Genomic DNA, 55,640 nt, shown 5'->3' with positions numbered 1-55,640 from the left:
GGCGCCGGAGATGTAGAGGGTGTCCAGGTCCACGGTGGGGTACCCGATCGTGACAGCCACCCGGTCCCGCATCCCGATCCGGACCCCGGTGGCCAGCACGTCGGCGAACACCTTCGCCGACTCTCTGTCCACCGGCTCCGCCGCGATGCCGAGCGCGAGCCAATCCCACAGGGCTTCACGCGCTTTCGCCGGCATCCCGACACGCTGGAACCACTGTTCGGTGGTGATGTCGGCGAGGTCCCTCGGCTGCCACAGCGCCTGCCGGACCAACAGCAGCGAGGACCGCAGCGCACGCAGCCGATCCAGCGGGCCCGCGTCGGGATGCGCACCCATCAGCGTGCGCCATGCACCGAAACCCTTGGTATACAACATGACTGCGCGACCGCCTGGCCAGCGCAGACTCCCGGCACCCGGAAACTCCACGTACTGCCGGGTGCCGACGCTGTCCAGATACCGCCACAGGCTGTGGTACCCGCTGGCCACCACATGCTGGCCGTTGTCCGGGAGGTCGTTCACCTCGGCGACGCGCATCGCCTGCGTGCGGCCACCCAGCCGAGCTCGCCGCTCCAACAGCGTCACCTGCTTGCCGGCCTCCGCCAGCCACACCGCGGCAGCCAAGCCGGCCAGACCACCCCCGATGACGACGAACCGGCGCGAATCGCTTGTGCCCACCATTGAGACAATGTAGCTCGATTTCTCTCTTTATATCGCCGAACCGGCGCGGAGGAGTCCGGACAGGGCAGCATCGATGTCCTGATGTGTGGGGTGGACGACCTAGACGCCCCGACAGACTTCGCCAACACTGAATTCGTGAAGACAGTTCTCATCCTCGGCTTTCCGGGCGTCCAGGCCCTCGACCTGGTCGGCCCGTTCGAGGTGTTCACAGCCGCGACCCTGTACCTCACCGGCCAGGGGCACGGAGAGGACGGCTATTCGGTCCGCGTCGTCACCCGTACCGGGGAACCCGCCACCACACGCACCGGCCTCGCCCTGCTCGCTCAGCCATTGCCCGATCCGCGCGAGTCGGTCGACACGCTGGTGCTGCCCGGCGGCCTCGGCGTCGACGATGCGCGGCTCGACCCGGAGCTCGTCGAATGGATACAGGCTGCGGCCGAGCGCAGCCGCCGCATCGTCAGCGTCTGCACCGGCGCGTTCCTCGCTGCCCAAGCCGGCCTGATCGACGGCTGCGTGGCCACAACGCACTGGGCCTTCGCCGGACGGATGGCCCGCGAATTCCCTTCGGTCACCGTCGATCCCGAGCCGATCTTCGTCCGCAGCTCCGAGCGTGTCTGGACCGCGGCGGGCGTTACCGCGGGCATCGACCTCGCCTTGGCGCTCGTCGAAGACGACTACGGCCACGAGGCCGCGCAGATGGTGGCGCGCTATCTCGTCATGTACCTGCGCAGGCCGGGCGGACAGACCCAGTTCGCCGCGCCGGTCTGGACGCCGCGCGCCAACCGTGCGCCCATCCGCGAGGCACAGGAAGCGATCGAGTCCGAACCCGCTGGGGCACACAGCATTCCCGCACTCGCCAGCCGAGCGGCGATGAGCCCGCGGCACTTCACCCGCGTGTTCACCCGGGAGGTCGGTGAAGCGCCCGGCGCCTACGTCGAGCGAATCCGCACCGAGGCCGCGCGCCGCCGGCTCGAGGAGACCGACGACACCGTCACCGTCATCGCCGCCGGTTGCGGGTTCGGCAGTGCCGAATCGCTGCGCCGCATTTTCGTTCGACGACTGGGCATTTCGCCCGATCAGTACCGCAAGACCTTCGCCTGACAGAGGAGACGACAGTGCAGATCGCCATCGTGGTGTACCCCGGATACACCGCACTGGACTTCATCGGTCCCTACGAGGTGCTCGGGCGCCTGCCCGACGCCGAAGTACGCTTCGTCTGGCACGATCCGGGCCCGGTCCCGGCCGACTCGGGAGTGCTGCTGATCGGGGCGACCCACTCTTTCGACGAGACCCCCTCGCCCGACATCATCCTGGTGCCCGGGGGCATGACGTCGATGGAGCACGCCCGCGACGGGAAGCTGCTCGACTGGCTCCGCCGCGCGAACGAGACGTCGACCTGGACGACGTCGGTGTGTTCGGGCTCGGCGATCCTGGCGGCCGCGGGCCTGCTGCGCGGTCGGCGCGCCACATCACACTGGCTCATGCTGCCGGTGCTGCGGACATTCGGCGTCGACCCCGTCGGCGATCAGCGGATCGTGCACGAGGGCAAGATCGCGACGGCAGCGGGCGTCTCGGCCGGAATCGACCTGGCGATCTGGCTTTTCGGCCAGATCTGCGGCGAAGCACCGGCCAAGGCGGTGCAACTGCTCATCGAATACGATCCGCAGCCGCCGTTCGACTCCGGCCATGTGTCCAAGGCGTCGGCGGCCACCAAGGCGCGAGCGACAGCCCAGCTGACCAAGGAGTCCATCCAGCTGCATCAAGTGCTTCCGTCGGTGCAACTGCTGTGGGGCGCGGCGATCCAGCGGGTCCGTTCGAACCGATCCCGCGAGCGGGCTAGCGAATGATGCCCGCGGTGCGGGCGGCGCGGAGCCAGTCGGGGAATTCGCCGAGGAGGCGGCGGTAGAGTTCGGTGTCGTCGACCTGGTCGATGTCGTCGAGCGCGAAGAAGCCTGCGTTGTCGACGACGCGTCCGTCGAGTTCGTCGAGGGTGCGCAGGACGCCGAAGTTGGCTTTGCCGAGGCCGATGAACTGCCAGAAGGCGGGCAGGGCAGCGGCTTCGCGCATGAGGGCGGCGATTTCGCGTTTCTTGGCGAAGCCGCCGTCGGTGAAGAACAGGACCAGAGTCGGGACGGCGCCCGCGGTGAGGGTGTCGATGACGGCGCGCATCACCGGGAGTTCGTCGTTGCGACCGCCGATGCCGTCGTAATCGATGCCGTCGTGGGTGCCGGTCAGATGCAGGTACGTCTGGGCCCACTGCTCCCCGCCCGCGACGGTGATGTCGGGCAGTTTGGCGAAGGTCAGCGCGTAGAGGTAGGCCTCGAGGGTGCCGTCGTCGTCGAGCTGAGTGGCGACGGGGATCATCCGCTCCACCACGCGGTGCACGGTGCCGCCGCGATACAGCTTCTGCATGCTGCCGGTCTTGTCGATGACCAGCACCACGCGCGCCCGCGTACCGAACGCGCTCTTGTCGATGAGCACTTTCGCGACCTCGTGCTTACGCATGTCCAGCTTCTGCCGCTTCTCGAACGACAGCGCCGCTTCTCCGGGCACGGTCCGAATCTCGGGCTGGGCCACGGCTTCCGGCTCGTCGTCGACGCTCACCCCATGATCGGTGACCAGATCCGCGAACCCACCGGCATATCCCTGCCCGACGGCTCGCACCTTCCACTGCTCGCCGCGCCGGTACAGCTCGAGCGCGATCACCACCGACTCCTGGTCGAGCCCGTCGATCACGTACTCGTACAGCACATTTCCCGCGGCATCGGCCACCGATGCCACCGGCGGCGCCGCACCACCGAACGTATCCCCTGCTGCCGCAACGGTGATCACCGCGCGAATCTGCTCGATCTCGGCGGGCACCACCCCGGGCGACACCGTGAGCACCGCCCCGCTCAGCCGAACCCCCGGCGCCTGTGGCTGATTGAAGAACACGAAGTCGGCGTCGGACCGCACCTTCCCGGTCCCGGTCACCAGCAGCGCCGACAGATCCGCCGCCACCCCGCCCCGCACGGTCAGCACCACCTCCGGCTGTGTCAACCCCGCGTTCTGCCCCTTCACCAGCGCAGCAGCCACCGCCACTCCCTCATCCGTCCGCCGTAATGCACCACACCTTAGGCGCAGCGACCGGCGTGGGCAGCGCGATCCGTTCTAGATCCAGCCCTTCTCTCTGGCCTTGAGCGCGGCTTCGTAGCGGTTGGAGACGCCGAGCTTGCTCATCGCCGACGACAGGTAGTTGCGGGTTGTGCCTGGTGACAGGTGCGCGCGGCGGGCGATGTCGTCGACGGACGCGCCGTCGGCGGCGAATTCGAGCACGTCGGCCTCGCGGGCGGTGAGCACGGTGTCGCCTGCGCTGATGGCCTCGGCGGCCAGTTCCGGATCGACGTAGCGGCCGCCGTTGTGCACGGTGCGGATCACCTCGGCCAGGGTCGCCGCCGAGGTCGTCTTGGGCAGGAAGCCGCGCACGCCGGCCGACAGCGCGCGCTTGAGATAGCCGGGCCTGCCGTGACTGGTGACGATCAGGGTGCCCGCGCCCGGCGTGATCCGCTGGAGCTCGACCGCGGTGTCGATACCGTCCATGCCCGGCATCTGCAGGTCGATGACGGCCACCGCCACCGGTTCGGCCGCCTCGGCGCGACGTCGCCAGAGGTCGACGAGTTCCGTCCCGGAGCCGACGTGCGCGACGACCTCCAGGTCGGTCTCCAGATCGAGCATTGTCGCCAGTGCGGCGCGGATGAGGGTCTCGTCGTCGGCGAGGTAGACCGGAATCACTTCTTCTCCCAGTGGATTTCGAGGATGAACTCGTCGCCGGTCGCGGTGACGTCGAGGGTCGCGCCGACCGCGGCGAGCCGCTCGGCCAGTCCACGCAACCCGGAGCGTTCACCGGTCGCGCCGTGCGGGTTGTCGTTGCGCAGCGACATGCCCGCGCTGCCGAGCGCCAGCGTCGCCACGGTCGCCGCGGAGTGCTCGACGATATTCGTCGTGCCCTCGCGCACCACCCAGGCCGCGACTTCGTGGAACTGCGGCCCCACCTTGGCCGCGTCACCTTCGACGACGAGCTCGCAGCCAACGGCCGACAGCAGCGAGCGCGCCCCGGCCACTTCACCGCGCAGATCGATATTGCGGTAGCCGCGCACCAGTGTGCGCATCTGCCCCATCGATTCGACCGCGAGCTCCCGCACCTCCTCCATCTCCGCCACGGCCCGCTCCTGGTCACCGGAACGCGACAGCGCCACGGCCAGTTCGCTTTTCACCGCGATCGCGGAGAACCCGCGGCCGACGACATCGTGCAGATCGCGCGCGAATCGCAGTCGTTCCTCGGCGACCTGCAGTTCGGCCTCGACGAGTTTGGCCCGGTCGAGTTCGTCGACGACTCTGAGTCCCCACACGGTGAAGGCCGTCAAGCCGACGACGACTACTCCGGTGAGCAGATACACCGCCGCCAGCGCCAGTGCGGACAGTGGCGACGATCCGAACGCCAGGCCGGTGGCGAGACTCAGGCCGAGCAGCACCCACCACCGGTGCCGAATGAAGGGGATGACGGCGAACATGGCCAGCAGGGCCGCGAGTCCGCCCGCCACCCGCGCGTCGCGGACGGTCGACTCGGCCGTGGCCAGGCGGGCGATCGCCGCCGAAACCGCCCACATCGCCAGCAATGTCACCGCCGCCAGCAGCGGTGCCCACTGCCGCGTCACCCCACCCGGCACCGTCGCGAAATCGTGCTGTGCCGCTACTGCGAGGACCGCGGTGATTCCGGCGACCACGATCACCGGGGCCGACCACCGCGAGCCCGCGGAATTGAGCATCACCACGACCACCCCGAGGATGCTCCCCTGGAAGGTGAGCCGCGTGGCGAGGCGGAACTTCGCCGCGCTCGACAGCTCGTGCCACCAGGCGGTCCATCGGCTCACCCGCGATCGTCCCACCGGAAGCTCTTGCGGGTCAGCGCGAGCGCCAGGACGGTCCACATCGCCAGTGTCGCAAACGGGCGGCCCGCTTCGGTGACGGTGCCGGCGAAGCTCGATACCGCGTCGGACTCCGCGGCCGTCGCCGTCTTGCCGGACGCACCGAGGAAGACCAGGTCGGAGACGGCGGCGAACGGTGTCCAGTCGGCGAGCGTGGCCAGCCGGTCGGGCAGCACGGTGCGGATCGAGGCGAGGCCGACCATGGCGAGGGCCATCACCGGCAGCGAGGTGATCTGCGCGGCCTCGGCGTTCTTGGTCACCGCGCTGGTGGCCAGCGCGAGCAGCGAGAACACACCGATCCCGGCCACGAACGCCAGCACCATCAGCACCGGGTTGACCGGTGCGGGCGCGCCACTGCCGTAGACCGCCGCGGCGACGGCGGCGGTGCACACGAGGGTTACCAGGACACCGGGCACCGCGGGGGCGGATTGGATCTGCCAGTCGGCGGCCTCACCGGTGCGCAGCCGCTTCAGCACGCCCTCGCCGCGGCGCGTCGTCACCATCGACAGCACCGAGTAGTACTGCACGAAGATCAATGCCATGAGCGCGAGCATTTCGAAGGCGACCGCCGCCATCGCGGTCGTCGGCTCGGTGTCTTTGCGGGCGATGAAATAGGTGACCAGCGGGATCCCGACCGGGAACAGCGTCGCCATGTAGACGAGAGTCTTGTTACGCCGGAACTGCAACCACTCCGCCTTGGCGAGCGCGGTGAGCGGGCGGGGGCGAGGTGCGGTGATGGTGGTCATCGTCGTGCTCCGATCAGTTCGGGGGTGTTCGGCCGCGCGTCGGCGTCGCCCGCGATGTCGAGGAAGACCGATTCCAGGGAGGCCGCGCGAGCCTCGAGCCCGGTCAGCCGGACGCCGGCCTCGCGCGCCCAGGCGAGCAGTTCGAACAGGTGACCTTGCAGGTCGTCGGTGCTGACGGTGACGCGCTCGCGTGCTTCGATATTCGCGCCGCGCAGCGGCGGCACCGGCAGTCCGGGATGGTCGAAGACGATGCGCGCCGGATGGTCGTCGACGATCTCGCGCAGCGTGCCGCGCCGGGCGATCACGCCCTTGTCCATAATGGCGATGCGGTCGGCCAGCGACTCGGCCTCGTCGAGGTAGTGCGTGGTGAGCACCATCGTCACCCCGGCGGCCTTGAGGTCGGCGAGCAATTGCCATGTCCTGCGGCGGCTTTCCGGATCGAGTCCGGTGGTCGGCTCGTCCAGGAACAGCAGGCGCGGCTGACCGAGCAGCGCACAGGCCATGTCGACGCGGCGCTGCTCCCCGCCCGACAGCGAACCGACCCGCACCTCGGCGCGATCGACCAGGCCGACCTGTGCGAGCACAGTCTCGACGGTGGTCGGGTTGGTGCAGGTGCCGCGCCACATCTCGAGTGTCTCGGCGACGGTCAGTTCGGCGGGCAGCCCACCGGATTGCAGCATGATGCCGACCTGCGCGCGGACCTGATCGCGGTGCCGGAGCGGGTCCAGGCCGAACACCTCGACCGCACCGGCCGACGGGGCGGCGAGCCCCTCCAGCAGGTCGAGCGTCGAGGTCTTGCCCGCACCGTTGGTGCCGAGCAGCGCGAAGACCTCCCCCTCGACGATGTCGAGATCCACGCCTTTGACGGCCTCGAAGGCCTGCTCGCCGCGGCCGTAGGTGCGCCGCAGTCCGCGCGCGGAGATGACGATGTCGTTCATCGTGTGCCCCTTTCTCACACCTTCCACGGTCGTCGACGGGGGCCGTCGCCAGTAGTACGCGCGATCACCGATTACCGATGAGATCCGCATGGGCAGACGATGACAAAAGTCATCCCGCCCTCCGCAGCAGGGCGATGCCGTACGCGGCGAACCAGATCGTCCACAGCAGCCAGCCGGACAGGCCGATCAGACCGAGCGGACCCTTCTCGTCGATGACGACCGGCGCGATCGTCGCGGCGGTGAATTGCAGTGCGGCGGCGAGAAATCCGAGCGTCGCGTGCCAGCGTGGAACGAGGCCGCCGAAACGTCCGGCGATCGTCAGGCCGACGAGTGCCAGTGCGAGAAAGGTTCCGTTGAGCGCGAGCAGGGCATCATGCAGGGCCCACAGCGCACCACCGTCGGGCGAGATCCCCAGGGCGTAGCGGATTCCGACGATCACCGTGAAGGTGGCATTCTGCAGCAGCAATCCGGCGAAACCGACGAGCGACCATGCCGTGCCCGCCGCGCGTTCGATCGGCCGCAGCACCGTCAGCACGCCCGCGCCGAACAGCACGGCACAGAACCACGCCAGCGGTGTCGGCGCCATGGCTGCGGCCACCAGGCCACGATGATCGGCGAAGAAGGTGGCCGCCTCGCCGGGGTCGGTGCCGGGTGTGGGAAGTCCGGCGGGCACCAGAATCAGATTCGCACCCAGGATGACCAGCACGAACACGATGCCAGCGAGACCGGCGACGCGCCGGAACCCGGACCCGCTCGCGATATTGGATTTATCACTCATATTTTGAATATAGTGACCGTAAAACGAAAGGGGAACCGTTGTCCAGCGAGCCACCGCGCCGCCGCTACGACTCACTGCGCCGCACCCTGCAAGCCCAGGCCACCAGTGTCGAGATCGCCCAGGCCGCGCGCCGCCTGTTCGTGACCCAGGGCTGGGCCGCGACGACCGTCCGCGAAGTCGCCCGCGAGGCAGGCGTTTCCGTCCCCACCGTGTACTCGGCGTACGGCAACAAGACCGGCCTGGTCCAGGCCGTCGTCGACGCCGCCGACCTGTCCGCCGACGCCCCACGGATGCTCGCCGAACTCGAAGCCGCCGTGGGCGACCCACCCCGCCAGCTAGCCGCCATGGCGGGCTACGACCGCCGCCTCTTCGAACGCGCCGCCGACGTCATCGCTCTGGTCCGCGAGGCCGCCCGCACCGAACCCGACCTGGCCACCACCTACCTCGACGCCCGCCGCCGCGCCGACGACACCCGCATCCAGGTCTTCACCTCCTGGCCGGACGGCACCCTGCGCGAAGACCTCGCCACCTCGGTCGACATCTACGCCGCCCTGTGCACCATCGACGTCTTCACCACCCTCACCGCCGAACGCGGCTGGTCACCGGACCGCATCGAAACCTGGTGGGCCACAACCCTGTCCCGCGAACTCCTCGCCTGAGCGGTCAGCGGCGGCGCAGCGAGGCGTCGAGCAGTGACGGTGGGGTGTCGTGCTTCTCTTCGGGGGCGAGGTCGACGCCGGGGGCGACGATGGCATCTATCGCGTCGAGAACGTCGGCGGGCAGGACTGTGTCGGCGGCGGCGAGCTGAGAGTGCAAGTGCGCCATGGTGCGTGGGCCGATGATGGCGCTGGTGACGCCTGGGTGGGCGGTGACGAAGCCGAGGGCGAGCTGGATCATGGTCAGCCCAGCCTGATCGGCGAGAACGGCCAGCTGTTCGACGGCGTTCATCTTGGCCTGATTGGCCGGGATGGCGGTGTCGAAGCGATGTGGCATGAATGCCGAACGGCTGGTGGCTATTTCGCGGTCGGCGCGGATCGCGCCCGAGAGCCAGCCCGACGCCAGTGGGCTCCAGACCAGCACGCCGAGTCCGTATTCCTGGGTGACCGGCAGGACGTGAGTTTCGATGCCGCGCTGCAGGATCGAGTAGTTCGGCTGCTCGGTGACATACCGGCCCAGGTGATGTTCCCGTGCCGCCCACTGCGCCTGCACGATGCGGTACGCGGGGAATGTCGACGAGCCGAAGTAGCGGATCTTGCCCGCCCGCTGTAGATCGGTCAGCGCCGACAGCGTCTCCTCGTCGCTGACGCTCGGGTCCCAGCGGTGGATCTGATACAGGTCGACGTGGTCGACGCCCAGGCGGCGCAGGCTGTCGTCGAGCGCGGTGACCAGCCAGCGGCGCGAACCGCCACGATGATTGCGCTCCTCCCCCATCGGCATGCTCGCCTTCGTGGCCAGCACGATGTCGTCGCGGCGGCCTGCGATGGCCCTGCCGATCAGCTCCTCCGACTCGCCCTGCCCGTACATGTCGGCCGTGTCGACGAGGTTGATGCCGCCGTCGAGAGCGACGTCGACCATGGCGGTGACCTCGTCCTGCGTGGAATCGCCCAACCGGCCGAAGTTCATCGCGCCGAGCACGAGACTGCTGACCTGCACGCCGGTGCGACCGAGGCTGCGGTACTGCATGAATTGCTCCTCCGTGAGCTGTGCGACTTGGTCCAGGTCGCCGGGTCTGACATCCTGAACAAGCGGAACCATGTTCCGCTAATCAACATACGGAACATTGTTCCGCTTGCCAACCCCCGGAGGCAGAGTGGCCGACAACGACAGCGCGCCCGCCGCGCCCCGCAAGCGCGCCGACGCGCGGCGCAATCAGCAGACCCTGCTCGACGCCGCCGCCGCGGCCTTCGTCGCGTCCGGCGTCGACGTCCCCGTGCGCGAGATCGCCACCGCGGCGGGCGTCGGCGTCGGCACGATCTACCGCCACTTCCCCACCCGCGCCGACCTCATCGTCGCCGTCTACCGCCACCAGGTCGAAGCCTGCGCCGAAGCGGGCCCGGCTCTCCTGGCTTCCAGCGACTCCCCCCACGCCGCCCTCACCGCCTGGATCGACCAGTTCGTCGACTTCCTCGCCACCAAACACGGCCTCGCCGAAGCACTCCAGTCCGGCGACGCCGCCTTCGAAACCTTGCACACCTACTTCCTCGACCGCCTTATCCCCACCTGCGCCCAGCTCCTCGAAGCGGCCACGGACGCAGGCGAAATCGCCTCCGGCACAGACCCTTACGAGTTCCTGCGCGCGGTCGGCAACCTGTGCATCGGAGCCGGAAGCCACCCCCGCTACAACCCTCGTCGCATGGTCGCGCTCCTGGTGCGGGGATTGCATAATCAGTAATCACCCCACGAACCACGATGCGGTGGCGGATCATTGGGAAGATGAGGTTCGATGTCGCGTTTCTGCAATACGCCGGCTCGGGTCCGATGCGGCACGAGGAGCGGTTACTCACCGAAGGGCTGAAGCGTCGCGGCATTCCGGTCCGCCACTACAGCATGAAGCGAATCCACCACCGGCAGTTGCCCTTGGGGCCGGACACCTTCATCGCCGGCGATACCGACGCTATGCACGGCGCGATGCGCCAACTGCACATTCCGGTGCCCGAGCCCGACGACTACCCCGAGGCCCTGCGCGACTACCTCGGGCGCAAAGTGTGGACATCGACCCTGGGCGAGGTCGAGAGCGCCCTCGATACCGGTTTGGCGACACCGGTTTTCGTGAAACCCGCCGACCGACGCAAGCGCTTCACCGGAACGGTCTGCTATTCCGAACGCGATGCCATCGCGTGGCACAGCACCAGCCGGCGACGGCGGGTCCGATGTTCCGAGGTCGTGGCCTGGCGCACCGAGTACCGCGTCTACGTGATCGACGGACGGATCGTGACCGTCGACCATTACGACGGCGACCGCACCATCACCCTGGACATGGGCGTGGTCGAGTCCGCCGTCGCGGCATACCACCGGACCGCGACCGCGCCGATCGCGTACGGCATCGACTTCGGCGTGCTGGCCGACGGCCGCACCGCCCTGGTCGAAGCGAACGACGGCTACGCCCTCGGGGCCTACGACATCACCGCCGACAACTACACCGAACTCGTCATCCAGCGGTGGAGCGAGCTGCTCGCGAGCTCACGCGCCTGAAGTCGCCTCGCGCAGTGACTCGCGTCACGCACTGTCACATCGAGTGGTCCGGTGGCGTCTTATGCCCGAACCCTCGAGTGAAGGAGAAACCGATGAGCGAGAAGATCGATGTGGTCGTGATCGGTGGCGGGTACGCGGGTGTGATGGCGGCCAATCGGCTGACGCAGCGGGCCGAGGTGGCGGTGACGGTGATCAACCCGCGGGCACGGTTCGTCGAGCGAATTCGGTTGCATCAGCTGGTAGGTGGGACCGACGACGCGGTCACCGAGTACAGCGAGGTACTGGCGTCGGGTGTGCGACTGATGGTCGGTGCGGTGACCGGGATCGACGCGGCCGGGCGCACCGTGACACTGGCCGGCGGCGACACGATCGGCTACGACTACCTGATCTACGCGGTGGGGAGCGGCAGTGCGGCGTCGCGCATACCGGGCGCGGCCGAATTCGCCTATCCGATCGCGAGTTTGGAGGAAGCGCAGCGGCTGGCACCCGCGCTCGACGCCACGGCGGCGACGGCCACGGTGACGGTGGTCGGCGCGGGGCCGACCGGGATCGAGACGGCCGCCGAGCTGGCGGAGCAGGGTCGCGCCGTGACGCTGATCTGCGGCGATGTACTCGGCCCTTACCTGCACGCGCGCGGTCGGCGCGCGGTCGCCAAGCGGCTGACGGCGCTCGGCGTGACGGTCCTCGAAGGCCCCGACGCGAAGGTCGTCGAGGTGACCGAGGATGCCGTGCGGCTCAGCGGCGGTCATATCCTCCGCAGCGCCGTCACCATCTGGACCGCCGGATTCGGCGTCCCCGACCTGGCGACCCGCAGCGGCCTGCGCACCGACGCCGTCGGCCGCCTGCTCACCGACGAGACCTTGACCAGCATCGACGACGAGCGGATCGTCGCGGCGGGCGATTCGGCGGCACCGTCGAACCTGCCGTTCCGGATGAGCTGCCAGGCGGCGGGCCCCTTGGGCGCGCACGCCGCCGACACGATCCTGCGCCGGATCACCGACCAGCACCCCGACCCGATCGACCTGGGCTTCGCTGGTCAGTGCATCAGCCTCGGCCGCCACGCGGGCGTCTTCCAGTTCGCCGACAAGGACGATGCCGCCAAGTGGTACCACCTCGGCGGCCGCCCCGGCGCGAAGCTGAAGGAGTTCGTGTGCGCCCACACCGTCAAGCAGTTGGCCACCGAGGCGCGTAAGCCGGGCACGCATACCTGGGCCAAGGGTGACAAGCGCGCTCAGCTGGTGCGGGACCGGACCGACACCGACGCGGCGCGATCCGCTGCGACGATCGGGCACGGGTGATCACCTGGCCCAGAACTCTTCCACTGCCCGAACGAACTCGTCCGGGCGCTCGAGCGGAAGGAGATAGGCCGCCCCCTCGATGACAGCCGCCGATCCCGACGGCAGAACAGCCGCGGACGCCCGCGCCTGGTCGGGAGTCCAGTCAGCATGGTCGCTGCCGGTGAGGAACAGCGTCGGCGCCTGAACCGCGGGCAGTGCCGGCGTGAGGTCGCGACGGCGCAGCGAGACCGAGACGATCGCGTTCGCCATCGCGCGCCGGTCCGCCGCGCCGAACTCCTCGCCCACCATCGCGACGGCCGCCGGATCGCTCGCCCACGTCTGCGGCGACAGCAGCACCTTGCTCAGGATGTCGACCAGGAACCGAGCCGGGCCGAGGACGCGGTAGAGCACGAGCAGCAGTCGTGTCCGCTGTCGCCCCTTCCACGTGTAGGCGTGCACGGGCGTGCCCGCGGTGACGAGCGTACGAACGAGTTCGGGGTGCCCGGCGGCGACGAGGATGCCCACATGACCGCCCCACGCGTTCCCGACCCAGTCCACGGGCACATCGACGCCCAGCCGGTCGAGCACCTGGACCGCGGCCTCGGCACATTCTCCTTGCGTGTACCGGCGGCCGCAGTCGCCGCTCGTCCCGTGCCCGGGACCCGTGACGATGACGAGCCGACGATCGCGGGCCAGCGCGGGCTCGACGCGCACCCAACTGCGACTGTCGACGAACAGGCTGTGCCAGAGGACAGCGGGCGGGCGCATGCCGTCCGGGTCCGTGTCACGCACGGCCAGCGGGCCGACGGTTGTCTCGATGATCTGCTCGGACATCGCTGCCATCCCTTCGATTGACAGTGTCAACCTAAATACAGCATCGTCCGGTAGATTGACACTGTCAACCATGTGGGGAGGTGCTCTGTGTCAGCGAATGCGACGCTGCGCGACCGGCTCATCGCGACCGCCCTGGACCTGCTCCGGGACGAACCTCCGGAAACATTGAGCATCCGCAAGGTGGCACAAGCTCTGGGCACCAGCCACCAGGCCCCGTATGTGCACTTCGGCGACCGTCGTCGCTTCCTCGCTGCCGTAGCGGGCGCCGGCCTCGCGGAAGCCGCGGCCGATGCCGAGACCGCGGTAGCCAGCGCGGGGCCCGCCCCCGAGGACCGACTGCGCGCCCTCGTGCGCGCCTACGTCGACTTCGTCGATACGCGGCCCCACGTGCACGCACTCGCATTCGGCCCACTCGTCGCGATGAGTGACGATCCCGTCCTGCACACCGCCGCGACCCGGTATTGGACCGTTCTGTCGACCACCGTCGCCGCCAACCAGCCCGCCGAGGTGGACGACGACGAAGTGGCACGCAGGACCGCGATGATCTGGGGGACGGTGCACGGAATCGCCGGACTAGCCGCCGCAGGCAAGATCCCGAGCCGCGTTCCCGCCGATCGAATCACCCTGCTGGACAATGCCGTTCACGCACTGCTGACGGGTTGACGCAGAGGGATGCCTCCCATGGACTCCATGGGACGTCGATGATCTGTTGGTGCACGCGCACTGGACTGGATCGACCCGGCGGCAGCGTGACGACATATCTGCTGGTCAGCGGGGAAAGTGGGGCGGGTGGGGCTCGAACCCACGACCAGCGGATTATGAGTCCGCGGCTCTAACCGACTGAGCTACCGCCCCTGGTCGCGGGTGTCCGCGAACGAGTCGCATGGTACCCGGTGGGGTGCGAGGTTGACCACTCGGCGAGCCAGGTGGCGGGGTACGGAGGGGCGGGCGAGGATGGGGGCATGACCGACATCTTCGTGCGGGTTCTTCGGGGGCATCAGTGGGTGTACGAGCACAGTGGTGGGCTGGTGGGGCACCGGTTGTTGTTCGGGAATCCGACCTTGTTGTTGCGGACGGTGGGGCGCAAGACCGGGCAGGCGCGGACCTCGGCGTTGACCTACGCCAAGGACGGCGCGGACTTCCTGGTGACCGCATCGAACGGCGGGTCGGCGCGACCGCCGGGGTGGCTGGCGAATGTGAAAGCGCAGCCGGAGTGCGAGATCCAGGTGGGGACCCGCAAGATCACGGTGACAGCACGGGCGACCTACCCGGACGATCCGGACTACGCCCGGCGATGGGAGCTGGTGAACGCAGTCAACGGCGACCGGTACCGCGCCTATCAGACGAAGACGCGGCGACCGATCGCCGTGGTGGTCCTGCGACCGAATCCTGATGCCGGCTAAGCCTTTTCAGCCTTCGGCCGATGTTCGCGTGCCCGCCCCTCGCGGTCACGCCGCTCCATACTGCTCCCCGGGTTACTGGCCAGCTTGATCACCCCGCCGACCAACAAGAGAACCCCAACTATCACCGCGATGACAATAATTCCCTGCACAGTATGAACTTATCGCGTATTCCCTTGCGGCGCATAATAAGTTACAATGACGCGCCGATCGTCAACAGGGTACGACCGAGTGCCGATCGGCTCTCGATCGCCGAGTGCGCCTGTTCTACCTGCTCGATCGGAAACGTCTGTCCGATAACCACTTCCAGCGTTCCCGCGACGACCTCGGCCTGCGCGCGGCGGGCGAGGGCCGACCAGTCGACCTCACCGGCGACAATGTCGAACAGTCCGAGCACCGTGACACCGCGGGCGGCAGCAGCCTCCGCGTCTACTGTCGCGAAACCCCCTGCCGCGGAGCCGTATCCGAGGAAGAGACCCTTGTCGGACGCGGCGGTCAGCGCCTGGCCGCCGATGGCCCCACCCGTGCCGTCGAAGACGACATGCGCTCCCCCACCGGTGATCTCGCGGATCCGCTGGTCCCAGTTGTCGGTCGAGTAATCGACGACCGCGGTCGCGCCGAGTCGTTCCGCGAGAGCGAGTTTGCCCGCTCCCCGCGCCGCCGCTACCACCTTGGCGCCCGCCGCCACCGACAGCTGAATGAGCAGGGTGCCGAGCCCGCCCGCCGCCGCGGTGATCAGAACCCACGAATCCCGTTGGACGGCAGCACGATCGAATACTGCCAGCGCGGTACGACCGTCATGGGCGAGCGCGACGGCCTGCTGGGTGCTCAGCCCGTCGGCGATCTCGATCAGCGTCTCGGCCTTGGCGAGCGACTTCTCGGCATAGCCGCCGGTCGGCACACCACCGCCGATACCGCTGGCGGCGGTCTGGGTGACCACGCGCTTGCCGAGCCAGCCGGGATCGACCTCGGCACCCACCGCGGAGACGACACCGCCGATCGCGCCGCCGGGCACATACGGCGGGCTCAGCGGGAAGAAGTCCTGGCCCCAGCCACTGCGCAGCCGGGTGTCGAGGAACATCACGTCGGCGACTTCGACATCGACGACCACCTCGGCCGGACCCGGTTGCGGCACAGGGAATTCCCGCACCTCGAGCACTTCGGGACCACCAAATTCCCTGACCTGCACTGCACGCATCGCGACTCCTTCGTGGTGTTCACGGGACGCGTCCAGCATGGAACCTCGAGCGAAGTTCAGGTCAAGGGTGCTGAGGCGTGGATCACACGATCACGAGCCGCCGCCGCAACTGCTTCCGCCACCACAACTGCTGCTACTTCCGCCACCACAGCTGCTACTGCTCCCACCGCTACAACTACTGCTGCTCGAGCCGCCGCCACAGCTACCGGTGCTCCCGCCGCCACAGCCGCTGGTCGAACCACCACCGCAGCTCGATCCGTGACCGTGTGGCCCCGGCGACCCGTCGAACAATCCGAAACCGCCCGCCGACCCGGCCAACCAGCTCTGATCGACGTACCCGTGATCGTTGCGGGGCGGACTCAGCTTGCGGATCAGCACCACGATGGTCGTGACCAGCACCGCTACACCGATCACCAGAAACGCGAGCACGATCACCAACATCGAAACCATATCCGCAGGCTAGCCGCCCCGGCCGTCCCCAGCAGCACCTACGGGCGACCGCTCAGGGGGCTTACAGTGAATTCGTGGCGCTTTCGTTCCCCCGACGCGGTCCGCGACCGATCGACCTCACCACGGTCGACCGCACGGTCGCCGACCTGCACTTCCCCGACGCGATCTTCAAGACCTGCCCCTGGCAGCCGCGCGACCTGGTGGAAACCGGGCTGCGCCAATGGTTGCGCTGTTGCGGCGCGGCCATGCGCGACGACCAGGTGATCGGCATGCCCTCGCACGCGGTCGACGAGGCCTGGCACGGGCTCATCCTGTGCACCCAGCTGTACGCGAAGTTCTGCACCGAGGCCTACGGCCGGTTCCTGCATCACTTCCCCGACGGCGCGGGCGACAGTGCACCCGACCACGGGTCGATGATCGAACAGCTGGGCCGCACCGTGGTCGCCTGGTCGCTGGTGGCGCGACCGGGCGAAGAATGTGTGCTGTGGGATCTCGACCGCCAGGTCGGTGTCGAGAATCCGTGGGGCGTGGACGCCCGGCACGTCGCCGCCGTGGAGGAGCAACTGCGCCGGGCGTGATCGCCTAGACCAGCTTCATCCGGCGAGCCGCGAACCGCACCGCGCCGGGCGCGATCCGGTTGATCCGGTACTGCACCCACGATTCCGGCGTCACCGGCACGATCTCACGGCCGCTGCGCACCGCCTTCACGATCTGCGCCGCGACCTTGTCGGGGGTATAGCCGCGCCGCTCGTAGAGCTTGTCGAACTTGCGCTGGGTGGCCGCCTCTTCTTCGGCGGAGACACCCGAAATCCGGGTGGTGGCAACAATATTGGTGTGCACGATGCCGGGGCACACGGTCGACACCGAGATGCCGCGATCGGCCAGTTCGGCGCGCAGGCAGTCGGAGAACATGAACACCGCCGACTTGCTGGTGGCATAGGCGGCCATGTCCCGCTGCGGGCTGTAGGCGGCCATGCTGGACAGGTTCACGATGTGCCCGCCGAGGCCGCGCTCTGCCATCGCGGCGCCGAAGGCACGGCAGCCGTTCACGACACCGCCGAGGTTGATCCGCAGCACCCGGTCGAACTCCTCGGACGGGGTGTCGAGGAAGCTGCCGGCCTGGCCGACACCGGCGTTGTTGACCAGGATGTCGGGCACGCCGTGCACGGCGATCACTTCGTTCGCGTGCTCACGCACCGCGTCTGCGTCCGATACGTCGAGCGAATAGGCGTGCGCGACACCATCTTCGGCGAGGATGAGCTCGGCGGTCTCCTTGGCCGCGTTCTCGTTGACGTCGGAGATCACCACCTCGGCGCCGAGCCGGGCGAAGGCCAGCGCGGTCTCGCGGCCGATGCCGCTGCCGCCGCCGGTGATCACGACCAGCTTGTCGCCGAATTCCTTCCGGCCGCGGCCGACCTCGGCGCGCGCCAGGCCGCGGGGCACCTCGCCGCCGCCGAGCGCGTCGATCAGTTCGGTGGTCGCGGTGGCCAGCAGGTCCGGATGCGAGAACGGCATCCAGTGCCCGGCGGGGACGTCACGACGCCACAGCCGCGCGGTCCACTTGTGGGAATCGTCGTAACCGGCGGGGCGCACGGCCACGTCGCGTCCGGCGACGATCAGCTGTACCGGCACCTCGGTGCGGCGCTCGCGCGGCGACAGCATGCGCTGGGCGATATTCGCGCGGTAGATGAGCAGCCCGTCGACCATGTCACGCCGGAACGTGGGCCCGAGCACGACATTGGCCGGCGCGGTGTCGTTCATGACGGCGACGGCCCGCTGCCACACCTTCTCGGTGCCGATGGCGTTGAAGGTGGCGCGCGGCAGCACCGGGGTCATGAAGAACGCGGTGTAGGCCGAGGACAGCGCCTGGGTCACCGGCTGCCAGATGTTGCGCGGGGTCGGCCGCGAGAGCCGATCGCGCGTCCAGGCGGCCAGGTGATCGAGGTTCGGGCCGGACACGGAGGTGAACGAGGCGATCCGCTCGGTGGCCTGCGGCTCGCACACGGCCTCCCACACCTGCACCGAACCCCAGTCGTGGGCGAGCACGTGGACGGGACGGTCGGGGCTCACCGCGTCGATGACCGCGTAGAAGTCGCGGGAGAGTTCCTCGAGCCGGAAGTCGGCGGTGCGCTGGGTGCGGGTGGACTCGCCGTGGCCACGGGTGTCGTAGGCGACGACGTGGAAGCGTTCGGCGAGGCGCGGAATCACCTTGTCCCACAGGTGATGTGTGTCGGGCCAGCCGTGCACGAGCACGACGGTGTCGGCCGCGGCGTCACCGTATTCGAACACGGCGAGCTCGAAATCGCCGTTGCGGACGGTGCGCCGGTTCGCGGCCGGTGTGGTCTCGACAGTCATATCTCTTCGGACTCCTTGTCCTGGAATCGAACTCACAGGTCGAGCACCAATCGCTCACCGTGCGAACGGGATACGCAGGCGAGCATCTCGCCTGCGGCGTGGTCGTCATCGGAGAGTGTGTTTTCCCGATGGTCGGGCGCGCCCGCCAGTACCCGCACCACACAGGTGCGGCAGAAACCCTGCCTGCACGAGTAGGGCTGGTCGGGGCGGGTGTCGAGGATGGCGTCGAGCGCGCTGCGATCGGCGGGCACCTCGATCACCGCGCCGGTGGAGGCGAATTCGATCTCGAACGCGGTGCCGTCGACGATCGGCGGCGGCGAGAACCGTTCGAAATGCAGTTCCACGTCGGGCATCGTCCGGACCGCGGCGACGATCGCCGAGGTCATCGGGGTGGGGCCGCACGAGTACACGGCGGTGCCCGCGGCGACGCCGGGCAGCAGGGCCGCCGCGTCGGGCAGGCCGTGCTCGTCGTCGGTGCGCACGGTCACGTGCTCGCCGAAGCTCTCCAGCTCCGCCAGGAACGGGATGGTGTCGCGGGAGCGGCCGGTGTAGACCATCGTCCACGGCACCCCGAGCCGGTGCGCGAGCCGCGCCATCGGCAGGATCGGGGTGATCCCGATGCCGCCCGCGACGAAATGCAGCCGCTGCGCGGGCGAGCCGTGGCCCGGCACCGCGAACGGGAAGGCGTTGCGCGGGCCGCGGACGATGAACCGGCTGCCGACCGGCAGTTCGTCGTGCACCTCGAGCGAGCCGCCGCCGCCATCGGGGATGCGGCGCACCGCGATCCGGTAGGCGTGCGCGTCGGCGGGGTCACCGCACAGCGAGTACTGGCGCAGCCGACCAGAGGGGAGCTCGAGATCCAGGTGCGCGCCGGGCCGCCACGCGGGCAGTTCCCGGCCGTCGGGCGACTCCAGGCGCAGGCTCACCACATCCTGGTCGTGCGCGACGATCCGGCGCTCGGTGACGACCACCGGGAACCGGCGATCGTCGACGCGCGGGCGCAGATCGCGGCGATTGACCAGGCCACTCCAGCGCAACCGGGCCGTCGCGATCGCGTCCAGCACCCTGGTGCCTGGATCGTGCCGGTGCTTGCCGTAGAGGTCGCCCGGCAGCGCCTGGGGTATGTCGCGCACGGTCACGAAGCGGCCGCCCGCGCGGCAGGCGACTGCGCGAGGTAGGCGACGGCCTGCGCGGTCGAACCGACATTCTCCGGGCTGTAGCCGGGCTGGAAGGTCGACAGCGCGCTGATCAGCAGCGACGGGATGCCGGGGAGCGCACCGCGCCACATCGCGGCAAGGACCGCGGCGATGACCCGCAGATAGCCGTGATCGGGCAGCCGCGGATCCTGCTGCACCAGGAACTTCGCGCCGCGCACCACCAGGGCGATGAAGATCGGGAACACCAGCACCATCGAGGCGCACCGGCGCACGTACCCGACGCCGAAGTACTCGGCGACATCGTGCGCGACGTTGCGGTGCTCGACTTCCTCGGCGCCGTGCCAGCGGAACAGGTCGGCCATGCGCGGGTCGGCGCCGAACTTCTCCAGGTCGGCGTTGATCACCCAGTCGCCGAGCCAGGCGAAGAAGTGCTCGAGGCAGGCGATGAACGCGAGCCGTTCGACCAGCATCTGCCGTCCCGCGCGGTCGTCGCCGCCGCGGGGGCCCAGCGTCTTGCGGAACAGATACTCCATCTGCCGCACATACGGGCCTGCGTCGATGCCGTTGGCGGTGAGCACATCGCGCAGGACCTTCTCGTGGGTCTCCGCGTGCATCGATTCCTGCCCGATGAAACCGAGCATGTCCTCGCGCAGCTTCTCGTCCTTCACGTAGGCCAGCGCCTCGCGATAGGTCACGATGAACATGCGCTCGCCCTCAGGCAGCAGCATGTTCAGCGCGCTGATCAGGTGCGACGCGTACGGTTCGGCCGACATCCACTGCAGGTCGACGCCCGACCAGTCGAAGGTCACATTGCGAGCGTGCAGAGCGACCTTGCCGGGATCTACCTCCGGTCGCCGTGCTGCCCGGCGAAGTAGCTTCATCGGTACTCCTCGTCTCACCGCGCGATACTCCTTCGAGCGCCGGGCGCGACGGTGCGCCGGTCGTGCGGTAAGCCAATGATACATGTATGTAGTAACTGAGGTAACACCTAATTTCGTGGTGTTTTGCCGAAATCAGGCCACGAGAAGCGCCCCGCAGACGACCTCCGGCTACGGATCCGGCGCAGCGACACACCCGGATCCCAGGTCCCGTCGCGTCCGCGTGTCAGCGGGTAGCACGCGAAGCCGATGACGGCGGCGCTCGCGTGCCCGATATCGGTGAAAGTCCGGCTCAGCAGGATCGGCGGAAGCACCACGGCGAACACACCGAGGACGTACCACCAGCGCCACGGCCGCACCAGCCGATAGGCCAGCACGGCGGCGACGCCCGCCAGCGCGTAGCTGACGCCGATGTCGAGGGTGTACATCGCCCGCTCCGGCGCGTCGTCGTTGCGGATCGCCCACAGCAGCACACCCTCGCTGAGATAGGTGGCGCCCACGTGCGCGAGCACGGCCACCACCAGCCAGCGCAGTGTGCCGAGCCACCGCTCGGCGTTGGCGTGAAAGATCGTGAACAGCACCGCGTAACCGAACCAGCCGCCGCCGTCGGTCCAGAACGCGCTGCCGATCAGCACCCGGACGGGGTCCTCGCCGAGGTGGTACAGATTGGTCGACCGATGCCCGAGCCAGGCCCTGGCCTCCCCGGGCGTCAGCCGGTCGATGATGACGGTCGTCACCGCCAGCGCGGCCAGCCACAGATACGTGCCCGGCGCGCTGCGCAGCCACCGCCAGATCCCGGCCGCCACCGCGCCGGCTCGCGCTCGCCCGCCGCCCGATGCGCTCACCTTCGCCAGTGTGCCGGACTCCGCCGCTGTTTCCGCGTGTGAGGCCCGGGTAGTCGGCAGACAGAAACCCCGATCGACACGCGGAGGTGCAGCTATGCCGCAGCAAGCATGGAGTGACAAGCGCGAACGGCAGTACAAGCACATCAAGGAATCGCAGCAGGAACGCGGCGTCGGCGAGGACAGGGCCGAGGAGATCGCGGCGCGCACGGTCAACAAGTCGCGGGCGCAGTCCGGTGAGGCCGAGCGGTCGAGCAAGCTCTCCCGCACCGACACCTCGCCGCAGCGTCGTGGCGGCCAGCGGTCCCACCGCAAGGGCCCGCGCGGTCTGACCCGTGACCAGCTCTACGAGGAGGCGCGCCGCCGCAACATCGACGGTCGCTCGAAGATGAACAAGCAGGAACTGGCCCACGCCCTCGGTCGCGACTGACGGTACGCGAAGGTTCGCCATGCAGATCGGATTCAAACTGGCCGCCGAGGCGTTCGGCCCGAACGAACTGGTGCGCCAAGCGGTTCGGGCCGAGGCCGCCGGCTTCGACTTCGTCGAGATGAGCGACCACTTCCACCCGTGGCTCGACAACCAGGGCCATTCACCCTTCGTCTGGACGGTGCTCGGCACCATGGCGGCCCACACCGAGCGGATCGGCCTGGCCACCGGCGTGACCTGCCCGATCATCCGCTACCACCCCGCGATCGTCGCGCAGGCCGCCGCGACCACCGCGCTGGTCTCGGACGGGCGGTTCACCCTGGGTATCGGTTCCGGCGAGCGACTCAACGAGCACATCGTCGGCCGGGAGTTCCCGCCGATCCGGGTGCGGCAGCGGATGTTGCGGGAGGCGCTGGAGATCATCCGGCTGCTCTGGCAGGGCGGGTATCGCAGCTACGACGGGCGGTATCTGTCGCTGTCGGACGCGCGGGTGTTCGACCTGCCCGACACCCTGCCCGAGATCGCGGTGGCGGCAGGCGGTCCCGACGCCGCGGCGATCGCCGCCGAACTCGGTGACGGCCTGTTCGCCACCGAGCCGAAAGCCGGTCTCGTGCAGGCATATCAGCAGGCAGGCGGCTCGGGACCGCGGTACGCCGAAGTCGGCGTCGCCTTCGCCGAGAACGAACGCGACGGCGCCGCGGCCGCCCTGTCGACCAACCGCTGGTCGGTCGGCGGCTGGACGGTGCTCAGCGAGCTGCCCAACCCGGCGAACTTCGCCGCGGCGACGACCACCGTCCGCGAGGACGACATGCTCGAATCCTTCGTCTGCGGCAGCGATCCCCAGCGCTACGTCGAGGCGGTGCGCGAGTACACCGACGCGGGCTTCGACCGTGTTGTCCTGATGAACGCGGGCCCGGATATGGACGCGTTCCTCGATTTCTACGCGGGCGAACTCGATTCGCTGCTGCGCGCCCCCGGCTGACATCGGCGAAAGGCAGGTGAGCGCGGTGATCCGGGTCGGCACCTCCGGCTGGCAGTACCGCGACTGGCGTGGCGTGCTGTATCCGGACGGTCTGCCGATGCGGCGCTGGCTCGAGCACTACGCCGACGCGTTCGCCACGGTCGAATCCAACAACGCCTTCTACCGGCTGCCGAGCCGGGAGACCTTCGCCGCGTGGCGGGAGCGGACACCGGCGGACTTCCTGATCGCGGTGAAAGCCAGCCGGTTCCTCACCCACATCAAGCGACTACGCGAGCCCGAGGAACCCGTGCAGCGCCTGCTCGATCGGGCCGAAGGACTCGGCAGGCAACTCGGCCCGATCCTGCTGCAACTACCGCCGACCCTGCGCGCGGATGCCACGCTGCTCGACGACTGCCTGCGCTGCTTCCCCGCGTCGGTGCGGGTCGCGGTGGAACCCCGGCACGAATCGTGGTGGACCGACGACATCCGCGCGGTGCTGGAAGCCCGGCGCGCCGCCCTGACCTGGGCCGATCGCGACTCCCGCCCGATCACCCCGCTCTGGCGCACCACCGACTGGGCCTACCTGCGCCTGCACGCGGGCCGCGCGCACCCGGCGCCGCACTATGGCCGCCACGCGCTGGACAGCTGGGTGCACCGGCTGCTCGACACCTGGCCCGACACCGCCGACCTCCATGTCTACTTCAACAACGACCCCGGTGGCGCGGCCGTGCGCGACGCGATCACCTTCGCCCACCTCGCCGACGGGGCAGGCGCGCGCGTCACCCGCGTGCCCGAGTCCGCACGGGCTACCGCGGGAGGAAGCAGATGACGACCAGAACCCGGTATCCGGGTGCGGCGGAATACATTCCGCACACCGACGATCTCGCGACCGTGCGCGCCGCCGCACAACGCTGCCATGGCTGCGACCTCTACCGCGATGCCACCCAGACCGTGTTCGGCGAGGGCGCGACGACGGCGAGCACCGTCCTGGTCGGCGAACAGCCGGGCAACGACGAGGATCTGGACGGGCACCCGTTCGTCGGCCCCGCGGGCCACCTGCTCGATCGCGCGCTCGCCGACATCGGCGTCGACCGCGACTCGCTGTATCTCACCAACGCCGTCAAGCACTTCCGGTTCGTCGAGCGCGGCAAGCGCCGGATCCACCAGCAACCGCGCCGGACCGAGATCGTCGCGTGCGCACCGTGGCTGGTCACCGAGCTGGAATTGGTTGCCCCCGACCTGGTGATCTGCCTCGGCGCGATCGCCACGCAGGCGGTGCTCGGCCCGAAGGCCAAGGTCACCGAGCTGCGGGGACGCATCGTCGAGGGCGAGCACTACCGCGTGGGGGCGACGGTGCACCCCGCCTCGGTGCTGCGCGCGACCGATCGCGCGCAGGCCTACACCGAGTTCGTCGACGACCTGACCCGGTTGTTCGAGGCGGGGTGAACCAGGGTCACCAGCCCGGATCGACGTCCATCGGCACGGTGATCCAGCTCGGCCGGGCCGGGTCGAGCTCGAGGTGCTGGGTCCGCAGGCCGCTCTCGTTCAGCAACGGCCGCAACGGGATTCCGCTGGGGAAGTTGCTCGCGAACACGTCGACGCGCAGGCGGTGGCCCGGCAGCAGGACGCCGTCGGTGGCGCGGATGCCGATGTCGATCGTGGTCGGCTCGCCCGGCACGACCGGCTGACGGGTGGCCAGGGTGAGAATCGGGTACGGGTCGGTGTAGTCGCCGTTGGGTGAGCGCGTCGACTTGCCGTCGTCGACCGCGCGCAGCGAGGCCACCAGCTGACCCTGCGACCACACCGTCGAACGACCGTCGGGCGCAACGTCGTTCACCGTCACCGTCCAGTAGCCGTCGGTCGCGTCGAGCACCGTGTTCAGGTGTGCCGCGATCGAGCCCGAGATGCGGGTCGGCTGGGTCACCGGCGCGGTGGTGAAGGTCAGCGCCGCGCCTTCACTGATCCTGGCGTCCTTGGCGCAGACGTCGGGCAGCGGGATCAGACCGGCGGTGCCCTGCGCGGCATCGCGCGAGCAGATGGTGGTCAAGCTCGGGTCGACCGAAACCCGCTGGGCGGCACCGGGTGCGGTGACCAAGCTGCCGTCGTGCCTGCTGCCCGGCGCGGTCCCCGAGGACGCGCCGTCGAGGTACAGGCGCCGGTGCTGCATGCCCGGCCGCGGGAACGCGACGTCGGTGGTCCACTGCTCGCTGCCCTGCTGCCACAGGGTGACCGGCTCGTAGCGGTCGACGCCGTTGTCGATGCCCTTGAGCCACTTGTCGAACCACGCGCGCTGCAGCGATTCCAGCGGCGCGGGCGCATCGGCCTGACCCAGGCCCGAGCTCACGGTCACGTGGTAGACGTTGCCCATGACGAGCTTCTTCTGCTCGGCGGGCACATCGACGGCGTTGTAGATGCGCGGGGTCGAGTAGGTGAAGATGTCGTGCCAGCCGCCGTAGAGGAAGGTCGGCACCCGCACCTGATCCGGCGCACCGACCCAGGCGGTCCGCAGCGGGCTCTCGTCGTCGAGGATCGCGGCCATCTCCGGCGGGATCTGGTCCACGCTCGGGGTGGTCAGGGCGGCGATGAGCACATTGAAGAAGGTGAACGGGTCACGCACCCGGTCGGCCAGCCAGGTCCAGTCGAACTTGCCGGTCAGGATCGAGACCAGGTCCGGCAGCAGTTTCGAGCCGTCGACGGCGAGCAGCCAGGCCGGGATGAAGCCGATGCCGAGCGCGCCACCGGGAGCGGCGACATCGCGGATCAGGTCGCTGCCCGGCACGATCGGGAAGATCGCCTTGAGCGCCTCGGGTTGACGCTGCGCGGTGTGCAGCTGGTTGATCCCCGAGTAGGAGATGCCGCTCATTCCGATCTTGCCGTCGGACCAGCGCTGCTTGGCGGCCCAGTCGACGACCTCGACGCCGTCGAGCTGTTCGCGTTCGCCGAACACCTGCCAGGTGCCCTGCGAGAAACCGGTGCCGCGCACGTCGACGACGACCTGGGTGTAGCCGCCGCGGATCAGGTTCCGGTCGACACCGAAGGTGCGCGCGGCGCCGCCGGGCAGCGCCTTCATCATGTCGCTGAGGCTGCTGAAGCCGAAGGGCGAGAAGTCCAGGTTCTGCAGGACCGGCATCAGCAGGTCGGACAGGCCGGGCACCGCGAGCGTCGAGTCGGCGATGTTGGACACGAGCTTCGTGTACGGCGTCATGTTGACGATCGTCGGCGTCGGCTCGGCGATCGGCTGACCGTCGGCACCCGCCGGGTGATAGACGTTGGCTTTCAATACCGTTCCGTCACTCATGGTGATCGGCACGTCCCACTCGATGAAGACGTTCGGGTATTGCTGCGGCCCGTTGTGGGTGGCGACGAATTGCGCGTCCAGCCCGTCGGTGGCAGGCAATGCCTGGCCCACCGGCGCCGACGCGACCGCCCCCGCGAACACGACGACAGATGCGACCAGCGCGGCCAGTCGCCCTCGTTGTTTGATCATGCTTCGGTCTCAGCCCTCCACCATCGGGAACCACGACGTTCCCGTACCGGAAAGTAACGTAGCCTGCGTCACGTTCGATCGCAAGAACATGTTCCCGGCCCACCTCCTGCACCGACCAGCCGCCGCGGCGACCCGATCGGGCCACCTGACAGAATCGACGATGTGAACGCGCCCGAACTCGATGCCGACGGACGCAGATACCGCGGCGCCGCTCCAGGGCAGCGTCAGCAGGAGCGCCGCGCCCGGCTGATCGACGCGGCGACCGAGGCGTTCGGCACCGATGGCTACCGCAACACCACGGTCACCACCATCTGCGCCGCCGCAGGCGTCGGCAAGCGATACTTCTATGAATCCTTCACCGACAGCGAGGATCTACTGCTCGAGGTGTATCGCGAGGTCGCCGCGCGGATGCTCGAGGCGATCCATGTCGGCATCGGCGACGTCGAGGCCGAGATCGCCACCAGGGTGCGTAGCGCGCTGACGGCGTACTTCCAGCTCATCCTCGACGACCCGCGAGTGCCGAGGATCGCCTTCTTCGAGATCCTCGGCGTGAGCCCGACCGTCGACCGCGCCTATCACGATGTGCTCGACGCCCTGATCGACATCTGCATGGCCCTGCTGACGCCGTATGTGGACCTGGACAACCATCCCGCTGTGAGCGTGCGGATGGTGGTTCTCGGACTGGTCGGCGCGATCCTGATCATCGCCCAGAAATGGGTGCTCGACGACTACCGCCAGCCACTGGCGGACGTCGTCGACAGCGGCTTCCTCGTGGTGACCGCCGTGCTGGAGCGGATCGGCTCGGTCGCCGAATAGCAGTACGCTAGAACGCTTTCCGCGCGGCGATACCGTCGAGCAGGGCAGTGAGGCCGAAGCGGAAGCTGCTGTCGGGCGCGGCGTTGTAGCCGGTGCCTGCGGCGCGCTCGATCCGGGCGCGCAGGCGGGGGAACGTGCCCGCGATCTCGCTCGCCTCGGTCATCGCCTGCGCCAGCTGCGCTTCCGGGTCGGCGCCGCCTTTGCTCAGCCGCCTGCGCAGGGAGACGTTGGCGGCGGGGCCGGTCGCGTTGCCGAGGACGAACAGGAAGATCGCGGCGACGGCGCGATCGGCATCGTCGTCGTCGAATCCGGCCGTTTCGAAGATCGCCAGCGCGTTCTCGTCGTGCCGGGATTTGTTGGGTCCGTACAGCAGATGGCTCGCCTGCGCCTGCACGAGCCAGGGGTGCCTGGCCAGCGCCTCGTACATCCCGCCGGCCATCGTTTCGGCGGCCGCGCGCCAGTCGGCGGCATCAGGGTCGGGTAGGTCGATCTCGCCCCACACCTCGTCGACGGCCAGGCGCACCAGGTTGTCCTTGTTCTTCACATGCCAGTACATGGCGGTCGCGGCGGAGTCCAGGCGCTGGCCGAGGCTGCGCATGTTCAGCCCGTCGAGGCCCTCCTCGTCGAGCAGTTCGATCGCCGCGCCGACGATCTGTTCCCTGGTCAAGGTGTCGCGTGCCATGCCGCCACGATAGGCGCGCACGATCGACTTTCACAAAGTTCAAGAAAGTTCTTGCACTTAGTTCAAGTCTGACGCTATGGTTCTTTTACTTAGTTCAAGTCAGATCGGAGCACCCCATGAACACCCTCGTCGCCGCCATCGAGATCGCCATCGCCGCCGCCTTCGTGAGCATGCCGATCGTTCGCCACCGCTACGGCAAGGCCGCCATGGCGACCGCGCAGGCGGAGCTGTCGCGCCAGGGCGTGCGGACCACGGCGCTGCACGAGCACGGCATGCGGTTCGATGCCAGCGGACACGAGAGCGCGGCCCCGCTGAGCGTCGCCGCGATCATGCTCACCGCGGCCGGGCTGAACCTGGCAGGCCTCGACATCGCCCGCCCGGTGAACTGGGTGGTGCTGACCCTGGTGTTCCTCGGCAACTGCGTGATCGTCTACAGCAACCACACCGCGGTGCGGTCGGTGACGGCCGCCTTCGCCCGCACCGGCGATCCCGAGCTGGCGCGGATCGACGTCCCCGCCCTGCTCGATCGCGCCGAAGCGGGGTTCCCGGCGTGGACCTGGACGCTCCAGAAGGTCCGTAACACAGTGGTTTTCGGTGGCGCCGTCATCGGACTGGCGCTGTCGATCCTCGGCTGAGATCCCCTTCCCGAAGCCCCGGTTCCAGCCGGGGTTTCGTCGTGTCCGTCAGCCGATCCCGGCCGTGAACTCGGCGAACCGCTCGGCGATGCGGTCGGGGTATTCGCCGTTGATGGCGTGTGAGGCCTCCGGCCACACCTCGACCTGGGCGCCGGGGATCAGCTGGGCGGTGGCGGCGGCCTCGGTCGCGTCGTGCACGATGCTGCGCCCGGCGAACACGGCGAGCACGGGCACGGCGATCGCGCGCAGTTCTTCCTCGGTCGGGCGCGCCAGCAGCGGCTGGGCGTCGCGGTAGTCCTTCATGCCGGAGGCGATCAGCCTGCCCTCGGGGACCGAGTCGTCGACGGGGGCACCACCGGAGATCCAGCTCAGCAGGCGATTGCGCAGGCGGGCAGGCATCGCGGGGATGGCGCTGCCCAGCGAGACGATGATCATCTTCCCGCTCAACCGGGCGAAGGTGTTCGCGGGATCGAGCAGGGTGATCGAAGCGACGCAGCCGGGGCGGTGCATGGCGGTCTGCACCGCCAGGTTCGCGCCGATGCTCACGCCGAGCAGATGGGCGCGGGGAACACCCAGTCCGGCAATGGTTTCGGCGACCCAGGTGGCCTGATCGAGTCCGTCGATCAGCTCCCTGGTCTGGCCGCTCGCGCCCGGCTCGCCGACGCTGTCCACCGACCAGACGGTGTGCCGCGCCCGCAAGCCGGGCAGGTTGGTGGCCCACATCGGGGTCGATGCCTGCCTGCCGGACAGCAGGACCACCGGCGTGCCGCCGCTGGGGCCGAACCGGTAGGCGCGCACCTGCCCGAACGAAGTCGGCACCGCCGCCATCGCGTCGGGCTTCGGTAGTTCCGCCATGCCTGCGTGGTAGGCGGCGGCGAACCGGTGGAAACTCGCCTGGTCGGTGAAGTACCCGACCTTCTCCGCGGGTCGACCGATCGTGGGATCCAGGAAGAACTCGTCCTCGGCCATGCCGCCGAGGGTAGTCCGCGCACCGGGCCAGGTGACGCAGCCGGGCCGATCAGCGCAGCAGGGCGACGATCGCGTCCTGATCGAGGCGTTCGGCGTTCTGCAGTGCGGTGCGGCCGTCCGCGTCGCGGATCTGCGGGTCGGCGCCTGCGGCGAGCAGCGCGGTGACCGTCTCCTGGTAGCGCTGCGAGCCGTCGCCGTAGACGATCGCCTCCTGCAGTGCGGTCCACTGCGGCTTGTTGACGTGGTTGACGTCGACACCGGCGGCGATCAGCGTGCGCACGGTGCTCACGTGCCCGTGTTCGCTCGCCGGGATGAGCGCGGTGCCGCCGTACCGGTTGACGCTGCGCAGGTCGGCGCCGTGCCGCAGAGTCGGCTCCAGGATCTCGTCGAAACCCTCCGCGCCCGCGTACAGGTAGGCGGAGTCCTGCAGGTCGTCCTTGGCGTTCACATCGGCGCCCGCCTCGATCAACGCCACCGCGGCCGCGCTCGCCCGGTTCTTGGTCGCCGCGACCAGCGGGGTGCGGCCCTTGTCGCCGCGGGTCTCCCTGTCGGCGCCGCGGGCGATCAGGTCACGCACCCGGCCCGCGTCGTTGTCCGCGGCGGCGGCGAACAGTTCGTCGTCGAGACTGTGATCGACCTGCCGGGTGGCCTGCGGTGCCTGCGTGGTCTGCGCGGATACCTCGGTGGTCACCGTGGCCTCGGCGGCCCGCGGCACGTCCGGGTCGGCGGAGCAGGCGCCGATACCCACCGCGAGCACCGCGAGCGCGAGCACGCTCACGCGGGTGCCACGGACTGTGGGGCGAGCCGGATTCATAGGTTTCTCCTCTGGTCAGGTCCCCTCCACCGTGCCCACCGGGCCCCACCGCGTCCAGGACGCAGTACCGATCGCCGCCATCGACACCGTCTATGGGTGTGCGGCGGTAACTGACGGGTGAACAGCGAAGAACCATCACGCTCGCTGTATTGCTCTGCGCGCCACCAGATGTCCAGACTGAGATCCGTTCGACAGCGCGGTCGATGTCTCCCGCGGCCCTGCGCGCGCTCGTTCCGGGCCGTGCTCAGGACGAGCCGAAGGACCCACGATGCCGTTTCTGCTGATCTCCGGAGTCTTCGTCGCCAAGGGCGCTCAGCCGGACGGTGATTCGGTGCGGTTCCGGCCCGACGACCCCACCGAATGGGACCGGGTGGGCGGTCCGCACCGGGTCAAGCGCAATGCCTCGGGCGCCGCGCAGCTGCGCCTGGACGGCATCGATTCCCTCGAGACGCACTACACACCCCGGCACGGCACCCGCACCCATCAGCCGCTGCCGCTGGCCCATGCGGCCGCCGAGGAGCTGCTCGCCTGGCTGGGCTTCACCGGGGTGGTGCGCAACGCGAGCGAGACCGTCACCAGCACCGACCAGGCCGAAGTGCCCGGTTTCATCCTGACCCGCGGCGCCGACCTGCACGGGCGGTGCGTCGCGTTCGCCGGGCGCGGCCCGTCGCCCGGCGCCTCCGGCACGGAGATGTTCGTCGACATCGCCCTGCTGCGGCTCACCCTCAACCATCACCAACTGGCGACCGGACTCGCGTATCCGACGTTCTACCGCAGCCTGTTCCCCACCCTGCGTGAAGAATTCGCCGCGGTCGCGACGGCGGCCGCCACCGCGTCCACCCCGCTCGGCGTCTGGACGGCCGACGCGACGACCACCGGCGCCACGGTGAGCTCGCCGACCTCGCTGTCCGAGGACGTGATCCTGCTCCCGAAACTGTTCCGCCGCCTCGCCGACTACCTGGAACTCGGCGACGGCGACCTCTCCCTCGACGGTTTCCCCGCCTTCCTCGCCCAGGCCGCCGACCGCTTCTTCATCCTGTCCACCGGGCATTCCACCACCGGACTCGACGCGATCACCGTCATCGACGGCCAGACCGTGCGCCTGACCCATCCGCCGACGGATCTGGTCTTCGACGAAAAGTGACCGGTTGACCATCCCGGTTCCCGGGGTAACCCTGGGATATGACAACTCACGAGGATCAGCAACTCGACGAGGTCATCGAACGGTTGACCATCCGTTATCCCACCATCGCCCCTGCCGAGATCGCCGACATCGTCCGGCACGCCTACGACCACTTCGCGAAGGTGCACGTCCGCGACTTCGTTCCGCTGCTCGTCGAGCATCATGTGCGGGAAGAGCTGGGCACGCCGACCGGGAATATCCCACCCATCCCGGACTGATCGGGCCGCGGCACCGCTAGCGTTGGCGTAGCACACGCCGACACTGAGGAGTTCCGCATGCCCGAGACCGTCCGTGGAGTCATCGCCCGCGCGCAGGATGCCCCGGTCGAAACGGTCGACATCGTGATCCCCGATCCGGGGCCGCACGATGTGATCGTCCGTGTACAGGCCTGCGGGGTCTGCCATACCGACCTGCACTACCGCGAGGGCGGGATCAACGACGAGTTCCCGTTCCTGCTCGGTCACGAGGCCGCCGGTGTCGTCGAGACCGTCGGCGCCGCGGTCACCCATGTCGCCGAGGGCGATGTGGTGGTGCTCAACTGGCGCGCGGTGTGCGGCGAATGCCGGGCCTGTCGGCGTGGCCGCCCCTGGTACTGCTTCGACACCCACAACGCGAGCGCCCCCATGACGCTCACCGACGGCACCCCGCTGACCCCGGCGCTCGGCATCGGCGCGTTCGCGGACAAGACCCTCGTGCACGAAAAGCAGTGCACGAAGATCGATCCCGAGACCGACCCGGCGGTGGCGGGCCTGCTCGGCTGCGGCGTGATGGCAGGTATCGGCGCCGCTGTGAACACCGGCGCGGTCTCGCGCGGCGACAGCGTCGCGGTGATCGGCTGCGGCGGTGTCGGTGACGCCGCCGTCGCGGGCGCTCGCCTGGCCGGGGCAGGCACGATCATCGCGATCGACCGCGACCCGCGAAAGCTGGAGTGGGCGAAGGATTTCGGCGCGACGCACACCGTCGACGCGAGCACCGGTGACGTGGTCGAGCAGATCAAGGAGCTCACCGACGGTTTCGGCGCCGATGTCGTGATCGACGCGGTCGGCAGGCCGGAGACCTGGCAGCAGGCGTTCTACGGTCGCGACCTCGCGGGCACCGTGGTGCTCGTCGGCGTCCCGACACCGGACATGAAGCTCGAGATGCCGCTGATCGACCTGTTCTCGCACGGTGGCTCCCTGAAGTCGTCCTGGTACGGCGACTGCCTGCCCGAACGCGACTTCCCGATGCTCATCGATCTCTATCGCCAGGGCAGGCTGCCGCTGGACCGCTTCGTCACCGAGCGCATCGGCCTCGACCAGGTCGAGCAGGCGTTCACCGCCATGGGCGAGGGCCGGGTGCTGCGTTCGGTGGTGGTGTGGTGAGCGCCCACATCGAGAAGGTCGTCACCTCAGGCGTTTTCGCGCTCGACGGCGGGACCTGGGAGGTCGACAACAATGTGTGGCTGATCGGCGACGACGACGAGGTACTGATCGTCGACGCCGCCCATGACGCGGACGTCATCGCCGCCGCGGTCGGCTCCAGGCACGTCACCGCGATCCTGTGCACGCACGGCCACAACGACCACGTGACCGTCGCGCCTGAACTCGCCGAACGCCTCGACGCCCCCGTCCTGCTCCACCCCGGCGACGAGCCGCTGTGGCGGATGACCCACCCCGATGCGGGCTACCGCTCGCTGGCCGAGACCACCCGGATCACGGTGGCGGGCACCGACATCGACCTCCTGCACACTCCCGGCCACTCCCCCGGCTCGGTCTCGCTGCACCTGCCCGAACTGGCGGCGCTGTTCACCGGTGACACCCTGTTCGCGGGCGGTCCGGGCGCCACCGGCCGCTCGTTCTCCGATTTCGGCACGATCATCGATTCGATCCGCGACCGATTGTTCGCGCTGCCCGAGGAGACCACCGTCCACACCGGCCACGGCGACACGACCACCATCGGCACCGAGAAACCTGCCCTCGCCGACTGGATCGCCCGGGGCCACTGACACCCATAATCTGGACGATCGATCACCAGGCTCTGGTGGCGGCAACGCCCGAGAAGGAAAATCCACCAGAGCCTGGTGATCTTGTTTCGCGAATCAGGAGTCGCCGCTCTGCGCGGCCGATCGGCCTATGCCTGGCACGAATCTGCCTGTCGTGGCGAGGTAGTCCTGATAGGCGGTGCCGTGGACCTTGGTCAGGTACGGCTCCTCGACCACGCGAACCTGCAGTTCGATCGTCACGAGAAGCAGCAGGAATGCCGCCAGCGCGACAACATTCGGGATGATCAACGCGACTCCCGCACCGAAGACGAGCATGGCGGTGAAGATCGGGTTGCGCACCAGTCCGAACACCCCGGTGCGAACCAAAGTCGTTGTCTCGCTGGCATCGACACCGATGCGCCAGGATTCACCCATCTCGTTCTGCGCGTAGAGGGTCGCCGCAATCCCCGCAATCGCCAGGACGAACCCTGCTGCCTGGATCGGCGCGGCGGTGAGGGCATCGATCGGGCCGAGTACACCGCCGAGTTGCAGAGCCACCGCGGCGAGCCCGACGACAATCGCCGCGATGAAGCCGACACCGGCCAGCCATTCCAGCGACCCGGGGCGTCCGCTGATACCCCGGAACCCGGTGGAGCCGGTCGCTCGATACTGCCGCCAGCTGCGCCAGCCGAATCCGAGCGCACCGAAAATCACGTACAGGACCAGTGCCGAGACAGCCATGGCCGGTTCCTTTCCTCAGTCGTCGCAGCAGTCGCGGGCCGCGACCGTGCCCAGTGGCGGTGTCGCGCAACAGGTGTCGCCCCGCCACGCGTCGCGACCTTCTTTCACGGCGATGACCGCGATCACCAGGGCGGCGATCGGGTCGGCCCACGACCAGCCGAACAGGGCATTGAGCAGCAACCCGGCCAGCAGCACCGCGGACAGGTAGGTGCACAGCAAGGTCTGCTTGGAGTCGGCGACCGCCGAAGCCGAGCCGAGTTCGCGACCCGCGCGGCGCTGCGCCGCCGACAGGACCGGCATGATCACCAGACTCGCCGCCGCCAAAGCGATCCCGACCGGCGAATGCCGTGCTTCCCCCACTCCGAACAGCGCGCGCACCGCGTCGACGGTGACGTAGGCGGCCAGCGCGAAGAACGAGAACGCGATGATCCGCAGGGCGACCTTCTCCCTGGCCGCCGGGTCGCGCCCGGCGAACTGCCACGCCACCGCGGCCGCGGAGGACACCTCGATCACCGAGTCGAGCCCGAAGCCGATCAATGCCGACGAGGACACCCGGGTGCCCTCGGTCAGCGCGATGATCGCCTCGATCACGTTGTAGCTGATCGTCGCGGCCACCAACCAGCGGATCCGGGTGGCGAGCACCTCGCGACGATCCGGAAGTACCAGCGGCGCACCGATTTCCGGCATCAGCAGCACTCCTGGGTCGCGGCCGCCGGGCAGCAGGCCGGATCGACTTCCAGCACCAGGCCGAGGAGGTCGTCGAGTGCCCGGCCGATCCGTGGATCGGCCAGCTCGTAGCGGCTACGCCGGCCTTCCGCAACGGCGACAACCAGCCCACAGCCGCGCAGACAGGCCAGGTGGTTGGACAGGATCTGCCGCGACACCCCGATCTTGTCCGCCAGCTCCGACGGATACCCGGGCCCTGCTCGCAGGCTCAGCAGGATCCGCGTCCGGGTCGAGTCCGACAGCGCGTACCCGAAGCGGGACAGTGCGTCGCCGTGCATCACGGTGTCCATGGTTCTACTGTACAGAGATTTCTGTATTCAGAAAACCCTGTACAGATACTGATGCACCGCCTAGCGCTCAGCGCCGACAGAAGCGGCCGCCGGCACCCGAGCCTGCGCAGGCCCCTCGTCCGCGCGCCGCATCCAGACGACGAGGGCGATGATCAGGGCGAAGGCGGCCAGCGCGGTTCCGGTGCGCAGGAAGTGGAACGAGTCCCAGCGGGCGAGAATCGTGGCGTAGTCCGCCGGAGCTCCAGCGACCGCCCACTCGTTGATCCGGTGGTTGATCGGCACATTGCCCAGTCGCGTGATGAGGAACGAGGCGACCACCAGCGCCGTCGCGACGGCGGCGACGATCCGGTGCCGACCCGTCGCCAGGACGGCGGCGGCCAGGCAGCTCAGCGCGGCGGCGGCCATCGTGGCCTGCATGCTGATGCTGTTGTTCTGCATGAGTTCGGTGTGGAAATCGAGGCGCATCTGCAGCGGCACCCGGTCGAAGGTCGGAACGAGGTTGGCGGCGCCGTAGCCGAAGGCGCCGGCGAGCAGTCCGGTGGCGAGCAGGGCGAACGAGCGGATACTTCGGACGAGCACGGAAATCTCCTCGGGGATCAGGCGGCGGGAACGGTGCGGGTGAGCTGGTCGGCGCGGCGGAGCTTGCCGTCCGGCGTGAATTCACCGAACAGGAAGACCTCCGTGGTGACGGTTCCCGTCGTGCGCATCGTGGCGTGGATGGTCATCCGCACAGCCATCCGATCGCCGTCCGCGATCACCTCCGCGACCTCGAACCGATAGTCGCGCAGGTTCTTTCGCACGGGACGGAGGTGGGCGATCAGCCGGTCCCGATCCAGCCTGATCCCGTCGGCGACCTGCACGATGTCGGGCGTGTGAAATCGGTCGACGACGTCGGCCGGATCGTTGTCACCATCCAGCGCGGCGGCGGTGTACTCGGTGAAGAAATCGGCGATGAACTGCTCGGGTGAGCGGGGCGGTGCGGGGTCCATGACACTCCAGCCGTAGAATTCTTACAGTGCTGTAAAGGTTAGACATAGCCACGCAACTTTGACAAGGGTGTAAGACTTTGACCGGATCAGAGGAACCGAAACGACGCGCGGACGCCACCCGCAGCAGGGCGGCCGTCCTCGACGCCGCCACCCGGCTGTTCGCCACCCAACCGGACGCCGGGATGGCCGCGGTCGCCGCCGAGGCGGGGGTCACGCGGCAAACCGTCTACGCGCACTTCGCTTCCCGGGACGATCTGGTCAACGCCGTCGTCGATCGCACGACCAGACAGGCCGACGAAGCCATGCGGGCGGCCGACCTGGACAGCGGCCCGGCCACCGATGCCCTGGTGCGGATGCTCGACGTCGGCTGGCGGTTCTTCCGGGTCTCCCCGCTCGCCCACCATGTCGGCGCGTTCGCGCGCCGGCACGACGAGGATCGTCAGCTCCCCATCAACTACCGGCTGCTCCGTCTCGTCACCAGAGGGCAGCGTGCGGGCGAGTTCGACGGGGCTATGTCGCCGCAGTGGCTCGTCACCGCGATCGTCGCGGTCAGCCATGCGGCGGGCGACGAGGTCAGGGCAGGTCGGATGACACAGCCGCAGGCGCAGACGGTGCTGCGCGACAGCGTCCTTCGGCTGGTCGGCGGGAGCGTAAACATTCCGTAAGGCGGTTCGGCGACAGTGGCATCACACCGCACAACGAAGGGATGCACATCATGCGCAAGTTCAAGCTCCAGGTCCAGACCACCATCGACGGCTTCATGGCAGGCCCGAACGGCGAGATGGACTGGCTGACGTTCGCGTGGAGCGACGACCTCGCCGCCCACATCGGTGCGCTGACCGAGCCGGTCGACACCATCGTGCTCGGCCGCAAGCTCGCCGAAGGGTTCATTCCGCACTGGGCCGCGCAGCCCGAGCACGAGACCCAGGAGGCGATCGACACCATGAACAAGACCCCGAAGGTGGTCATCTCGCGGACCGTCACCGAATCACCGTGGGACAACACCCTTGTCGCGGCCGACGCGGCCGCGACGATCCGCGAACTGAAGGCCCGGCCGGGCGGCGACATCATCGCCTACGGCGGTGGCGAACTCGTGTCGAGCCTGATCGCGCAGGGGCTGTTCGACGAGCTGAACCTGTTCGTCAACCCGACCGCGATCGGCGCCGGACTCCCGGTGTTCGCCGCGACCGGCGCGAACCAGCAGTTCGAGCTGGAGTCCGCAACGCGATTCGAGTGCGGGATCGTCGGTCTCCGCTACGTGCCCGTTGCGTGAGCTCGCAGGCGAGGATGTCCGAGAGCCCTAGCTCGCAGGCGATGCGGCGACGGCGTCGATGAGTTCGCGTGCCGCGGCGGCGGTCAGGTCGAGGCCCGCGGTGTGGGCGGCGGTGAAGGCATCAGCGCCGAGCCCGGTGCGCACCGTCGTGGTTGCCCGGTCGATATCGGGCTGTTCGGCCGGCAGCAAGGGCATTCCGGTGCTGGTCCGCAGCGCTTCCGCGGCGCCGAGCAGGCGTGCGGCGGTGTCGAATTCACCGAGGGCGGCGGTGGCAGCGGCCGCACCGCCCAGCGCGAAGGCGGCATCGCGGGGTGCGTCGATGCGTTGCGAGCCGTCGAAGGCGCGAAGATGCTCGGTCAGGCCGGCAGCCGGCTCGCCGCGCTGTTCCAGCAGATAGCCCAGTTCGACCTGGAGCATCGGCACGAACAGCGGCGTGTCGGATTCGTCGGCCGAGTCGGCGAGCAGACCTCGCAAGAGCCGTTCGGCCTCCTCCGGCCTGTCGTCGCGACGGGCGGTGAAGGCCAGCACGATCGAGGCGAACAGCCTGCCCGCACCATCGCCCTGTTCGGCCGCCAGCACCATGGCCTGCTCGGCGAAATCGCGGGCCTCGTCGAATTCGGTGTGCTGCATGGCGATCCAGCCGAGCCAGCACAGATGCGCCGAAGCCTGGCCCCACAGCTCCAGCTCCCTGGCCAGGACGAGGGCCTCCCGGTGGATGTCGGCCGCGCCGTGCAGGTCGCCGGTCAGCTCGGCCAGACCGCCCAGCCATTCGGCGGCCTGCAGCCGCCCCCACCGGTCGCCGAGTTCGGCGAACAGCCGCGCGGCCTCGGTGGCGTAGCGCGCCAGGGCAGCCACGTCGGCGCGGCTGTGCGCGGATTTCGCCAGCGCCACCTGGATGGTCGCGACGCTCCAGCGGTCACCGAGGTCGCGGCATTCCGCGAGCAGGTCCCGCACGGAGGTTTCCAAGTCCTGGTCGGTGCCCGCTTCCAGCGCCGACATCAGCAGGATGACCTCGGCGCGCACCCGCACGGCCGGGTCGTCGAGTGCGGCCAGGGCGGCCGACACCTCCGCGCGGCGCGCGCTCACGTCGAGGAAGTCGCCCTGCCGGAAGGTGGCCGTGAGACGCCAGGCAGCGACCGGTGCCCGGCGCTGGGCGGTCCCGCCGAGGGCCAGTGCCGCGTCGAACCAGCGGCGGGCGGGACCCAGCCGACCGCGAAGCAGCCAGTACCAGGCCAGCGCGTCGGTGAGGCGCAGCGCCGCGTCGGCGTCGCCTTCGCGAAGGGAATCATCCAGTGCCGAGCGCAGATTCGCGTCTTCACTGTCGAGCTGAGACAGCCAGCGCTGCTGGTCGGCGCCGTACAGTTCCGGCGCGGCGCGCTCGGCCAGCGCTCGGTAGTACGCGTGATGCGCCCGGCGCACCGCGGCTTCTTCGCCCGCCTCGGTCAGGCGGTCCAGGCTGAACGCGGCCACCGATTCCAGCAGCCGGTAGCGTCGCCCGCTCTGCTGGACCAGCGATCTGTCGACCAGCCGCGCGATCAGATCGGCGACCATCGCGGGCTCGACGGGCGCATCATCTCCGGGTACTGCTGCGGCACACACGGATTCAGCGGCCTCGAGGGTACAGCCACCAGCGTGCACGGCGAGGCGCCGCAAGACGACCCGCTCGTCCTCGTCGAGCAGCCCCCAGCTCCAGTCGATCATCGCCGTGAGGGTCTGCTGTCGCGGTGGTGCCCCGCGATGCCCGGTAGCCAGCAGCCGGAACCGGTCGTCGAGCCGGGCCACCATCTCGTGCACACCGAGCGCGCGAACCCTGGTCGCGGCCAATTCGAGGGCCAGCGGAATGCCGTCGAGCCTGCGACACAATGTCGCGACCGCGTCGGCGTTCGCCGCGTCGAGGGCGAACTCGCGCGCACCGGCCTGCGCGCGAGTCACGAAGAGCCGCACCGCATTCGACTCGGCGATGACCTCCACCTCGCTGCCCTTCGGCGGAACAGGGAGCGGTTCGACCGCGACGACATCTTCCCCGGCCAGGCGCAGTTGTTCGCGGCTGGTCGCGAGAATGCGCAGGCCTGGGGCCGCGCCGAGCAGGGCTTCGGTCAGATCCGCCACCTGGTCGACGATGTGTTCGCAGTTGTCCAGCACCACGAGCAGTTCCTGCTCGGCCAGCGCTTCCCCCAGCGCCGCCGACGCCGAGCCGTCGCCGAGGCGGATTCCGGCGACCTGGGCCACCGTCTCCGCGATGCGGTCGACGTCTGCCGTGGTCGCCGCCAGCGGGGCGAGTTCGACGAGCCAGGCGCCGTGCGCAAAACGGTCGGTGAGGTCGGCCGCGGTCGTCGTGGCGAGGCGGGTCTTGCCGACGCCGCCGGGCCCGGTCAGCGTGACCAGGCGCGAGGCGTCGACCGCGCGGCTCAACGCGTCGAGATCGGTGGCCCTGCCGATCAATTCGGTGCGCTGGGCGGGAATGTTCGTCGTCCGCCGGCGAACCACCGCGCGCGGCCTGGTCACGACGAGACCGGGGTCCTGGCCGAGGATCGACCGGTGCAGGTCGACCAGTTCGGGACTCGGGTCGAGACCCAGTTCGTCGGCCAGCTGCCTGCGCAGATCCTCGTAACTGTCGAGCGCTTCGGCCTGACGGCCCGCGCCGTACAGGGCACGCAGTTGTGCCGCGCGGAGTCGTTCCCGCAGTGGGTTTTCCGTAACGAAGCGCGTGAGATCGCTTGCCACCTCGCCGTATTCGCCCTCGGCGAGCCGGGCTTCGGCCAGTTCTTCGACGGCGACCAGCCGCAGCTCGTCCAGCTGGGCGATGGCCGACCTGGTGAACTCCGCGTCACGGAAGTCGTCGAAAGCCGGTCCGCGCCAGAGTCCGAGCGCGTCGGTGAGTGTCTTGATGCGCCTGCCCGGGTCGGTGTTGGTGCGTGCCTCGGCCAGCAGGGCGCGGAAACGCAGCGCGTCGACTTCGGTGGTGGCCAGGCGGTATCCGGGCGGCGGGGACACCACCAGGTCCCGGCTGCCCGGCTCGGCGTCCTCGAGCGCGCGCCGCAGCTGCGACGCCTTGGCTGCCAGGGTGCCCGCGGGGTTGCCGGGCGGGTCCTCGCCCCAGATGTCGTCGACCAGGCGGTCGGCGGACACCGGCTGACCCGCGGCGAGCAGCAGGTCGGCCAGCAGGGCACGGACCTTGGTGCCGGGGACCGGCACTACGGCGCCGCCCTCGGTCCACACCGTCAACGGACCGAGCACACCGAAACGCATAACCGCACCCTAGCTGGTTCCGATCGCACCGGAATCCGACCGTAAACAAACCGGAAGGCACCGGGCGCACTGTGGTCACAACGAGTTCGACACACCACAGGAGAACGACATGAAACTCACCGCCTTCGCCCTCGCCGCCGGCCTCGCCGCCACCGCGCTGCTGACCGCCTGCGGGTCCGGCAAGACCGCCGCACCCGTCGAACCCGGCGCCTACGCCGAGGTCAACGGCTTGCGCATGTACTACGAACGCCACGGCGTCGCCACCGATCAGCCGCCGCTGGTGCTGCTGCACGGTGCGCTGTCGGGCATCGGGACCGACTTCGGCGAGCTGATCCCGGAGCTGTCCAAGACCCGCGAGGTCATCGCCATCGAACAGCAGGCGCACGGCCGCACCGCCGACATCGACCGTCCGCTGCGGACGCCGCAGATGGCCGACGACACCGTCGCGCTGCTCGGTCAGCTCGGCATCGGGCGCGCCGACATCCTCGGCTACAGCATGGGCGCGGGCGTGGCGCTCGACATCACGCTGCGGCACCCGGACCTGGTCCGCAAGCAGATCCTGCTCTCCGGCGGCCTCGGCGCCGAAGCCATGCACCCCGGCCTGATGGAGGGCATGGACGAGTTGAAGCCCGAGCACCTGCACGGCTCGCCCTTCCACACCGACTACCTGAAGAACGCGCCCCGGCCGGAGGACTTCCCCCAGCTGGTGGCCAGGGTCCTCGACCACGACCTGAACGGCATGCCCTCGGTGTCCCCGGAGGCCGCCCGCACGATCAAGGCCCCGACGCTGACCGTCATCGGCGACTCCGACATCGTCCGGCCCGAACACTCCGTCGAGATGTTCCGCCTCTTCGGCGGCGGCATCATGGGCGACACCCCCGCAGGCCTGCCGAACTCCCAGCTCGCGATCCTGCCCGGCACCTCCCACATCACCGCGCCGCACCGCCCCGAGCTGCTGCTCCCGATGATCCCCGCCTTCCTCGACGCCCCCGTCAAGGACGCCTGATGCGCGAGCCGATGCGGGTGGCCATGATCCTCGGGTCCACCCGCACAGGCCGCTTCGGCCCCTTGGTCGCCGAGTGGTTCGCCGGGCGCGTGGCCCGCCGCCCCGACCTCACCCTCGACCGCATCGACCTGGCCACCGCCGCCCTCCCCGACCAACTCCCCGACTTCGACGAACCGCTCCCGGATCCCGTGCGCGAGTTGGGTTCCCGTCTGGCGACCGCCGACGCCTTCGTCATCGTCACCCCCGAATACAACCGCAGCTTCCCCGCCGCCGTGAAGAACGCCATCGACTGGTTCGACACCGAATGGGCCGCCAAACCCGTCGCCATCGTCACCTACTGCCGCGACGCCGAAGGCGGGCACGGCGCCGCCCAGCTGCGCCAGGTCTTCACCGAACTCAACGCCGTCCCCACCCGCCGCACCGTCACCATCCCCAAAGCCTGGCAACGCTTCACCGTCGAAGGCACCTGGCCCCGACCCGACCCCGAACTCCACGACGCCGTCGAATCCGCCCTCGACCAACTCACCTGGTGGGCCCGAGCACTCCACACGGCACGAGCGGCATCCCCGTTCGTGCCGTGACGGTGGCCCCCGCTGTCAGACCGCGACCGGCAGGTCGACCGGATCGCCCGCTTCCATAGCGGCGCCGCGCACCACCGCGGCCAGCAGACCGAACAGGACGAACTGATCGCGCGGCAACAACAGCGCCTCCGGCGCCCAGTTGTGCACGAACCCTACGGCCAGCCCGGACGCGGGATCGGCCCAGCCACCGGAACCGACGAAGCCGATGTGCCCGAAGGCATTCCGCGCGCCCGTCACCGGCATGGAGTGATAGCCGAGCCGCCAGCCCATCGGCAGGCACAGGTTGCGATCGGGCAGCACCGATTGCAGACGCGCCATGGCGCGCACCCTGTTCCGCGAGAACAGCGGCGACTCGGTCGCGATCGCGCTGTAGACGGCGGCAAGCGAGCGCGCGGTGAAAACACCGTTCGCCCCGGGCAATTCACCACGCAGGATGGCGGGGTCCGCGCCGTGGGCCAGCCGGTCGATGCCCTGGGTGTAGATCGATCGCAGGAATCCCGCACCGGGCACCAGGGTGCGTGAGGCGAGCCGGATCACCATGTCGGCCTGGGGAATTCCGAGTGGAGTGGTCGACCCGTGCGTCACCGCCACGGTGGTGCGCGCGCCGGGCCCTGGTGCCCCGAGGTGTAGCCCGTCCAGGCCGAGTGGTTCGGCCAGTTCCGTGCGGTACAGCTCGCCCATGCTCTTGCCGGTCACCGCCCTGGCGATCCCCGCGATGATGGTTCCGTACGAAATCGCGTGGTAGGCGGGGAAACCGCGGAATCGGTCCGGCGCCGCGGCGGCGAGACGTTCCTCGATCAGCTCATGGTCGGCGAGTTCGGCGGCGGTACGGGCGAAGACACCGATCCGCGACAACCCCGCCCGATGGCTCATCGCCTCCGCGACGGTGATGCTGGCCTTCCCGTTCGCGCGGAACTCCGGCCAGTACTCCGCGACCGGCGCCCGATAGTCCACCAGCCCGCGCTCGGCCAGCACATGCAGCACCGTGGAGGTGACACCCTTGGAGGTCGAATACGACAACGCCGCCGTGTTCTCCTGCCACGGCACCGCCCCTGCGGCATCCGCGCACCCGGCCCACACGTCGACAACCCGCCGCCCGTGCTGATACACCGCCAGCGCGCCCCCGCCTCGTCCACCGTCGAACAACCGCCCGAACCGGTCGATGGCTTCCTGGAACTGGGGTGCGGCGCTCCCCCGGAGGGAAGTGCCCGACGGCCCCGGACCGGACGATGCTCCACGCATAAAGAACCTCACATGTCACCATTGACAAACCGCTCTCGGGTCGCTGCCCGAAATCAGCCAGAAGGTTCACGTTACCCGAGATCAATAGGCATATCGAGCCCACAACAGTCCCTCGACGCCCGTCGGGCCGAATTCCTCTCGAACGAAGAAATACATCCGGTGAATTCGTCTCCGAAGACGAACGATCGGTACGGCCACCCAGGGGGAATCAGCCGATCGGGGTGGGCAGCAACCCGGCGGCGATGAATCCTTCCACGTAGCGCAGCAGCACGGCGTCGTCGATGCGGGGACACCGCACGCCGAGCTCGGCGAGGACGGCCCTGGTGCCGGTGTCGTCGACGAGCAGGGCGTCGCCTCCACCGTTGAGATAGTTCTCGGCGATCAGTGCCGCGCGCATCAGGTCGGGGTGCCGCGACAGCTGACCGGTCAGCCGGTCGGCGGCGGTCTCGACCGCCACCGTCTCGATGGGAAACCCGCTGCGGCGCAGAGTATTCAGGATGTCGCCGACCCCGGTGGGCGCACTGTTGACGAGGTGATAGATCTCCCCGCTGGGCTGCCGGTGGGTCGCGAGCGCGACCAGTGCGCGTGCGACGTAGTCCACCGGGGCCAACGTGACGTCGGCATTCTCGATATCGGGTGCGACACCCAGATGCGCCGCCGACCGGATCAGCGTCCAGAACGCGTCGTCGGTGCTGATCGCGCCGCTGCCGATCGCCCCGGCGACCAGGCCCGGCCGGTGCACCGCGACCGGCAGTCCACGTTCGGCTGCCGCCACGACGAGCTGTTCGGCCACCCATTTGGTGGCCAGGTACCCGTTGCGCGGAACCTGGTCCACGGTGATCGCCGTGTCCTCGGCGACGACACCGGTGTGTCCCGTGGCGACCGCGGCCGACACCGTGGACACGTAGTGCAGGGTCTTCACCCGCGTGGCCACCGCCAGCCGCAGAATGTCCACGGTTCCGGCGATATTGGCCGCCCGCAGGGTCGCATAGGATTCGAGATGGTTGACGCGGGCACCGTTGTGGTAGATCACCTCGATGCGCTCGGCCAGTTCCGCCCAGGCCTCGCCGGTGAGGCCGAACCGCGGCGCGGCCAGGTCACCGGGCACGGCGACGACCCGGTCGAGCCCATCCCGGGCGAGCCCGTACCGCTCCAGCGTCGCGCCGAGCCTGCGGTACACCCCGTCGGCGTCGTCGGCACGCACCAGGCACCAGATGCGCGACGAGGTGCGGTCCAGCAGCTCCCGGAGCAGATGAATACCCACGAAACCGGTAGCGCCGGTCAGCAGGACCGCGGCGGGGTCGGTCGGGGCAGGCGTGAACTCCGCGGGAACCGTGATCGCCGGATCCAGGCACGCGTCGGCGGCCAGCGTCGCCGTCCAGTGCGCCTCCGTGGCGGCGAGCGATTCCGCCGAGACCGCCGCTGTCACCGCGCGTGGTGTCGGCGCCTCGAACAGGGTGCGCGGGTCGGCGTCGATGCCGAGCTGGCTGCGCAGTTCGGCGCGCAACGTGAACACCAGCAGTGAGGTGCCGCCGAGAGTGAAGAAGTCCTCCTCGACCCCGATCGAGTCGCGTTCCAGCACCTGGGCGAACACCCGGGCCACGGCGAGCTCGCGCACGGTGGCGGGCTCGACAGCGGCCGCGGGAATCGCCGCATGCTGCGGGGTTTCCTCGACAGCCCGTCCGATTGCGCCGAACCCGGACGTGACGACGTCGCACAGCTGCTCGATCGTGGCCTCGGGGTGCGCGACGATCGCGGCGAGGATGTGGTGGAACCGCGCCGCGAAGCCCTCCACCGTTGTCAGGTCGTAGAGGTCGGTGGCGTACTGGAAGCCTGCCGCGAGGCCACCCGTTTCCGGCTGCTCACGCAACGTCAGCGACAGATTGAAATGTGTTGTCCGCCAGGGAATGTCGAGCATGCTCACCTCGACCGCGCCCAAGCGCAGCGACGGCAGCGCAGGCAGGTTCTCATAGGAGAACACCGCCTCGAACAGCGGGTGCGCGGTGTCGTCCCGAGGCGGATTGACCGCCTCCACGATGTGATCGAAGGGCACGTCGGCATGGCCGAGCGCGCCGAGGGTGACCTCCCGTGCGCGCGACAGCACGGCGGTGAAGCTCTCCTGCGGGTCGATGGTCAGGCGCAGCGGCAGCGTGTTGACGAACATGCCGACCAGACGGTCCAGCGCCGGATGACCGCGACCGGCCACCGGGGTTCCGACGGTCACATCGGTCGCACCGGCGAGGTGGCCGAGGAGCACGGTGAAGGCCGCGTATCCGGCCATGAACGGAGTCGCGTCGTGGCGCCGGGCCAGATCGGCCATCGCCGTCGCGATCGCTGCCGAGATCTCGAATTCGACCCGCCCGCCTTCGCCGCCGCCGGGTCGACCGGCACCGCGGGCGCGGATCCGGTCGGTCGGCAGCGGCAGCCGGGCCGGCGCGCCGCCGAGCGCCCGCACCCAGTGCGCGAGCTGACGCGCGGCAGGCGACTGCGGGTCGCGCCGGTCGCCGAGCCTGTCGTGCTGCCACAGGGCGTAGTCGGCGTATTGCAGGGGCAGCGGGTCCCAGTGCGGCCCGCTACCCGCGGCCCGCGCGGTATAGGCCGCGGACAGGTCGGCGACGAGCGGGCCGTGCGACCAGCCGTCGGCGGCGATGTGATGGGCGACCAACGCCAGCACATGCTCATCGGCGCTCAGGCGCCACAATGCCAGCCGGATGGGTGCGTCGGTGGTGACGTCGAACGGCGCGGCGATGGTCACCGCGAGTTCGGCGTCCAGCTCCGTCGGCACGAGGGGGCGGGCGACGAGCGGCGTGTTCGCCAGGGCATCGTCGGCGGACAGGATGCGCAGGTACGGTCCGGTACTGCTGTCGGGGTAGACCGTGCGCAGTACCTCGTGCCGCTGCACCACATCCCGTGCCGCGGCAGCCAGCGCCGCCTCGTCCAACGGGCCGGACAGGCGCAGCACGATCGGCAGGTGATACGCCGACGAGTCCCGGTACAGCTGGTTCAGCAGCCACATCCGCAGCTGCGCGGGCGCGGGGGCGAGGTGTTCGGGGCGCGGACCCGCCACCGGTGCGGGCACGGAGAAAAGCTCGGGGTCGCCCAGCCGCACGGCCAGCGCCGCGACGGTCGGCGCGTCGAAGACAGCGCGGACATCGACGCCGAGCCGGGCCGCGAGTGCGGTGGCGGTGAGCGAGGTGCCGCCCAACTCGAAGAAGTCGTCGTCGGCACCGGGCGAATCGACCGAGAGTACCTCGGCCATGGCGGCCGCGACGGCCTGCTCCGCGGGCGTGGTAGCGGCCCGGGAACCGTTGTGGGCGAACACCGGGGCAGGCAACCGCCGGCTGTCGAGCTTGCCGTTGGGTGTCAGCGGCAAGGTGTCGAGGACGAGGTAGGCGCTCGGCCGCAGGTACGGGGGCAGGCTGTCGGCGATCCGTGCTCGCACCGCCTCCACGTCGAGTGGCCCGTCCGGCACCAGATAGGCCACCAGATGGGTGCCGCGGCTGTCCTCGTGCGCGGTAACGGCCGCGCGGCCGACGCCGGGGAGCCCGGTGAGCGTGGTCTCGATCTCGCCCGGCTCGATGCGATGCCCACGGACCTTGATCTGGAAATCACTGCGGCCGTGGTAGATCAGTTCCGGGTCGGGCCCCGGGGTGACGGTGACGAGGTCGCCGGTGCGGTATACCCGGCCGCCGGGCGGCCCGAACGGGTCGGCGACGAACCGGGCCGCGGTGAGCGCGTGCTTGCCGCGATAGCCGCGGGCGAGCGCCGGGCCGCCGATGTAGAGTTCGCCGATCACCCCGGGCGGAACCGGTCGCAACCGGGCGTCGAGCACCAGCGCGTGAAACCCGCGCAGGGGCGCGCCGATGGTGACCGCCCGGTCCGGCTCGAGCTCGGCGATGGTGGCGATGTCGGTGGCTTCGGTGGGGCCGTACCCGTTGCGCATCAGCCGGGTTCGCGACCACGCCGCGACCAGGTCGGGGCGGATCGCCTCGCCGCCGACCCCGAGGACCCGCAGGTCGGGCAGCGTCTCGGGATCCAGGGTGGCCAGCACCGCCGGGGTGATGATGGCGTTGGTCAGCCGTTCCCGCCGGATGAGCTGGGCCAGATCCGGTCCGGCCATCACATAGCGGGGCGCAACGACCAGCGTCGCCGCGCCCGCCAGCCCGCACAGGATCTCCCCGACCGCCATGTCGAAGCCCGGGGAGGCATGGTGCAGAGTGCGCGCGCCCGGCCGCAGCGCGTACCGATCACGGCGTTCGGCCGCGAGGTTCGCCAGCCCGCCGTGGGTCACCAGCACACCCTTGGGTACGCCGGTCGAGCCGGACGTGTAGATGAGGTAGGCCGGATTCTCGGGACGGATCGTCGGCCGGGTGCGCGGCGCGGTCGCCGAGGTGTCCTCGTCGGTGGGCCCCGCGACGTCAACGAACGTCCAGCCCACCGAGTCCGGCAGATTCGAGCGCTGCTCGGCGGTGGTCACGCCCAGCGTGGCGCCGCAGTCGCCCAGGATGTGCGCGATGCGCTCGGCGGGGTATCCGGCATCGATCGGGACGAACCCGGCGCCGGTCTTGGCGATGGCCCACACGGCGCCCACCGACGCGGCGGATCGTTCCATGACCATCGCGACCAACGTCTCCGGGCCTGCGCCCGCCGCTTGGAGGGTATCGGCGATGCGGTCGGTCCACGCGTCGAATTCGCGGTAGGTCCAGCGCTTTTCGTCGTAGACGACAGCCGTGCCGTCCGGGTTCTCGGCGACGGCGGCCGCGATCAGCTCGCTCAGTGTCGCCGGTCTGCGCGCCTGCGGACCGCGCCACGGAACCAGCAGTTCCCACTCGGAGCCGGTGAGCACCGGCAACTCGGCGATCGGGACATCGTCGGCCGCCGCGGCGAACGCGGTGAGGAAGCCGACGAAGCGGTCCAGGTGCGCGGTGACCTCCGCACTGGTGTAGCGATGGCGGTTGGCTTCGAACTCGACCCGCAACCGGGAACCGTCGACCGGATACACGTTGAGCGCGAGATCGTCGACCGGTCCGGTCGACAGCAGGTGGATCGTGCCGCGCGCCTGCCCCAGCACCTGCTCGGTGTGGAAGTTCATGATGTTGACCGCGGGTCCGAAGCCCAGCGATCGTGCCTGCCGTCCGCTGTCACGAACCATGTCGGCGCCGCGGTAGCGCTGATGGCGCAGCGCTCCGCTCAACCCGGCACCGGCACTGGCGATGACGCTGCCGACGGTGTCGCCCGAGCAGCTCAGCGGCACGATGTTCGAGGTCATGCCGCCGCACTCGCGCAGCTTGGCGACAGTACGCCCGGTGACCGGCAAACTCAGCGTCACCGGATCGGCATCGGTGAGCCGACCGAGGAACGCGGCGAAGGCCGCCACCAGCACCACCGTGTTGCCGGGGAGATTCCCGCGGTCGCGCAGCTGGGCGACCAGCGATTCCGGGAGTTCGACGCGGGCATGGATCGGCAACGGGTCGGGATCACCGGACCGTGCCGCCAGGCTGACCGGTGCGGGCAGCTCGTCGACCTGCCCGCGCCAGTACTCCCGGTCGATCGCGTACCGCCGGGACGCCCGATAGGTCGCCTCGGCCTCGGCCAGTACCGCCGTCGAATCCACCGGCGCCGAAGGCGCTGGCGCCCCGGCCAGCGCTGCCTCGTAGTGACGAGCCAGCAACTGCTGCAACCGAATTGCACCGTACCCGTCGAGCGCCACGTGGTGGGCTCGCGTGTACACCAGGTGGCGCTGCGCGCCCAGCCGCAGCACGGTGGTCACGATGGGCGGATCGACGGCGAGATCGAACGGTGCGCACTGATCGGCGCGCATCCACGCCATCGCCGCTGCCCACGGATCGGGTTCGGCCGCGTAATCCCGGACGACGATGCGATCGTCGATACCGGGATCGAGCAGCTGCCCCGGCTCGCCGCCGACGGTGGTGAACCGCAGGTAAGCGCCGAGATCGCGGGCGGCGCTGCGGGCCGCGCGCTGATAGATCCCGAGGTCGAGCGGCCCGTTCAGATCCACGTACTGCGCCACGGTCAACGGCACCGGTCCGAGTAGCTGCTGAGCGAACCACACCTCGCGTTGTGCCGCGGTGAGCGGTCGGACAGCAGGGGTCGGATCAGGGTGCGTCATGGTGCCTCTGGTGCTGGGACGAACGAAGGAACTGGTGGCCACGCGTGCATGGCCACCTGGGGGATTCGACCTCAGGCGGGGTCGTCGGTGAGATAGCCGCCGCGGGCGAAGAATTCGGCGCCGTCGTGTTCGGCGCCGTCGGCGGTCCTGACCCGCGTGACGACCAACGCCTGGTCGCCGCCGCGGTGCGGCTGCGCGCCGCAGACGACCGCGCCGCCGCCTTCCTGAACGATGACCCGCCCCGCGGTGCCGCCGTAGCGAGCTTCGGAGATCATCGCGTCGAGCACCTCGATACGCTGCCCGCGATAGTGCGAATAGGCGCGCGGGTACGGCGCCGACAGCGCCCGCACGAAGCGTTCCAGGTCGACCGCGTCCCAGGACCAGTCGATCCGGCTGTCACGATCGGAGCGCTTGTGGAAGTAGGTGCGCTCGGTCTTGTCCTGCGGCGTCCATTCCGCGGTACCGTCGGTCAGCGCGGCGAGGGCCTCGTGCACCGCACCCGGAATCAATTCCATCCCGGCGAGGACGAGTTCCGTGCCGGTAGCGCCGACGGGGATCGGCAGGCGCTTCTGGATCAGGATGTCGCCGGTGTCGAGCTGTTCGTCCATGCGATGAACAGTGAGGCCGAATTCCTCGGCCCCGCTGATCAGCGCCCACAGCACCGGGGAGAAGCCGGTGAACTTGGGCAGCAGCGAGTCGTGCAGATTCAACGTGCCGTGCGGCGGCAGATCGTACAGCTCGGCAGGCATCCAGGTGTACCAGCTGTTCACCACGATCACATCGGGTTCGGCCCGCTTGACCAGTTCGATGGTCTCGGCATCCGCGCGCTCGGTCAGATGGACCGGAATGCCGTGCTCGGCGGCCAGTTCCTCGACCGAATCGTTCCAGATCGCCTTGTAGGAGGATTCCGTGGCCGGATGGGTGACCGCGAGAACCACCTCGTGATCGGAATCGATGAGTGCCTGGAGGGTCTTGCAACCCCAAGTCTGAAAGCCGAACGACACGATGCGCATGAAACTAGCCTCTCGAATTTGCGTAGGCTTACCTTACATTGCCGAACAGGCCTCGCCGACCCTGGTACATGCCCCTACCTGGACAAATGACCGCTTCACCGCCCGAAACCTGACATATCAACCACACCAAGCCATTCCGGCGCCGCGCGTCGTCAGTGCCGAGCGTCGCGGGTGTCGTACCACCGATCACCGGCCGGCTCACCGGCCAGATTCCGCGCCAACCCGTGTCGCCCGGAAACCGACGCCGATCCCCAAGCCGATCACTCCCGGTGCGACCCTGAACCACGGGACCGCTTGTACGACCACATCGAATCGAGGGAGTCGAATGCGTATCGGAGTATCCGGACCACACGGAACCGGCAAGACAACGCTGGTTCACGAACTGTGTTCCCGCTTCGACGAACTCACGCCGATCGAGGAACCGTATGTCCTCCTCGAGGAAGACGGCTACGACTTCGAATACCCGCCATCGCGCGCCGACTACCGAGCCCAGCTGACCCGCTCGATCCAACTGCTGACCACCGAGCCCGACGGCTCGGTCTTCGACCGAACCCCATTGGACTTCCTGGCCTACCTGTCAGCGACCGGGCTCGACATCGAGTTCGCCGGCGATACCTCCGCAGTCCACAATGCCTTGGCCACACTGGATCTCCTGGTACTCGTGCCCATAACCCCCGAAACCGAGCGACTCCTGCCCCCGGCGGAGATGCTCGGTCTCCGCCGCACGGTCAACGACACGCTGCTGGAGTTGGCCTACACCGACCCGCTGCACCTCCTCGCCGACATTCCGGTGATCGAGTTGAGCGTCCCCCTGGCGGATCGAGTCGAAACAATCGGCGCCATGGTCCGGTAGCCAGGTCGCGCATACCTTCAGGTGGACCAGTAGGCGATGTCCCCACCCCACGAGCGATCAACGCCGCGGGTGATGCCGTGATGGGTGGCATGGGTCCGGCCGATGGCAAGATGCCGACGCGGGGCGACTTTTCGGAGACTTTCCGGAACTTTGGCGCCTGATGGTACGAGAAAGGCCCCTGACCGTCGCACATAGGTGCTGGTCAAGGGCCTTTTATGCTCCCCCATCTGGACTCGAACCAGAAACCTGCCGATTAACAGTCGGCTGCTCTGCCAATTGAGCTATAGGGGATTGCCCTGAGCCGCTAGACTCAGGCGGTCTGCCTTGGCGGGCTGACCGAGATGAAACTTTAGCGCATCGCATCGCAGGTTCCCAAATCGGGCTGCTACCTGCGGACATGCGGCGTATAACGATGTGCCGACAACCGGTGGCCGGATCGACAGGGGTGGGGCTGCTGGGGCAGGATGGAGCCCGCACACAGACGTGGGAGGAGCTCCAGGAGATGCTGCGGTTGATCATCGGCGTAGCGGCCGGATATGTGCTGGGCACCAAGGCCGGGCGCGCGCGCTACGAGCAGATCAGTGCGGCGACGCGGGCGGTCACGGGGAGTCCGGTGACGAAGAAGCTGGTGTCGGTGGGCCGGCAGAAGCTGTCGGACAAGTTGAGCACGCAGCCGAAGCTGGAGCCGATGGAGCCGATCGACGAGCGCACCACGGTGCTGATCCCGCACGACCAGCTGCGCAACAACCAGCTGCGTCGCTGACTCAGGCGCCCGCCGCGTAGCCCTCGTTGCCCATCGCCTGGGCGGCGAGGCTCTTGCGGTACTGCTCCAGCGCCACCAGGTCGCCGAACAGAGCCATGTAGGTGTCGGGCTCCTCGCTGGCCGACAGTCGCTGCAGCTTCGATTTCAGCTCGGCGATCTGACGGCCGACCCAGGCTTCCTGGGTGCGCGCGAGGATGCCGGTGATGAAGCGCGGGATGTCGTTCTGGGAGCGCACCGGCAGCTGCTCGTTGGCCAGTTCGGAGACCAGGGCGCGGATCATCAGGTCGTCGGTGTGGTCGGAGACCGCGGCGACCCATTCGGCGCCGCTGAGCCCGGCCGCGGTGCCGCCCGCCTTCGCGATCATGATGCGCACCGCGACGTAGGCGGGGTGGGTGAACGCGGCGGTGTCGATGGCGTCGAAGGCCGCGCCGGCGACACCGGGGTATTGCAGTGCGGCACTGAGGGATTGACGCTGGGCGAACAGCACCGGGTCGTTCGGGGCAGGCCGGACCGAGGAGCTCTCCTCGACGCGGGGCGCGGGAATCGCCGCGGCGCCGGACTTTCCGGTAGTGGGTGTCGCACCCATCCGGTTCTTCTTGGCTTCCTCGCCTACCCGGCGCACGACGAGCTGGATGTCGTCCCAGCCGACCCAGCCCGCCAATTTGGTGGCGTACCCCTTGCGGGTCGCGTTGTCCTTGATCTGGGCCACCACGGGCACCGTACGGCGCAACGCCTCGACACGGCCCTCGACGTCGTCGAGGTTGTGTTCGGCCAGCAGACCGCGAATCACGAACTCGTAGAGCGGGGTTCGGCGCGCGACCAGATCGCGGACCGCGGCGTCGCCGGAGTGCTGACGCAGCTCGCACGGGTCCTGGCCGTCGGGAGCGACGGCGATATAGGTCTGGCCGGCGAGTCTTTGATCACCACTGAAGGCTTTCAAGGCGGCGGCCTGACCCGCGGCGTCGCCGTCGAAGGTGTAGATGATCTCGCCACGCCAGAAGTTGTCGTCCATCAGCAGCCTGCGCAGCACCTGCAGGTGTTCCTCGCCGAAGGCGGTGCCGCAGGAGGCGACGGCGGTCTTCACCCCGGCCAGGTGCATCGCCATCACGTCGGTGTAGCCCTCGACGACGACGGCCTGGTGGCCCTTGGAGATCTCCCGCTTGGCGTGGTCGAGCCCGAACAGCACCTGGGACTTCTTGTACAGCAATGTCTCCGGCGTGTTCACGTACTTGCCGGGCATGGTGTCGTCGTCGAAGAGCTTGCGCGCGCCGAACCCGATCACCTCGCCACCGAGATTGCGGATCGGCCACAGCAGCCTGCGATGGAACCGGTCGATCGGCCCGCGCTTGCCCTGCTTGGACAATCCGGCCGCTTCCAGTTCCTTGAACTCGAAACCCTTGCGCAGCAGGTGTTTCGTGAGCGCGTCCCAGCCGCCGGGCGCGTAGCCGCAGCCGAACTGCTGGGCGGCGGCGCCGTCGAAGTTGCGGTCGGTCAGGTACTTGCGGGCCGTCTCGGCTTCGGGTTCGCGCAGCTGGGCCACATAGAACTCGTGCGCGGCGGCATTGGCGGCGACCAGCCGGGAGCGGGTGCCGCGGTCGCGCTGGACCGAGGTGCCGCCGCCCTCGTAGTTGATCTGGTAGCCGATGCGGTCGGCCATCTGCTCGACGGCCTCGACGAAACCGATGTGCTCGATCTGCTGCAGGAACTTGTAGACGTCACCGCCCTCGCCACAGCCGAAGCAGTGGAACAGGCCGTGGTTGGGCCGCACGTGGAACGAGGGCGACTTCTCGTCGTGGAACGGGCACAGGCCCTTGATCGAGTCGGCGCCCGCCCGCTTGAGCGCGACGTACTCGCCCACCACATCTTCGATCCGGACACGTTCACGGATCGCCGCGATATCGCGATCTGGGATTCGTCCGGCCACGGTGAGTGAGTCTAGTCGGGTCGGCTCAGCGGCAGTCCAGCGAGGCGGCGACGCGCTCGAAGCGGCTCTCGGTGTAGGAGGCGATCTGGTCGATCACCACGCGGACCCGGGCGGTGTCGTCGGTGGCGGCGTTCCACCAGGGCAGCATCTGGTCGTCCAGGTGAGCGGGCGCGGTGGTGAGCAGGCGATCGGCGACGGCCTGCACCCGGTCGCGCTGGGTCTGCTGGCGGGCCAGGTGGCCGCGGTCGGAGCGCACGTAGCGCAGGGCGACGGTCTTGAGGACGGCCACCTCGGCGGCCACGATCGGCGGCACGATCAGATCGGACTCGTAGCGGGTCAGCGGGCCGGGTCCGTGGTGATCCTGGGTGGCGGCGATCGCGGCCGTCGCGAACCGGCCGACCAGCTCGCTGGTGAGCCGCTTCAACGCGACCGAGGCGGCGAAGGTGCCGTCGTAGTTCACCGCGTCGGCCACCACGTCGAGTTCGGACAGGCGCTGCGCGGCGGCGGCCAGCGCGGCGATCGACTGGTCGGGGTGCTGGCCGTGGCCCTGCTCGGCGAGGGCGGCTTGCTCGGCCGGGTCGGCCAGGGCACGCAGGTCGATCCGGCCGACGATCACGCCGTCCTCCACGTCGTGCACCGAGTAGGCGACGTCGTCGGACCAGTCCATGATCTGGCATTCCAGGCTCTGCTTGCGGTCGGGCGCGTCCTTGCGGACCCAGGCCAGGCGCTCGAGATCGTCCTCGTAGGCGCCGAACTTGGTGCCGGAACCGCTTCTCCCCCACGGGTATTTGAGGGTCGCGTCCAAGGCTGCGCGCGTCAGGTTGAGCCCGGCGCTCTCCCCCGCCGGGTCGAGGACTTTCGGTTCGAGGCGGGTCAGGATGCGCAGGTTCTGCGCGTTGCCCTCGAAACCGCCGTATTCGTCGGCGAATTCGTCGAGGGCGCGTTCGCCGTTGTGGCCGTAGGGCGGGTGGCCGATGTCGTGGGCGAGGCCGGCCAGGTCGACGAGGTCCGGGTCGGCGCCGAGTCCGTCGGCGATGCTGCGGCCGATCTGGGCGACCTCGAGCGAATGGGTGAGGCGGGTGCGCGGGGTGTCGCCCTCGCGCGGACCCATGACCTGGGTCTTGTCGGCGAGGCGGCGCAGGGCCGCGGAGTGCAGGACGCGAGCACGGTCGCGGGAGAATTCACTGCGGTGGCCCTTGCCAGCGGCGCCGGGCCAGGCGGTCTTGCCCGGCTCGTGGACCA

At 69.2% G+C, this 55,640-nt stretch carries 55 protein-coding genes and 2 tRNA genes (2 of these 57 cut by a window edge); 25 read left to right on the top strand and 32 right to left on the bottom strand.

Features of this window, described 5'->3' with window-relative positions; all coding sequences use genetic code 11:
- Positions 1-675, bottom strand: partial view of a hydroxysqualene dehydroxylase HpnE gene (hpnE, locus tag ACWF9G_RS08010; RefSeq protein ID WP_452514499.1) — the start only. It extends 684 nt beyond the left edge of the window; the window shows 675 of its 1,359 coding nt (coding positions 1-675); its start codon is at positions 673-675; its stop codon lies beyond the left edge, outside the window.
- Between the two features lie 81 nt (positions 676-756).
- On the opposite strand from hpnE, the gene ACWF9G_RS08005 reads away from it, so the two are divergent.
- A complete protein-coding gene (locus ACWF9G_RS08005; RefSeq protein WP_452514498.1) occupies positions 757-1,776 on the top strand; it encodes a GlxA family transcriptional regulator in 1,020 nt (339 codons plus the stop codon).
- A 14-nt stretch (positions 1,777-1,790) separates the two neighbouring features.
- A complete protein-coding gene (locus ACWF9G_RS08000; RefSeq protein WP_452514497.1) occupies positions 1,791-2,522 on the top strand; it encodes a DJ-1/PfpI family protein in 732 nt (243 codons plus the stop codon).
- Here ACWF9G_RS08000 and ACWF9G_RS07995 read toward each other — a convergent pair.
- The 6 genes from ACWF9G_RS07995 to ACWF9G_RS07970 all read right to left on the bottom strand — a co-directional run bounded on the left by ACWF9G_RS07995 (position 2,512) and on the right by ACWF9G_RS07970 (position 8,101).
- Positions 2,512-3,750: a vWA domain-containing protein gene (locus ACWF9G_RS07995; RefSeq protein ID WP_452514496.1), complete on the bottom strand. Its 1,239-nt coding sequence runs from the start codon at positions 3,748-3,750 to the stop codon at positions 2,512-2,514. The genes ACWF9G_RS08000 and ACWF9G_RS07995 overlap by 11 nt on opposite strands.
- Positions 3,751-3,825: 75 nt before the next feature.
- Entirely contained in the window at positions 3,826-4,446 is a 621-nt protein-coding gene (locus tag ACWF9G_RS07990; protein ID WP_379308379.1) for a response regulator transcription factor, read from the bottom strand.
- On the bottom strand, positions 4,443-5,585 hold the full coding sequence (locus ACWF9G_RS07985) for a sensor histidine kinase (RefSeq protein ID WP_452514495.1): 1,143 nt from the start codon (positions 5,583-5,585) through the stop codon (positions 4,443-4,445). Before ACWF9G_RS07985 ends, ACWF9G_RS07990 begins: the two co-directional genes overlap by 4 nt.
- Positions 5,582-6,385 carry an ABC transporter permease gene (locus ACWF9G_RS07980; protein ID WP_452514494.1) on the bottom strand — a complete coding sequence of 268 codons (804 nt, stop codon included), beginning with the start codon at positions 6,383-6,385 and terminating at the stop codon, positions 5,582-5,584. The genes ACWF9G_RS07985 and ACWF9G_RS07980 overlap by 4 nt, the downstream gene beginning before the upstream one ends.
- Positions 6,382-7,323 (bottom strand): ABC transporter ATP-binding protein, encoded by a 942-nt coding sequence (locus ACWF9G_RS07975; RefSeq protein WP_379308376.1) that lies wholly within the window; start codon positions 7,321-7,323, stop codon positions 6,382-6,384. Before ACWF9G_RS07975 ends, ACWF9G_RS07980 begins: the two co-directional genes overlap by 4 nt.
- A gap of 109 nt (positions 7,324-7,432) precedes the next feature.
- Positions 7,433-8,101, bottom strand: a complete 669-nt coding sequence (locus tag ACWF9G_RS07970; protein WP_452514493.1) for a hypothetical protein — start codon at positions 8,099-8,101, stop codon at positions 7,433-7,435.
- A 38-nt stretch (positions 8,102-8,139) separates the two neighbouring features.
- On the opposite strand from ACWF9G_RS07970, the gene ACWF9G_RS07965 reads away from it, so the two are divergent.
- Positions 8,140-8,760, top strand: coding sequence for a TetR/AcrR family transcriptional regulator (locus ACWF9G_RS07965; protein ID WP_452514492.1), 621 nt, complete (start codon positions 8,140-8,142; stop codon positions 8,758-8,760).
- A gap of 4 nt (positions 8,761-8,764) precedes the next feature.
- Here ACWF9G_RS07965 and ACWF9G_RS07960 read toward each other — a convergent pair whose 3' ends face one another.
- On the bottom strand, positions 8,765-9,784 hold the full coding sequence (locus ACWF9G_RS07960; RefSeq protein ID WP_452514491.1) for an aldo/keto reductase: 1,020 nt from the start codon (positions 9,782-9,784) through the stop codon (positions 8,765-8,767).
- A gap of 127 nt (positions 9,785-9,911) precedes the next feature.
- Between ACWF9G_RS07960 and ACWF9G_RS07955 the strand changes: the two genes are divergently transcribed.
- The 3 genes from ACWF9G_RS07955 to ACWF9G_RS07945 all read left to right on the top strand — a co-directional run bounded on the left by ACWF9G_RS07955 (position 9,912) and on the right by ACWF9G_RS07945 (position 12,591).
- The gene (locus tag ACWF9G_RS07955; protein ID WP_452514490.1) at positions 9,912-10,493 is read left to right on the top strand and encodes a TetR/AcrR family transcriptional regulator; all 582 of its coding nucleotides are present in this window, start codon (positions 9,912-9,914) and stop codon (positions 10,491-10,493) included.
- Positions 10,494-10,534: 41 nt separating this feature from the next.
- Entirely contained in the window at positions 10,535-11,293 is a 759-nt protein-coding gene (locus tag ACWF9G_RS07950; RefSeq protein WP_452514489.1) for an ATP-grasp domain-containing protein, read from the top strand.
- A gap of 92 nt (positions 11,294-11,385) precedes the next feature.
- Complete coding sequence (locus ACWF9G_RS07945; protein WP_452514488.1) at positions 11,386-12,591, top strand: NAD(P)/FAD-dependent oxidoreductase; 1,206 nt, start codon at positions 11,386-11,388, stop codon at positions 12,589-12,591.
- On the opposite strand, the gene ACWF9G_RS07940 is transcribed toward ACWF9G_RS07945, so the two are convergent.
- Entirely contained in the window at positions 12,592-13,404 is an 813-nt protein-coding gene (locus ACWF9G_RS07940; RefSeq protein ID WP_452514487.1) for an alpha/beta fold hydrolase, read from the bottom strand.
- 87 nt (positions 13,405-13,491) lie between these two features.
- On the opposite strand from ACWF9G_RS07940, the gene ACWF9G_RS07935 reads away from it, so the two are divergent.
- Positions 13,492-14,067, top strand: coding sequence for a TetR/AcrR family transcriptional regulator (locus ACWF9G_RS07935; protein ID WP_452514486.1), 576 nt, complete (start codon positions 13,492-13,494; stop codon positions 14,065-14,067).
- Positions 14,068-14,185: 118 nt separating this feature from the next.
- Here the strand turns inward: ACWF9G_RS07935 and ACWF9G_RS07930 are convergent.
- Positions 14,186-14,259 (bottom strand) — tRNA-Ile (locus ACWF9G_RS07930).
- Between the two features lie 107 nt (positions 14,260-14,366).
- Between ACWF9G_RS07930 and ACWF9G_RS07925 the strand changes: the two genes are divergently transcribed.
- A complete protein-coding gene (locus ACWF9G_RS07925) occupies positions 14,367-14,807 on the top strand; it encodes a nitroreductase family deazaflavin-dependent oxidoreductase (RefSeq protein WP_379308367.1) in 441 nt (146 codons plus the stop codon).
- A 190-nt stretch (positions 14,808-14,997) separates the two neighbouring features.
- Here the strand turns inward: ACWF9G_RS07925 and ACWF9G_RS07920 are convergent, their stop codons facing one another.
- On the bottom strand, positions 14,998-16,002 hold the full coding sequence (locus ACWF9G_RS07920) for a zinc-binding dehydrogenase (protein WP_379308366.1): 1,005 nt from the start codon (positions 16,000-16,002) through the stop codon (positions 14,998-15,000).
- 90 nt (positions 16,003-16,092) lie between these two features.
- Positions 16,093-16,452 (bottom strand): hypothetical protein, encoded by a 360-nt coding sequence (locus ACWF9G_RS07915; RefSeq protein WP_379308365.1) that lies wholly within the window; start codon positions 16,450-16,452, stop codon positions 16,093-16,095.
- 74 nt (positions 16,453-16,526) lie between these two features.
- Between ACWF9G_RS07915 and ACWF9G_RS07910 the strand changes: the two genes are divergently transcribed.
- Entirely contained in the window at positions 16,527-17,030 is a 504-nt protein-coding gene (locus ACWF9G_RS07910) for a glycine-rich domain-containing protein (protein WP_379308364.1), read from the top strand.
- 4 nt (positions 17,031-17,034) lie between these two features.
- Here the strand turns inward: ACWF9G_RS07910 and ACWF9G_RS07905 are convergent, their stop codons facing one another.
- The 4 genes from ACWF9G_RS07905 to ACWF9G_RS07890 form a co-directional block, all read right to left on the bottom strand.
- Positions 17,035-18,807: an SDR family oxidoreductase gene (locus tag ACWF9G_RS07905; protein WP_379308363.1), complete on the bottom strand. Its 1,773-nt coding sequence runs from the start codon at positions 18,805-18,807 to the stop codon at positions 17,035-17,037.
- A gap of 32 nt (positions 18,808-18,839) precedes the next feature.
- Positions 18,840-19,946 (bottom strand): PDR/VanB family oxidoreductase, encoded by a 1,107-nt coding sequence (locus ACWF9G_RS07900; protein ID WP_452514485.1) that lies wholly within the window; start codon positions 19,944-19,946, stop codon positions 18,840-18,842.
- Positions 19,943-20,845, bottom strand: a complete 903-nt coding sequence (locus ACWF9G_RS07895) for a metal-dependent hydrolase (RefSeq protein ID WP_379308361.1) — start codon at positions 20,843-20,845, stop codon at positions 19,943-19,945. The genes ACWF9G_RS07900 and ACWF9G_RS07895 overlap by 4 nt, the downstream gene beginning before the upstream one ends.
- Positions 20,846-20,952: 107 nt before the next feature.
- Complete coding sequence (locus ACWF9G_RS07890; RefSeq protein ID WP_452514484.1) at positions 20,953-21,687, bottom strand: rhomboid-like protein; 735 nt, start codon at positions 21,685-21,687, stop codon at positions 20,953-20,955.
- Between the two features lie 94 nt (positions 21,688-21,781).
- On the opposite strand from ACWF9G_RS07890, the gene ACWF9G_RS07885 reads away from it, so the two are divergent.
- From ACWF9G_RS07885 to ACWF9G_RS07870, 4 genes are read left to right on the top strand one after another with little or no spacing between them, the layout of a single operon-like run.
- A complete protein-coding gene (locus ACWF9G_RS07885; RefSeq protein WP_452514483.1) occupies positions 21,782-22,114 on the top strand; it encodes a plasmid stabilization protein in 333 nt (110 codons plus the stop codon).
- Positions 22,115-22,133: 19 nt separating this feature from the next.
- Positions 22,134-23,093, top strand: coding sequence for a TIGR03557 family F420-dependent LLM class oxidoreductase (locus tag ACWF9G_RS07880; RefSeq protein ID WP_452514482.1), 960 nt, complete (start codon positions 22,134-22,136; stop codon positions 23,091-23,093).
- A 25-nt stretch (positions 23,094-23,118) separates the two neighbouring features.
- Positions 23,119-23,901, top strand: coding sequence for a DUF72 domain-containing protein (locus ACWF9G_RS07875; RefSeq protein ID WP_452514586.1), 783 nt, complete (start codon positions 23,119-23,121; stop codon positions 23,899-23,901).
- Positions 23,898-24,518: a UdgX family uracil-DNA binding protein gene (locus tag ACWF9G_RS07870; RefSeq protein ID WP_452514481.1), complete on the top strand. Its 621-nt coding sequence runs from the start codon at positions 23,898-23,900 to the stop codon at positions 24,516-24,518. Before ACWF9G_RS07875 ends, ACWF9G_RS07870 begins: the two co-directional genes overlap by 4 nt.
- 7 nt (positions 24,519-24,525) lie before the next feature.
- Here ACWF9G_RS07870 and ACWF9G_RS07865 read toward each other — a convergent pair whose 3' ends face one another.
- Positions 24,526-26,559, bottom strand: a complete 2,034-nt coding sequence (locus tag ACWF9G_RS07865; RefSeq protein ID WP_452514480.1) for a CocE/NonD family hydrolase — start codon at positions 26,557-26,559, stop codon at positions 24,526-24,528.
- 162 nt (positions 26,560-26,721) lie between these two features.
- Here ACWF9G_RS07865 and ACWF9G_RS07860 point away from each other — a divergent pair, with 162 nt between their 5' ends.
- Positions 26,722-27,375, top strand: coding sequence for a TetR/AcrR family transcriptional regulator (locus ACWF9G_RS07860; protein ID WP_379308357.1), 654 nt, complete (start codon positions 26,722-26,724; stop codon positions 27,373-27,375).
- A gap of 7 nt (positions 27,376-27,382) precedes the next feature.
- Here the strand turns inward: ACWF9G_RS07860 and ACWF9G_RS07855 are convergent, their stop codons facing one another.
- On the bottom strand, positions 27,383-28,057 hold the full coding sequence (locus ACWF9G_RS07855) for a TetR/AcrR family transcriptional regulator C-terminal domain-containing protein (RefSeq protein ID WP_379308356.1): 675 nt from the start codon (positions 28,055-28,057) through the stop codon (positions 27,383-27,385).
- A 116-nt stretch (positions 28,058-28,173) separates the two neighbouring features.
- Between ACWF9G_RS07855 and ACWF9G_RS07850 the strand changes: the two genes are divergently transcribed.
- On the top strand, positions 28,174-28,692 hold the full coding sequence (locus ACWF9G_RS07850; RefSeq protein ID WP_452514479.1) for a hypothetical protein: 519 nt from the start codon (positions 28,174-28,176) through the stop codon (positions 28,690-28,692).
- 48 nt (positions 28,693-28,740) lie between these two features.
- On the opposite strand, the gene ACWF9G_RS07845 is transcribed toward ACWF9G_RS07850, so the two are convergent.
- Positions 28,741-29,661, bottom strand: coding sequence for an alpha/beta fold hydrolase (locus ACWF9G_RS07845; protein ID WP_452514478.1), 921 nt, complete (start codon positions 29,659-29,661; stop codon positions 28,741-28,743).
- 49 nt (positions 29,662-29,710) lie between these two features.
- Positions 29,711-30,475, bottom strand: a complete 765-nt coding sequence (locus ACWF9G_RS07840) for an ankyrin repeat domain-containing protein (protein ID WP_452514477.1) — start codon at positions 30,473-30,475, stop codon at positions 29,711-29,713.
- Between the two features lie 268 nt (positions 30,476-30,743).
- On the opposite strand from ACWF9G_RS07840, the gene ACWF9G_RS07835 reads away from it, so the two are divergent.
- Genes ACWF9G_RS07835 through ACWF9G_RS07820 form a run of 4 tightly spaced genes read left to right on the top strand, consistent with a single transcriptional unit; the run spans position 30,744 to position 33,642 of the window.
- Entirely contained in the window at positions 30,744-31,619 is an 876-nt protein-coding gene (locus tag ACWF9G_RS07835) for a hypothetical protein (RefSeq protein ID WP_452514476.1), read from the top strand.
- Positions 31,620-31,657: 38 nt separating this feature from the next.
- On the top strand, positions 31,658-31,876 hold the full coding sequence (locus ACWF9G_RS07830; protein ID WP_452514475.1) for a three-helix bundle dimerization domain-containing protein: 219 nt from the start codon (positions 31,658-31,660) through the stop codon (positions 31,874-31,876).
- 57 nt (positions 31,877-31,933) lie between these two features.
- A complete protein-coding gene (locus tag ACWF9G_RS07825) occupies positions 31,934-33,019 on the top strand; it encodes an S-(hydroxymethyl)mycothiol dehydrogenase (RefSeq protein WP_452514474.1) in 1,086 nt (361 codons plus the stop codon).
- Entirely contained in the window at positions 33,016-33,642 is a 627-nt protein-coding gene (locus tag ACWF9G_RS07820) for an MBL fold metallo-hydrolase (protein ID WP_452514473.1), read from the top strand. The genes ACWF9G_RS07825 and ACWF9G_RS07820 overlap by 4 nt, the downstream gene beginning before the upstream one ends.
- Positions 33,643-33,735: 93 nt before the next feature.
- On the opposite strand, the gene ACWF9G_RS07815 is transcribed toward ACWF9G_RS07820, so the two are convergent.
- Genes ACWF9G_RS07815 through ACWF9G_RS07795 form a run of 5 tightly spaced genes read right to left on the bottom strand, consistent with a single transcriptional unit; the run spans position 33,736 to position 36,364 of the window.
- Positions 33,736-34,359: a methyltransferase family protein gene (locus ACWF9G_RS07815; protein ID WP_452514472.1), complete on the bottom strand. Its 624-nt coding sequence runs from the start codon at positions 34,357-34,359 to the stop codon at positions 33,736-33,738.
- Positions 34,360-34,374: 15 nt separating this feature from the next.
- The gene (locus tag ACWF9G_RS07810; RefSeq protein ID WP_452514471.1) at positions 34,375-35,046 is read right to left on the bottom strand and encodes a cation transporter; all 672 of its coding nucleotides are present in this window, start codon (positions 35,044-35,046) and stop codon (positions 34,375-34,377) included.
- Positions 35,046-35,375 carry an ArsR/SmtB family transcription factor gene (locus ACWF9G_RS07805; protein WP_452514470.1) on the bottom strand — a complete coding sequence of 110 codons (330 nt, stop codon included), beginning with the start codon at positions 35,373-35,375 and terminating at the stop codon, positions 35,046-35,048. Before ACWF9G_RS07805 ends, ACWF9G_RS07810 begins: the two co-directional genes overlap by 1 nt.
- Positions 35,376-35,435: 60 nt before the next feature.
- Complete coding sequence (locus ACWF9G_RS07800; RefSeq protein WP_452514469.1) at positions 35,436-35,954, bottom strand: anthrone oxygenase family protein; 519 nt, start codon at positions 35,952-35,954, stop codon at positions 35,436-35,438.
- 17 nt (positions 35,955-35,971) lie between these two features.
- Positions 35,972-36,364 (bottom strand): nuclear transport factor 2 family protein, encoded by a 393-nt coding sequence (locus ACWF9G_RS07795; RefSeq protein WP_452514468.1) that lies wholly within the window; start codon positions 36,362-36,364, stop codon positions 35,972-35,974.
- Positions 36,365-36,441: 77 nt separating this feature from the next.
- On the opposite strand from ACWF9G_RS07795, the gene ACWF9G_RS07790 reads away from it, so the two are divergent.
- Positions 36,442-37,029 carry a TetR/AcrR family transcriptional regulator gene (locus tag ACWF9G_RS07790; RefSeq protein WP_379308343.1) on the top strand — a complete coding sequence of 196 codons (588 nt, stop codon included), beginning with the start codon at positions 36,442-36,444 and terminating at the stop codon, positions 37,027-37,029.
- Positions 37,030-37,079: 50 nt separating this feature from the next.
- Positions 37,080-37,637, top strand: coding sequence for a dihydrofolate reductase family protein (locus tag ACWF9G_RS07785; protein ID WP_452514467.1), 558 nt, complete (start codon positions 37,080-37,082; stop codon positions 37,635-37,637).
- 27 nt (positions 37,638-37,664) lie between these two features.
- On the opposite strand, the gene ACWF9G_RS07780 is transcribed toward ACWF9G_RS07785, so the two are convergent.
- A complete protein-coding gene (locus tag ACWF9G_RS07780) occupies positions 37,665-40,886 on the bottom strand; it encodes an AfsR/SARP family transcriptional regulator (RefSeq protein ID WP_452514466.1) in 3,222 nt (1,073 codons plus the stop codon).
- Positions 40,887-40,995: 109 nt separating this feature from the next.
- Here ACWF9G_RS07780 and ACWF9G_RS07775 point away from each other — a divergent pair, with 109 nt between their 5' ends.
- Both ACWF9G_RS07775 and ACWF9G_RS07770 read left to right on the top strand, forming a co-directional pair.
- Positions 40,996-41,892, top strand: coding sequence for an alpha/beta fold hydrolase (locus ACWF9G_RS07775; RefSeq protein ID WP_452514465.1), 897 nt, complete (start codon positions 40,996-40,998; stop codon positions 41,890-41,892).
- The gene (locus ACWF9G_RS07770; RefSeq protein WP_452514464.1) at positions 41,892-42,473 is read left to right on the top strand and encodes an NADPH-dependent FMN reductase; all 582 of its coding nucleotides are present in this window, start codon (positions 41,892-41,894) and stop codon (positions 42,471-42,473) included. Before ACWF9G_RS07775 ends, ACWF9G_RS07770 begins: the two co-directional genes overlap by 1 nt.
- Positions 42,474-42,488: 15 nt before the next feature.
- On the opposite strand, the gene ACWF9G_RS07765 is transcribed toward ACWF9G_RS07770, so the two are convergent.
- The 3 genes from ACWF9G_RS07765 to ACWF9G_RS07755 form a co-directional block, all read right to left on the bottom strand.
- Positions 42,489-43,715 carry a serine hydrolase domain-containing protein gene (locus ACWF9G_RS07765; RefSeq protein WP_452514463.1) on the bottom strand — a complete coding sequence of 409 codons (1,227 nt, stop codon included), beginning with the start codon at positions 43,713-43,715 and terminating at the stop codon, positions 42,489-42,491.
- Positions 43,716-43,923: 208 nt separating this feature from the next.
- Positions 43,924-49,845, bottom strand: a complete 5,922-nt coding sequence (locus tag ACWF9G_RS07760; RefSeq protein WP_452514462.1) for an amino acid adenylation domain-containing protein — start codon at positions 49,843-49,845, stop codon at positions 43,924-43,926.
- 71 nt (positions 49,846-49,916) lie between these two features.
- A complete protein-coding gene (locus ACWF9G_RS07755; protein ID WP_452514461.1) occupies positions 49,917-50,858 on the bottom strand; it encodes a methionyl-tRNA formyltransferase in 942 nt (313 codons plus the stop codon).
- Positions 50,859-51,183: 325 nt separating this feature from the next.
- Between ACWF9G_RS07755 and ACWF9G_RS07750 the strand changes: the two genes are divergently transcribed.
- A complete protein-coding gene (locus ACWF9G_RS07750; protein ID WP_452514460.1) occupies positions 51,184-51,711 on the top strand; it encodes an AAA family ATPase in 528 nt (175 codons plus the stop codon).
- Positions 51,712-51,929: 218 nt separating this feature from the next.
- Here the strand turns inward: ACWF9G_RS07750 and ACWF9G_RS07745 are convergent.
- Positions 51,930-52,002, bottom strand: a tRNA-Asn gene (locus ACWF9G_RS07745).
- A 211-nt stretch (positions 52,003-52,213) separates the two neighbouring features.
- On the opposite strand from ACWF9G_RS07745, the gene ACWF9G_RS07740 reads away from it, so the two are divergent.
- On the top strand, positions 52,214-52,474 hold the full coding sequence (locus ACWF9G_RS07740; protein ID WP_189033106.1) for a hypothetical protein: 261 nt from the start codon (positions 52,214-52,216) through the stop codon (positions 52,472-52,474).
- A gap of 1 nt (position 52,475) precedes the next feature.
- Here the strand turns inward: ACWF9G_RS07740 and dnaG are convergent, their stop codons facing one another.
- On the bottom strand, positions 52,476-54,398 hold the full coding sequence (dnaG, locus tag ACWF9G_RS07735; RefSeq protein WP_379311369.1) for a DNA primase: 1,923 nt from the start codon (positions 54,396-54,398) through the stop codon (positions 52,476-52,478).
- A gap of 25 nt (positions 54,399-54,423) precedes the next feature.
- Positions 54,424-55,640 carry the 3' portion of a deoxyguanosinetriphosphate triphosphohydrolase gene (locus tag ACWF9G_RS07730; protein WP_379311370.1) on the bottom strand. Its footprint extends 37 nt past the window's final position, so the window shows 1,217 of its 1,254 coding nt (coding positions 38-1,254); its start codon lies off the right edge, out of view; it ends in the stop codon at positions 54,424-54,426.

The sequence above is a fragment of the Nocardia sp. NPDC055029 genome (genome assembly GCF_053608525.1).
This window is presented reverse-complemented; position numbering and strand designations above follow the sequence as displayed.

Bases quoted from the DNA above. Each gene is read 5' to 3' on its own strand.
- ACWF9G_RS08005 (WP_452514498.1), top strand. From the start codon at position 757: ATGTGTGGGGTGGACGACCTAGACGCCCCGACAGACTTCGCCAACACT.
- ACWF9G_RS07980 (WP_452514494.1), bottom strand. From the start codon at position 6,385: ATGACCACCATCACCGCACCTCGCCCCCGCCCGCTCACCGCGCTCGCC.
- ACWF9G_RS07975 (WP_379308376.1), bottom strand. From the start codon at position 7,323: ATGAACGACATCGTCATCTCCGCGCGCGGACTGCGGCGCACCTACGGC.
- ACWF9G_RS07970 (WP_452514493.1), bottom strand. From the start codon at position 8,101: ATGAGTGATAAATCCAATATCGCGAGCGGGTCCGGGTTCCGGCGCGTC.
- ACWF9G_RS07960 (WP_452514491.1), bottom strand. From the start codon at position 9,784: ATGCAGTACCGCAGCCTCGGTCGCACCGGCGTGCAGGTCAGCAGTCTC.
- ACWF9G_RS07950 (WP_452514489.1), top strand. From the start codon at position 10,535: ATGAGGTTCGATGTCGCGTTTCTGCAATACGCCGGCTCGGGTCCGATG.
- ACWF9G_RS07945 (WP_452514488.1), top strand. From the start codon at position 11,386: ATGAGCGAGAAGATCGATGTGGTCGTGATCGGTGGCGGGTACGCGGGT.
- ACWF9G_RS07940 (WP_452514487.1), bottom strand. From the start codon at position 13,404: ATGTCCGAGCAGATCATCGAGACAACCGTCGGCCCGCTGGCCGTGCGT.
- ACWF9G_RS07925 (WP_379308367.1), top strand. From the start codon at position 14,367: ATGACCGACATCTTCGTGCGGGTTCTTCGGGGGCATCAGTGGGTGTAC.
- ACWF9G_RS07920 (WP_379308366.1), bottom strand. From the start codon at position 16,002: ATGCGTGCAGTGCAGGTCAGGGAATTTGGTGGTCCCGAAGTGCTCGAG.
- ACWF9G_RS07915 (WP_379308365.1), bottom strand. From the start codon at position 16,452: ATGGTTTCGATGTTGGTGATCGTGCTCGCGTTTCTGGTGATCGGTGTA.
- ACWF9G_RS07905 (WP_379308363.1), bottom strand. From the start codon at position 18,807: ATGACTGTCGAGACCACACCGGCCGCGAACCGGCGCACCGTCCGCAAC.
- ACWF9G_RS07895 (WP_379308361.1), bottom strand. From the start codon at position 20,845: ATGAAGCTACTTCGCCGGGCAGCACGGCGACCGGAGGTAGATCCCGGC.
- ACWF9G_RS07885 (WP_452514483.1), top strand. From the start codon at position 21,782: ATGCCGCAGCAAGCATGGAGTGACAAGCGCGAACGGCAGTACAAGCAC.
- ACWF9G_RS07880 (WP_452514482.1), top strand. From the start codon at position 22,134: ATGCAGATCGGATTCAAACTGGCCGCCGAGGCGTTCGGCCCGAACGAA.
- ACWF9G_RS07870 (WP_452514481.1), top strand. From the start codon at position 23,898: ATGACGACCAGAACCCGGTATCCGGGTGCGGCGGAATACATTCCGCAC.
- ACWF9G_RS07865 (WP_452514480.1), bottom strand. From the start codon at position 26,559: ATGATCAAACAACGAGGGCGACTGGCCGCGCTGGTCGCATCTGTCGTC.
- ACWF9G_RS07855 (WP_379308356.1), bottom strand. From the start codon at position 28,057: ATGGCACGCGACACCTTGACCAGGGAACAGATCGTCGGCGCGGCGATC.
- ACWF9G_RS07850 (WP_452514479.1), top strand. From the start codon at position 28,174: ATGAACACCCTCGTCGCCGCCATCGAGATCGCCATCGCCGCCGCCTTC.
- ACWF9G_RS07845 (WP_452514478.1), bottom strand. From the start codon at position 29,661: ATGGCCGAGGACGAGTTCTTCCTGGATCCCACGATCGGTCGACCCGCG.
- ACWF9G_RS07840 (WP_452514477.1), bottom strand. From the start codon at position 30,475: ATGAATCCGGCTCGCCCCACAGTCCGTGGCACCCGCGTGAGCGTGCTC.
- ACWF9G_RS07835 (WP_452514476.1), top strand. From the start codon at position 30,744: ATGCCGTTTCTGCTGATCTCCGGAGTCTTCGTCGCCAAGGGCGCTCAG.
- ACWF9G_RS07830 (WP_452514475.1), top strand. From the start codon at position 31,658: ATGACAACTCACGAGGATCAGCAACTCGACGAGGTCATCGAACGGTTG.
- ACWF9G_RS07825 (WP_452514474.1), top strand. From the start codon at position 31,934: ATGCCCGAGACCGTCCGTGGAGTCATCGCCCGCGCGCAGGATGCCCCG.
- ACWF9G_RS07815 (WP_452514472.1), bottom strand. From the start codon at position 34,359: ATGGCTGTCTCGGCACTGGTCCTGTACGTGATTTTCGGTGCGCTCGGA.
- ACWF9G_RS07810 (WP_452514471.1), bottom strand. From the start codon at position 35,046: ATGCCGGAAATCGGTGCGCCGCTGGTACTTCCGGATCGTCGCGAGGTG.
- ACWF9G_RS07805 (WP_452514470.1), bottom strand. From the start codon at position 35,375: ATGGACACCGTGATGCACGGCGACGCACTGTCCCGCTTCGGGTACGCG.
- ACWF9G_RS07795 (WP_452514468.1), bottom strand. From the start codon at position 36,364: ATGGACCCCGCACCGCCCCGCTCACCCGAGCAGTTCATCGCCGATTTC.
- ACWF9G_RS07785 (WP_452514467.1), top strand. From the start codon at position 37,080: ATGCGCAAGTTCAAGCTCCAGGTCCAGACCACCATCGACGGCTTCATG.
- ACWF9G_RS07780 (WP_452514466.1), bottom strand. From the start codon at position 40,886: ATGCGTTTCGGTGTGCTCGGTCCGTTGACGGTGTGGACCGAGGGCGGC.
- ACWF9G_RS07775 (WP_452514465.1), top strand. From the start codon at position 40,996: ATGAAACTCACCGCCTTCGCCCTCGCCGCCGGCCTCGCCGCCACCGCG.
- ACWF9G_RS07770 (WP_452514464.1), top strand. From the start codon at position 41,892: ATGCGCGAGCCGATGCGGGTGGCCATGATCCTCGGGTCCACCCGCACA.
- ACWF9G_RS07765 (WP_452514463.1), bottom strand. From the start codon at position 43,715: ATGCGTGGAGCATCGTCCGGTCCGGGGCCGTCGGGCACTTCCCTCCGG.
- ACWF9G_RS07760 (WP_452514462.1), bottom strand. From the start codon at position 49,845: ATGACGCACCCTGATCCGACCCCTGCTGTCCGACCGCTCACCGCGGCA.
- ACWF9G_RS07755 (WP_452514461.1), bottom strand. From the start codon at position 50,858: ATGCGCATCGTGTCGTTCGGCTTTCAGACTTGGGGTTGCAAGACCCTC.
- ACWF9G_RS07750 (WP_452514460.1), top strand. From the start codon at position 51,184: ATGCGTATCGGAGTATCCGGACCACACGGAACCGGCAAGACAACGCTG.
- ACWF9G_RS07740 (WP_189033106.1), top strand. From the start codon at position 52,214: ATGCTGCGGTTGATCATCGGCGTAGCGGCCGGATATGTGCTGGGCACC.